Here is a 55,957-nt window from a genome sequence, read left to right on the forward strand (position 1 = left end):
TGCCCTTCGGGCATCCCAGGCCCGGGCCTGCCTCCGGACCAGCCTGCCACAGCCGTTCAAGCGGCTCCCCGCACATCCCGACCGCCCGCGGGCACGCGTAAAGGCCAAGGAGGCGCCGGCCGTGGCCGCGCCCCTCGGCACCCGGCGTCGAACCGGCCATTCCTGGCCGGATCCACGGCCCCGGCCGAGCACGCCCCTGACAACTTCTCACGGCGCGTGGCACGCTGCGCTCCGCACGCCGATCCGCACCGCTCTTCATCCCCCACCCTGCCCCGGCCCGCCGGTCCCCGGCAGCCGGGCACGGACGAAGGAGACATGCGTGAGAAGCCATCGCACCACCGCATCCGTACTGCTCGCCGCCGGCGCCCTGCTCGCCGGCGCGCTGTCCGTCGCCCCGGCCGGCGCCGCGCCCGCCCCCACGTCCTTCAGCCCCCGGCACACCCAGGGGTTCTGGACGGCCGAGCGGATGCGCGGGGCCACCCCGCTCGACCTGCAGCGGTCCCCGGGTACGGCCCTGAAGACCGTCCGGCCCGCGGGCCGGACGACCACCATCGCCCCCACCGCGGCCTCGCCGACGGCCTTCCCGCAGGCGGGCGGTGCCTGGACCGGCAACGGCGCGGTGGTGAAGACCTCGGGCCGGGTCTTCTTCACCTTCCAGGGCCGGACCGCCTCCTGCTCGGGCGACTCGATCACCAGCCGGAACGGCAGCACGGTGATCACCGCCGGGCACTGCGTGAAGTACCAGGGCGCCTGGCACACCGACTGGATCTTCGTGCCCGGCTACGCCAACGGCAATGCGCCCTACGGCCAGTGGTCGGCCACCAAGACCCTCTCCACCGACCAGTGGGTGGCGAGCGAGGACATCAACTACGACGTCGGCCTGGCCGTCGTCGCCCCGCTCGACGGCAGGACCCTGGCCTCCGTGGTCGGCGCCCAGGGCATCCAGTTCAACGGCGGCTACAACAAGCCGATGTACGCCTTCGGCTTCCCGGCCGCGGCCCCGTACGACGGCACCAAGCTGATCTACTGCTCGGGCAACAGCGGGAAGGACTTCCTCCTGTCGAAGGACCACAGCCTGGGCTGCAACATGACCGGCGGCTCCAGCGGCGGCCCCTGGTTCGCCTCCTTCAACGAGGCCACCGGCACCGGACTCCAGGTCTCGGTGAACAGCTTCGGCTACCAGTTCCTGCCCAACCGCATGTTCGGCCCGTACTTCGGCCCTGAGGCCCAGGCCGCCTACGACAAGGCCCAGACCTCCTGACCCCACGGCCGCCCCGGAACCCGTTAGGCTGTAGCCCGCTCCGCCCCGAGGGCGGCGCCTGGTGGGTTGCCCGAGCGGCCTAAGGGAACGGTCTTGAAAACCGTCGTGGCGCGAGTCACCGTGGGTTCAAATCCCACACCCACCGCCACAGGTCGGACATCGTGCCGGCCGGAAGGGGCACTCCGGTTTGCGGGGTGTCCCTTCGTCGTTCCGTGGGTGGTGAAGTGGTGAGGGAAAAGCACTGGTCAGGGCGGGGGTGGGTGTCTAGCATCGGGCCGCGTGCTGACCAATGAAGAGATCATCGAACGGGCCCTGGAACGCATCGGGGCGGGGTACGTGTTTCCGGAGAAGGTGGCCGCCGTCGAGGCGGCGGTGCGGGAGCGGGCGGCCGCGGGGGCGTACCGGGAGCTGGCCGGGCCGGAGCTGTGCGCGGCGGTGACCGCGGACCTCCAGGAGGTGTGTCCGGACAAGCACCTGCGCCTGATGTGGGTGGAGGAGGCGCAGTCGCTGGAGCCGGCCGACGAGGACGGCGGCGAGGCGGCCTTCCGGGCCCTGCTGCGGGCCGAGAACCACGGCGTCCTGCGGGTGGAACAGCTCGAGGGGAACATCGGGCTGATCGAGCTGCGGCTGATAACCACCGCGGTGGACGGCGCGGCCGTGATCGGTGCCGCCATGCAGCTGGTGGCCGGCAGTTCCGCGCTGGTCCTGGACCTGCGCCGGTGCCGGGGCGGATCGCCCGAGGGCGCCGCGATGTGGAACAGCTACTTCTTCCCCGACGACCAGGTGCACCTGAACGACATCTACAGCCGGTCCACCGACTCGACCCGGCAGTACTGGACCGCCGGCCACCTGCCCGCCCCGCGCTACCCGGACCGTCCGGTGTACGTGCTGACCAGCGCGACCACCTTCTCGGGCGGGGAGGACGTGGCGTACACCCTCCAGGCGCACGGCCGCGCGGTGGTGGTCGGCGAGACCACCCGGGGCGGCGCGCACCCGACGGCCCGTCATCCCGTGTCCGAGCACGTCCTGGTGACGGTCCCGACGGCCCGGTCGATCAACACCGTGACCGGCACCAACTGGGAGGGCGTGGGGGTCCGGCCCGATGTGGCGGTGCCCGCGGACGAGGCGCTGGAGGCGGCGCTGAAGGCCGCCCGGGACGCGATCACCTCCTAGGCCCGGCGGGTACGTGGCGGGCGGGCGCACCCCGCCCGCCACGGCCCTGCGGCGGCCCGTGCACCCAACCGAGTGGTGTTTGTCGGAAGATCGGGACGGCGGGGCGGACTCTCCGGGTTGCGGGCACATCATGACGAATGTATGCAGATCCGCCCGTCGGACTTTGGTACCCGAGGAGCCGTCATGACCAGCAGCCGTGTTCTGTCGCCGTTCTGGACCGCCATCGCCGCGGTCCTCGCCGTCCTCACCGGGATCGGCGCCCTCCTCGGACTGCGCCGGGTCCGCCCGGCGGTCGAGCCGGCGGTGCGTACCGCCGCTCCCGCCGCCGCGCTGCCGGTGTTCAGCATCCCGGCGGCCCGGTCGAACCGGGCGCGGCGCCGGCTGCGGATCGGGGCCGGCGCGCTGCCGCCCACCATCAAGCAGCGGATCGGCGCCGAGGCGCACGGCTCCTCGCCGGCCTCCCGGCGCACCGCCTCGGGTGTGTCGCGGCGCGCGGAGGACTTCGAACTGACCGCCTAGCGGTGCGCCGGGGCGCATCGGGGGCGCACGTCGGGGAAGCCCCGGGCGGCGGCGGGAATCCGCACCGCGGGGCGACCGGGACGGCGGTCCGGGCGCGACGGTGACAGGCGGAACGGTTCACCCCTTGGTGGGCCCGGGATCCGCCGGTGCGACGAGGATGACCTGGCGTTTTGGGGGCGTGGCCGGGGTTTATCCGATGTTGCTCATGCTTGAGAGGGAATCGGGGACAAGAGGGTGGTTCGCCGGGGATTCGGTGGGCAACTCTGGTCTCGCGACGTCGTCAGCACGGAACGACAGCAGGGCGGTCGGCCAACTGCCTTGCACCACACCGTACTTACGCTCCCTGGAGGACCAAGAACATGGCAAGCATCCGTACCGCCCGCATCTTCGCCGCCGTTGCCGCACTCCCCCTGGCCGCCGCCCTCTTCACGGGTGTGGCCCAGGCCGACACCGGCGTCGGCTCCTACGCGGACAACGGATCGAACTCAAGCGTCGCCGGCATCATCGGCAGCGGCGTGGGTGGCAGCAACCACGGCAACTCGTCCACCTCGCAGCAGGTCGCGACCGGCTCCGGTGCCTCCAACCAGAACAACACGGCTCAGGTCAACGGCTCCGCGTACACCGCGATCCACCAGTCCAACTCCACCGTGGCGGTGAACTTCTTCCCGTGGTGGTAGGCCTCCTCGCCCTGTGAGCGCCCGCGGGACCGGACTGGCTGGGGTCCGGTCCCGCGGGCGCCGCGGCGTTCCCGGCGGCGGTGCGCGCCCTGCCCCGGGCGCACGGGGAGCCTTGACAGTACGACATCATCTGACGGAGAGTCAGAAACCCTTAGTCGTACGTCCGGGAGGCCGCCCGCCGTGCACCTCGCCCCGACCGAGCAGCAGCTGTCCCTGCGTGCGGAACTGCGCTCGTACTTCCGTGAGTTGATGCCGGACGGGCCACCGCCGTCCGAGGACCGGGAGGGCCAGCGCGCCCTCCTGCGCCGGATCGGCGCCGACGGCCTGCTGGGCCTGGGCTGGCCCGAGGAGTACGGCGGCCGGGGCCGCGGTGCCGACGAGCAGTTCGTCTTCTTCGACGAGGCCTACCGGGCCGGCGCCCCCGTCTCGATGGTCACCCTCAACACCGTCGGCCCGACGCTGATGAAGTACGGCACCGAGGAGCAGAAGGCCTTCTTCCTCCCCCGCATCCTGAGCGGCGAGCTGGTCTTCGCCATCGGCTACAGCGAGCCCGGGTCCGGTACCGACCTGGCCTCGCTGCGCACCCGGGCGGTGCGGGACGGCGACGAGTGGCTGATCGACGGCCAGAAGATCTTCACCTCCAACGCGCAGAACGCCGACTGGATCTGGCTGGCCTGCCGGACCGATCCGGCGGCCCCCAAGCACAAGGGCATCTCGATCATCCTGGTGCCGACCGACCACCCCGGCTTCTCCTGGACCCCCATCGACACGGTCGGCGGGCTGACCACCACCGCCACCTACTACGACGGCATCCGGGTCCCGGCCGGCCGGCTGGTGGGCGAGGAGAACGCGGGCTGGGGCCTGATCACCAACCAGCTCAACCACGAGCGGGTGGCCCTCGCCGCCATCGGCATGCAGGCCGAGGACTTCTACGACGCGGCCCTCGCGCACGCCCGCACCCCCGACCCGGTCACCGGCGAACGCCCGGCCGACCGGCACTGGGTGCAGTCCCGGCTGGCCGAGGCGCACGCCCGGCTGGCCGCGGTACGCCTGCTCAACTGGCGCCTGGTGCAGGACGTCGGCGCGGGCACCCTCGCCCCCGGCGACGCCAGCGGGGTCAAGTTCCTGGGCACCGAGTCCACCGTCGAGGTCTACCGGATGTGCCAGGAGGCCGTCGGGGAGAGCGCGCTGATCCGGGCCGGCTCGCCCGGCGCCCTCGGCGACGGGGAGCTGGAGCGGATGAACCGGGCCGCCCAGATCAACACCTTCGGCGGCGGGGTCAGCGAGGTCCAGCGGGAGATCGTCGCCATGATGCGGCTCGGCATGAAGGGGAGGAAGCGGTGAGCACCCAGGTGCCCCGTACCGGGGAAGCGGCGGACCGGATAGCGGAGCCGCCGGCGGACCGGCGGCCCGCCGCGGCGGACGCGGCGGACGCGGAACCGGACCGGCTGTACGTCCTGCTCAGGGAGTTCGAGGGCCGGCCGGCCGCGACCGCGGGCCGGGGCAAGGACCCCGTCAACGAAGCCATGATCCGGCACTGGTGCGAGGCCATGGGCGACGCCCACCCGGCCTACGCCGGCCCGGACGCCGTCGCCCCGCCGGCCATGCTCCAGGCCTGGACCATGGGCGGGCTCTCCGGGCACGCCGACCGCTCCTCCGCGTACGACGAGCTGCTGGCCCTGCTGGACGGCGCGGGCTACCGCTCGGTGGTGGCCACCGACTGCGAGCAGGAGTACCTGCGCCCGCTGCGCCCGGGCGACCGCATCACCTTCGACGCGGTGATCGAGTCGGTCTCCCCGCGCAAGACCACCAAGCTGGGCACCGGTCACTTCGTCACCACGCGGATGGACGTGCAGGCCGACGGCGAGCCGGCCGGCACCCACCGCTTCCGGATCCTCAAGTACGCCCCGGCCGGCGCCCCGAAGCGCGAGGCGGCCGCCGGGGCCGGTGCCCAGCCCGCCGCCCGGCGCCCGCGCCCGGTGGTCAACCGCGACAACCGGGGCTTCTGGGACGGGGTGGCCGAGCACCGGCTGCTGATCCAGCGCTGCACCGGCTGCGGCACGCTGCGCTTCCCGTGGCTGCCCGGCTGCAACGCCTGCGCGAGCCCCGACTGGGACACCGTCGAGGCCTGCGGCGCCGGCACGGTCTTCTCGTACGTGGTGATGCACCACCCGCCGTTCCCCGCCTTCGACCCCCCCTACGCGGTGGGCCTGGTGGAACTGGCCGAAGGGGTCCGGATGATCACCAACATCACCGGGGTGCCCTACGACAAGGTGCGCATCGGCATGCCGGTCCGGCTGGAGTTCCTGCGCGTGGACGAGGACCTGGAGCTGCCGGTGTTCCGGGGGAGCGAGGGCTGATGGACTTCACCCCGAGCGAGGAGCAGGGCGCCGCCGCCGGACTGGCCGCCCAGATCTTCGGCGACCTCGCCACCCACGAACGGCTGGGCGCCGCCGGCACCGGCAGCGACGCCGAGCTCTGGAAGGCGCTCTGCGCGGCCGGACTGCCCGGGGCCGTCGAGGAGGTCGGCCTGCTGGGCCTGGTCCTGCTGCTCGAGGAGCAGGGCCGGACCACCGCCCAGGTGCCGCTGGCCGCCACCGCCGTCTACGGCATCCTCGCGCTGGCCCGGCACGGCGGCGCGGAGCAGCGCGACCGGTTGCTGCCCGGGCTGCGCGCGGGTACGACGGTGGCCACCGGCGCCTTCCCGGCCCGCGGGAGCGTCCGGTCCCCGGGCGGCCGGCTGACCGGGCTGCTGCCCGCGGTGCCCTGGCTGCGGGACGCCACCCACGTGCTGGTCCCCGACGCCGACCGGACGCTGTGGCTGGTGCGGACCGCCGATGCGGAGACCGCGCCGGTGGAGACCACCGCCCCCTGGGCCGCGGGCCGGCTGCTCCTGGACGACACCCCCGCCGAGCGGATCGGCACCGGCCCGGGGCCGTACGAGGACGTGCTCGCGCTCGCCCGTACCGCCTTCGCCGGGCTCCAGGCCGGGGTCTGCGCCGGCTCGCTGGCCCGGGCCGTCGAGTACACCTGCACCCGCGAGCAGTTCGGCCGACCGCTCTCCACCAACCAGGGCGTCCAGCTGAAGGCCGCCGACGCGTACATGGACACCGAGGCGATCCGGGTCACCGCGTACGAGGCGGCCTGGCGGACCGACGCGGGGCTGCCCGCACGCGAGCACGCCCTGACCGCCGCCTGGTGGGCCGCCGAGGGTGGCAAGCGGGTGGTGCACACCGGCCAGCACCTGCACGGGGGCATGGGCGCCGACCTCGACCACCCGGTGCACCGGCACTTCCTGTGGGGCCGCCAGCTCGACGCCTACCTGGGCTGCGGTGCCGAACTGCTCGCGGAGCTGGGCGCCGTGCTCGCCGCCGGGCCGGACCCGCAGGCGCCGCCCGCCCCCGCCTCCCCCGCGACCGCCAAGGAGCCCGCATGAAGACCGGCGACGTCCTGCCGCCCCTGGAGATACCGGTGACCCGCACGCTGATCGTGGCCGGGGCGATCGCCTCCCGCGACTACCAGGACGTGCACCACGACGCCGAGCTGGCGCGGGAGAAGGGCTCCCCCGACATCTTCATGAACATCCTGACCACCAACGGCCTGGTCGGCCGGTACGTCACCGACCGGCTCGGTCCGCGCGCCGTGCTGCGCAGGATGGCCATCCGGCTGGGCGCCCCGAACTACCCGGGCGACACGATGACCCTGACCGGGACGGTCGTGGCCGTCCGGGACACCACCGTCGAGATCCGGGTGGTCGGGGCCAACCGGCTGGGCCACCACGTCACCGGTACCGTCACCGCCGACCTCGGGGAGGCGGCGGCATGAGCGTCCGGCACCGGGACTCGCTCGGCGGCCGGGCCGCCATCGCCGGCATCGGCGCCACGGAGTTCTCCAAGGACTCGGGGCGTTCGGAGCTGAAGCTCGCCGTGGAGGCCGTCCAGGCGGCCCTCGACGACGCCGGTCTGACCCCCGCCGACGTCGACGGCCTGGTCACCTTCACCATGGACAGCAGCCCGGAGATCACGGTCGCGCAGGCGGCCGGCATCGGGGAGCTGTCCTTCTTCTCCCGGATCCACTACGGCGGCGGCGCCGCCTGCGCCACGGTCCAGCAGGCCGCGCTGGCGGTCGCGACCGGGGTCGCCGAGGTGGTGGTCTGCTACCGGGCCTTCAACGAACGCTCCGGACGCCGCTTCGGCTCGGGCGTCCAGCACCGCGAACCCTCCGCGGAGGGCGCGGCGCTGGGCTGGTCCCTGCCCTGGGGACTGCTCACCCCGGCCTCCTGGGTGGCGATGACCGCCCAGCGCTACCTGCACGCCTACGGGCTGACCCCCGAGGCCTTCGGCCACGTCGCGGTGACCGACCGCCGGCACGCCGCCACCAACCCGGCGGCCTACTTCTACGGCAAGCCCATCACCCTGGCCGACCACGCCGCCTCGCGCTGGATCGTCGAGCCGCTGCGGCTGCTGGACTGCTGCCAGGAGACCGACGGCGGCCAGGCGATCGTGGTCACCTCGGCCGAGCGGGCCCGGGACCTGCGCCACAAGCCCGCGGTGATCACCGCCGCCGCGCAGGGCGCCGGGCGCAACCAGGAGGGCATGACCAGCTTCTACCGCGACGGCCTGACCGGGCTCCCGGAGATGGACGTGGTCGCGCGGCAGCTGTGGCGGACCAGCGGACTGCGGCCCTCGGACATCGACGTGGGCATCCTCTACGACCACTTCACGCCGTTCGTGCTGATGCAGTTGGAGGAGTTCGGCTTCTGCGGCCGGGGCGAGGCGGCCGAGTTCGTCGCCGCGGACGCACTGCCCCTCAACACCCACGGCGGCCAGCTCGGCGAGGCCTACCTGCACGGGATGAACGGGATCGCCGAGGCCGTCCGACAGGTGCGCGGCACGGCGGTGAACCAGGTCGAGGGCGCGGCGCACGCCCTGGTGACCGCGGGCACCGGGGTGCCCACCTCCGGGCTGATCCTGGGCGCGGACGGCGGCTGACCGGCGGCCGGGCCCCCCGATCGGCGGGGCCCGGTCACCGAGGGTGTGAGGGTCCCCTCCACCTTCAGGAGGTGGGGACAGCCCCCCTTCTACAACCTGAGACGGACACCGCTTCGGCACTTCGGGGCGATCCCCCGAGGTGGTGCCCGCTCCTAGCGTGTAGCCATGACCACGCCTGTCTGCCCGACCGCCTCGTACCCGTCGTTCTCGTCGTACGTACGGACCCGGGGCACGGTGCTGATGCGGACCGCGCGCTCGCTCACCGCGAACCCCTGCGACGCCGAGGATCTGCTGCAGACCGCGCTCGCCAAGACGTACGTCGCCTGGGACCGCATCGAGGACCACCGCGCCCTCGACGGCTATGTCCGCCGGGCCCTGATGAACACCCGCACGTCCCAGTGGCGCAAGCGCAAGGTGGACGAGTTCGCCTGCGACGAGCTGCCCGAGCCCGAGACCTTCCCCGCCGCCGACCCCGCCGAGGCACAGGCCCTGCGCGACGCCATGTGGCGCGCGGTGACCCGGCTGCCGGACCGGCAGCGGGCGATGGTGGTGCTGCGCTACTACGAGGACCTGAGCGAGGCCCAGACGGCCGAACTGCTCGGAGTCTCCGTCGGCACGGTCAAGAGCGCGGTCTCCCGGGCCCTGGGCAAGCTCCGCGAGGACCCGGAACTCCGCCCGGCCTGCTGAGTGGCCAGGCGGTCGTGTTTCACGTGAAACATCGGGGCCCGGCTTGTGCGCCGCGCACCGCCTCGGCCGACCGGTCCTGTGCACGTGACCACACATCGTTTCCCGACGCGCTTTGTACTCCCGGGTAGTGACAGGCCCCGCCCCGCGTGCGCAGAATCGGCAGCATCCACACTGCCGCGCAGCGCCCATCGGGAGGACGCTTTGCTGAGCACCATGCAGGACGTACCACTGACCGTGACCCGCATCCTCCGCCACGGGATGACGATCCACGGGGGCTCCCAGGTCACCACCTGGACCGGCGAGGCGGAGCCGCACCGCCGGAGCTTCGCCGAGGTCGGAGCCCGGGCCGGGCAGCTGGCCCACGCCCTGCGCGACGAACTCGGCGTCCGGCCCGACGACCGCGTCGCCACGCTGATGTGGAACAACGCCGAGCACGTCGAGGCCTACTTCGCGATCCCCTCCATGGGCGCGATCCTGCACACGCTCAACCTCCGGCTCCCGGTCGAGCAGCTGGTCTTCATCGTGAACCACGCGGCCGACCGGGTGGTCATCGCCAACGGCACCCTGCTGCCGCTGCTCGTCCCGCTGCTGCCGCACCTGCCGACCGTCGAGCACGTGGTCGTCGCCGGACCCGGGGACCGCTCCGGCCTCGCCGCCCTGGACGTGCAGGTGCACGACTACGAGGAGCTGCTGGCCGGCCGCTCCCCCGAGTACGCCTGGCCCGAGCTGGACGAACGCCAGGCCGCGGCCATGTGCTACACCTCCGGGACCACCGGCGACCCCAAGGGCGTGGTGTACTCCCACCGTTCGATCTACCTGCACTCGATGCAGGTCAACATGACCGAGTCGATGGGCCTGACCGCCGCGGACACCTCGCTGGTGGTCGTGCCGCAGTTCCACGTCAACGCCTGGGGCCTGCCGCACGCGACCTTCATGACCGGCATCAACATGCTGATGCCCGACCGCTTCCTGCAGCCGGGCCCGCTCGCCGAGATGATCGTCGCCGAGCGCCCGACCCACGCCGCGGCCGTCCCGACCATCTGGCAGGGCCTGCTCGCCGAGGTCACGGCCAACCCCCGCGACATCTCCTGCATGAAGCAGGTCACCATCGGCGGCTCGGCCTGCCCGCCCTCGCTCATGGAGGCGTACGACAAGCTCGGCGTCCGCCTGTGCCACGCCTGGGGCATGACCGAGACCTCCCCGCTCGGCACCATGGCCCACCCCCCGGCCGGACTCGGCGCCGAGGAGGAGTGGCCGTACCGGATCACCCAGGGCCGCTTCCCCGCCGGGGTCGAGGCACGGCTGATCGGTCCCGGCGGCGACGTACTGCCCTGGGACGGCGAGTCGGCGGGCGAGCTGGAGGTACGCGGCAACTGGATCGCGGCGGCCTACTACGGCGGCGCCGCGGGCGAGCCGCTGCGCCCCGAGGACAAGTTCAGTGCGGACGGCTGGCTCAAGACCGGTGACGTGGGAGTCATCAGCACCGACGGCTACCTGACCCTGACCGACCGGGCCAAGGACGTGATCAAGTCCGGCGGGGAGTGGATCTCCAGCGTGGAGCTGGAGAACGCCCTGATGGCCCACCCCGAGGTCGCCGAGGCGGCCGTGGTCGCCGTCCCCGACGACAAATGGGGCGAGCGCCCGCTGGCCACCGTCGTCCTCAAGGAGGGCTCGACCGCCGACTACGCCGCCCTGCGGGCCTTCCTCGGCGAGTCCGTCGCCAAGTGGCAGCTCCCGGAGCGCTGGGCGATCATCGCCGCGGTCCCGAAGACCAGCGTGGGCAAGTTCGACAAGAAGGTGCTCCGCAGGCAGTACGCCGACGGCGAGCTGGACGTCACGACGCTGACGTGAGCCAGTTCCGCAGCAGCCGGCTGACCGCGGGCATCGCCACGTAGGTCATCAGGGTGCTGAAGACCACGGCGAAGGCCGCGGTCCGCAGGACGAAGTTGACGTCGACCAGGTACGGCCCGAGCAGCGCGTTGCCCGCCAGCGAGATCGGGAAGATGGCCAGCCCCGAGCTGATCGCCATCTTCCAGCGGGGCGGCGCGGGCCGGGTCGTACCGGGCTTGGCGAACCAGGTCTCCATGCCGGTCAGTTCCCGCCGGGCTATCTCGGTGTGGTGGTGGCCCGTGCAGTTCGCGAACCAGGCCGCCCGCTCCGGCGACGCCTGCCACCGCTCGAAGGCGCGGTGGTCCGCGAACCGGTGCACCAGGAACCAGGGCCCGCTCTCGGTCGCGGGCCGGAACAGCCCGTACCCCAGGTGCCCGTCGAAGCGCGTGGCGGTCTCCAGGATCCCGCGCGCCCACTCCTCGAAGGCCGCCTCGTGGCCGGCTTCCACCTGGCGGGCGATCAGCAGGGTGACCTCGCCGTTGTCGGCGGGCACCGTGGTGGGCTTCTCCAGCTCCTCAGTTCTGCGCATGGCAGTCAGAGTGGCTAATTGGTGCCGATCTTGGCCAGCAGGTCCACGATGCGGCCCTGCACCTCGGCCGTGGTCGAGCGTTCCGCGAGGAAGAGCACGGTCTCGCCGGAGCCGAGCCGGTGCAGCTCGTCCTTGTCGATGCCGGCGGAGGTGTAGACGACCAGCGGGGTGCGGTTCAGCTGCCCGTTGGCGCGCAGCCAGTCCACGATCCCGGCCCGGCGGCGGCGCACCTGCATCAGGTCCATCACCACCAGGTTGGGCCGCATCTGCGTGGCCAACTGCACGGCGTCCGTGTCCGCGCCGGCCCGGCCCACCTGCATGCCGCGCCGCTCGAGGGCGGCCGCGAGCGCACCCGCGATCTCCTCGTGCTCCTCGATCAGCATCACCCGGGGCGGGTGCTGGTCGCTGTCCCGGGGCGCCAGGGCCTTCAGGAGTACGGCGGGATCCGCGCCGTACGCCGCTTCCCGGGTCGCCTGGCCCAGTCCGGCCGTCACCAGCACGGGCACCTCGGCCGCCACGGCGGCCTGGCGCAGCGACTGGAGGGCGGTACGGGTGATCGGCCCGGTCAGCGGGTCGACGAAGAGGGCCGCCGGGAAGGCCGCGATCTGCGCGTCGACCTCCTCGCGGGAGTGCACGATCACGGGCCGGTAGCCGCGCTCGCTGAGCGCCTGCTGGGTCTGCCCGTCGGGCGCCGGCCACACCAGCAGCCGCCGGGGGTTGTCCAGCGGCTCCGGGGGCAGTTCGTCGTCCACCGGCTGCGGCACGGGCCGGTTGACCACCTCGACCGCGCCACCGGGGCCGTCCAGCGGCTCGGGGCCCTCGGCGGCGCCCTCCTCCGGGGCTCCTATGGCGAAGGCCCGGCCCGGCTCGGACTGTTCGGCCAGCCGGCGCCGCCGGCCGGGGCCGCCGTCCTGCGCGGGCGCCGCGGCGGGCCCGCCCTGCTGGGCCGGTACGGGCGGCTGGGCCAGCGCCACGCCCTGGCCGAGGGTCCGTACGCTGATCGGCCCCGCGGGGGTGTCCTGCGGCTGGCGGGCGGCGGGCAGCGGCACGGGACCGCCGGCCTGCTCGCCGTCCTCGGGCGCGGTCCGGGCGGCGGGCACCGGCCAGGCGGGGGTGGCCGGCAGCGCCCGGCGGCGGCCGCTGGGGGCCGGCAGCGGGTGGGCCTGCGGGGGCGTGTGGTCGTCCTCGGCGAGGGCGGTGCCGTGCGTCTCCTGGTCCGGGCTGCCCAGGGCACGGCGGCCGCGCCGGCCGGCCGGGGTGTTCCCGGCGGCCTGTGCGGGCAGGGCGGTGAGCCCGCCGGGAGCCGGCTGCGCGGGGCTCAGCCCCTGGGGGGTGTCCCCTTTGGCGGCCTCGGACCCGCTGCCGGGGGCGTTGTGGTGGGGCGGGACCCGGCTCGGGCCGCCGTGCCCGGGCGCGGCTCCCGCGTCCGGGGTCCGGGCGGCGGGAGCGCCCGGGAGGGCGAAGGGCGCACCGGCCCCGTCGGAGTCGTCGGGGGTCCCCGGCGGGCGGCCCGGCAGGGCGAAGGCCGGCGCGGCGGGCTCCGGTGCGGCCGGGGCCGCCGGCATGGCGAAGCCGCCGGGCGGGGCGATGGGGGACGGGGCGTCAGCCGGGGCCTCGGGCCGGGCGTTCGGCCCGGCCTGCACGGCCGGAGCGAGCCCCTGGGGGCCGCTCGGGACCGGCCCGTCGGGGGCGCCGGGCAGCGCGAGCCCGGTACCGGGCTCGGCACCGGGGGCGGGCAGGGCGCGGCGGCGGCCCCGCGGGGCGTCCGCGGCCTGCTCCGGCGCGTCCTCGGCGGCGGAGAGGGCCAGTGCCCGGCGGCGGCCGCCGCCCGGGGCGTCGTCCTGGCCGGCGGCCGGCAGGGCCGGCAGCGGGGCCGCGCCGGGTTCGTCCCCGGCCCGCCCGCGACGTCGGCCGGTCGCCAGTCCGGCCGGATCCACGGGTGACTGGGCCAGCTCGGCGGGACCAGCCGGGGCCTGGGGCGCGGCGGGTGCCCGGCGCCGGCCGGACGGCAGCGCCAGCGCGCCGCCCTCCTCGCCGGCCGGAGGCTCCTCGTCCAGGAAGGCGTCCACCCCGCGGCGGGCCCGCCGTCCGGTGGGACCCTCGGCGGCCGGTCCGGCGGCCGGGGGACCGGCCTGGGCGGCGGCCTCGGGGGCCGGCTCCGGCTCGGGCTCGGGGTCGGGCAGCGTCACCGTGCCGGCGCCGGCGCCGAGCGGCACCTCGAGGACGTACGCGCCGCCCGGGGCGCCCGGAACCTCCACGGTCTGCAGGACGCCCGCGTGCGCGCTCACGATGCCCCGGACGATCGGCTCGTGGACCGGGTTGCCGCCGGGGTAGGGCCCGCGGACCTCGATCCGTACGACGTCCCCGCGCTGGGCCGCGGCCACGACCACGGTGGAGTCCAGGTAGCCGCCGGCCGTCACCGGCGCCTTGCCGGTGGAGTCCACCCCGGCGACGTCGGCGATCAGGTGGGCCAGTGCGACCGCGAGCCGGTCCGGGTCGACCTCGGCCTCGATGGTGGGCGCGTGCACCGCGAACTGTGCGCGGCCGGGCCCGATGAGCTCGATCGCGCCCTCGACGCCGGCCGAGACGACCCCGTCGAGCAGCACCTTCTCCTTGGCGAGCTTCGCGCCGCCGGCGTCGAGCCGCTGGAAGCCGAGGACGTTGTCGACCAGCTTGGTCATCCGCGAGTAGCCGGCCGCCAGGTGGTGCAGCAGCTGGTTGGCCTCCGGCCACAGCTGGCCGGCGTCGTCCGCGGCGAGGGTGGCCAGTTCGCCGCGCAGCTCCTCCAGCGGGCCGCGCAGCGAGTCCCCGAGCACCGCGAGCAACTGCGCGTGGCGCGCCGCCAGGGCGTCGTAGGGGCGCCGGTCGGTGAAGGTCATCACGGCGCCGACGAGCTGTTCGCCGTCGCGCACCGGGGAGGTGGTCAGGTCGACCGGGACGGGCTGGCCGGCCTTGTTCCAGAGGACCTGGCCGCGCACCCGGTGCTTGCGCCCGGAGCGCAGGGTGTCGGCGAGCGGGGACTCCTCGTAGGGGAAGGGCGAGCCGTCCGCCCGCGAGTGGACGGCCAGGGAGTGCAGTTCGCGGTTGCCGAGCTCGGTGGCCCGGTAGCCGAGGATCTGGGCGGCGGCCGGGTTGACCAGGACCACGCGGCCGTCGGTGTCGGTGCCGACCACGCCCTCGGCGGCGGCGCGCAGGATCATCTCGGTCTGCCGCTGCGAGCGGGCCAGTTCGGCCTCGGTGTCCACGGTGCCCGAAAGGTCCCGTACGACCAGCATGAGCAATTCGTCGCCGGTGTACCGGTGCTGGTCGGCGTAGGCGTCCCGGCCGTCCTCCAGCGAGGCGCTGGTGACCTCGACCGGGAACTCCGTGCCGTCGGTGCGCCGGGCCGTCATGCGGGTGGGCTTGGTGCGGCCGGGCTCCACCTCGCCGGGCCGGCGCATGGAGCCGGGGATCAGCTTGGAGTCGAACTCGGGCAGCAGCGAGAGCAGACCGCGGCCGACCAGGCCGGTGCCGGGGGACTCGAAGACCTCGAGGGCGATGGAGTTGGCGTTGACGACGGTGCCGTTGGCGTTGACGAGCAACAGCGCGTCCGGCAGTGCGTCGAGTATGGCTGCGAGGCGAGCAGCGCCTCGGGATGGCCTGCTGCTCACGTGGATCGCTTCCTCCCTGACTACCGGCATGTCACGGGGGGAGTCTAAGGGCTCCGATCCGCCGGGCGGCGGCGGATGAGGGGGAGCTCTCATCGGATCGGGCCTTCCCGGGGACGCCGTGCCTGGTCAGGAGCGCGGAGTCGGAAGGAGAGGTTCCAACTCGTGCCACCTGCTGATCTCGCAGCCGTCGGTCCTTTTGAAGGTGGTGTCCACCCGGTGGCCGTGCCACGTTCCGGTGACCCGGGCGGTGGCCGGGCCGCCGTAGAGCGTGCTGCACAGCTGGCGGGTGCCGACCGGGGCGAAGGGGTCCTGGCCCTCCCGGCCGAGCTGGTCGAGCCGGTCGCACGCCCGCTTCGCCTGCGGGTGGTTGCCGCCGGGCGGGTCGCACTCCAGCTTGTACGTGCCGTCGTACGCGCTGCCGCTCTCGGACACGGTCACGGTGAGCCGGTCCGGCGGCGGGGCCGGCGGGTCCAGCAGCCCGAGCGAGGGCAGCGGGGGCAGCGGCCCGGCCGCGACGGCGGAGGCGACGGCGGCGAGGGCGAGATGGCGCAGCATGACGGCTCCCGGGGGCGGTGGGTCGTACCCGTGACCAACGAGCCGGGGCGGTCGATGTTGCGCGGGTAAGGCTTTGCCCTGCCCGGCCGACGCCTAGTACCGTGGGGGTGGATTGGTGACCGGGCAGTGACCTGTGTCATCATCTGCACGCACCCCCGTACGGGAGTGAGCTGGAGGCGTCGCCTAGTCCGGTCTATGGCGCCGCACTGCTAATGCGGTTTGGGTCTTAAAGCCCATCGAGGGTTCAAATCCCTCCGCCTCCGCGCTGTGAACACCGAAGCCCCGGTCCCCTGGACCGGGGCTTCGGTCGTTTCCGGGACGCTCGGGCGGGTGAACGGACGAACGGACGGCCCGATCGGGCGCGGGCGCGCCGGGGGCGTACCGGGGCGTACCGGGAGGGCGCCCCTGGCGGGTTTCCCGCCCCCGGCCTTCAGTCCCTGAACCCACCGGATCCCACCCTTCCGGGGTGTTTTCCCAGGTCAGAGGCGGTTTGGCTAATGGATTTCGCGTCCCGGCGAGGTCCATGTATTGTTGTTCTCGCAAGGCCAACGGGGCGAAAAACCCCGGGAAGCACAAGCACTCGTAGCTTAACGGATAGAGCATCTGACTACGGATCAGAAGGTTGCAGGTTCGAATCCTGCCGAGTGCACCAGCGAGAAGGACCCGGACGTAAGTCCGGGTCCTTCTGCGTTTGGTCAGGGGTGGACGCGGGGGAGGCCGGTGACCGAGAGGGTCAGGGCGTAGAGGCTCGTGGTCGCCGTGATGAAGAGGCGGTTGAGCTTGGGGCCGCCGAAGGCGATGTTCGAGACGGGCTCGGGGACGCGGATGCGGCCGATCAGGGTGCCGTCCGGGGCGTAGCAGTGGACGCCGTCCGCCATGGCGGCGGCCCACAGGCGGCCCTCGTCGTCGAAGCGGATGTTGTCGAAGCGGGCCGGGCCGCCGGGCCGGGCGGCGGTGAAGACCTCGCCGTCGGAGAGGGTGCCGTCCTCGCGGACGTCGAAGACGCGGATGTGGCCCTCGCGGGTGTCCGAGACGTACAGGCGGGACTCGTCGGGGGAGAAGACCAGGCCGTTCGGGCCCCCGAAGCCGTCGGCCACCAGGCGGACCTCGCCGGTGGCCGGGTCCGCGCGGTAGACGTGGCAGCCGCCGATCTCGGCGGGCGCGCGGTGTCCCTCGTAGTCACTGGTGATGCCGAAGTCGGGGTCGGAGAACCAGACCGAGCCGTCGGAGCGGACCACGGCGTCGTTCGGGCTGTTCAGCCGCTTGCCCTCGAAGCGGTCGGCGATGACGGTCAGGGAGCCGTCGGGCTCGGTGCGGGTGACCCGCCGGTTGCCCTGTTCGCAGGTGATCAGGCGGCCCTCGCGGTCCAGGGTGTTGCCGTTGCTGTGGCCGGCCGGGGAGCGGAAGAGGCCGGTGGTGCCGGTGGCCTCGTCCCAGCGCAGGATCCGGTCGTTGGGGATGTCGCTCCAGATCAGCTGGCGCCAGGCGGGCAGGTAGAGCGGCCCCTCGGCCCAGCGGTTGTCGTCGTGCAGCCGCTCCAGACGCATGTCCCCGTTGGCGCAGCGTCCGGTACGGAAGCGCTCGTCCAGGATCTCGTACAGCGAAGCGTCGGCTATGGAAGACATGCGGCTGCCCCTTGGGTGAAAGTGCCGAATTGTGTTCGGCTTCGATCAGAGATTGCAGGATGAGGTACGGTCCTCGCAAGGGTTTTCCGGACGGGAGGGCGGGGCGCGGTGGACGAGATCGACCGGCGGCTGCTGGCGCTGCTGCAGGAGGACGCCACCCAGGCCTACGCGGCGCTGGGCAAGGCGGTCGGGCTGTCGGCGGGCGCGGCGCACGAGCGGGTGCGCAAGCTCCGCGAGCGGGGGGTGATCCGCCGGACCACCGTCGAGGTCGACCCGGCGGCCCTGGGCCAGGGGGTGCTGGCCTTCGTGATGGTGGACTCCTCGGCCTGGATGGGCGATTCGGCGGCGGCCTTCGCGGCGATCCCCGAGATCCAGGAGGCGCACGTGATCGCGGGCGCCGCGTCCATGCTGGTCAAGGTCCGCACCGCGACCACCGAACAGCTCCAGGACGTGTTGCGGCGGCTGTTCGCCATCGACGGGGTGAGCGGCACACAGGCCACCGTGGCGCTGGAGACCTTCTTCGAACGGCCGGTCTCCCCGGGGGCCCCGCAGCAGAAGCCGCAGTGACGTGTGGAGCTGCACCGGGGTCCGCTGGAGCCCCGACGGGCCCGCGCTGACCTGGTACGGACCGGGCCGCGGCAGCCGTAGCAGCCCGCTGCGGTACGGGCGGGCGCTGGCCTTCCGGGCCGAGGGCGTGCGGCGGTGCACGGGGGTGCGGCGGGCCGGCCGGCTGACCCCCTGTCCGGGCGGCCGGGAGATCCCGGCGGGGGCCGGCCGGGACCAGTGCGCCGAGTGCGCCCGGCTGGACCGGTCCTTCTCGGTGGCCGCCGACACCAACGCGGCCGACCCGCGCACCTACCGGGTCTACCTGGCGTGGTTCGGGCCGGGCCTGACGAAGGCCGGCATCACCGCGGAGGAGCGCGGCCCGGTGCGGCTGCTGGAGCAGGGCGCCGTCGCGTACTGCTGGCTGGGCCGGGGGCCGCTGATGGCGGCCCGTCGCACCGAGGAGGTGCTGCGGGCCGGGCTGGGGGTGCCCGACCGGATCCCGTACGCGCGCAAGCGGGCGGTGCGCGACCGGCTGCCGCCGTTCGCCGAGCGGCGGGCGGAGCTGGCGGCCCTGCACGCGCGGGCCGCCGCGCTGCCCGGCCGGGCCGAGACCCTGGAGACGCTGCCCTGCGAGGTCGCGGACCACACGGAGGCCTTCGGACTGGCCGGGCTGCCCCGGCCCGCCGGGGTGGTGGCCGGGCTGACCGCGGGCGGGACGGTGGCCGGGGTGCTGGCCGGGGCCGCCGGTCCCGATCTGCACTTCGCGGACGGGCTGGTGGTGGACACCCGGCTGCTGTCCGGCTGGGTGCTGGCGGCGGCGGACCCGGCCGCGCGCACCTCCGTGCCGGTGGTGCCGGTCGCGGAGCCGCCCGCGGAACCCGACGGGTTGTTCTGAGGGAGCCCCGGCCCGGGCGCGGGCCGGGGTCGCCGGACCGGTCCGCGGCCCGACGGCGGACCAAGGTCAAATCTTGGATCCCTTCGCGCCGGGCGGTGGACAGCCGGCGGGGCCGCCGCAGAAGGTGAGGGTCATGAGCATCCAGCCACTTCCCGCATTCGAACCGCCTTACCTGATGACGGTGTTCACCTCCGTTCGCACCGGCGAGGCGCCCGGTTACGCGGAGACCGCCGTCCGGATGGCCGAGCTGGTCAAGGAGATACCGGGGTACCTCGGCCACGAGAACGCGCACACGCCCGGCGGCCTGAGCATCACCGTCGCGTACTTCCGCGACGAGGCCGCGCTCACCGAGTGGCGTACCCAGCAGGAGCACCAGCGGGCCCAGAAGCAGGGCCGCGACGAGTGGTACGACAGCTACACCGTGCACGTCGCCACGGTCGAGCGGAGCCACGGCTTTGTGCGCAAGCACTGACTCCTGCGCGGACCCGGCGGCCGGACCGGCCGCCGGGTCCGCCGGCTTCCCGGGGGCCGCCGCGGGCACCGCCCGGACCGAGGCGGCCGTGCGCGGCTTCGCCGCCCGGCTGGGGCTGCCGGGGCTGGTGGACGTCCACACCCACTTCATGCCGGAGCGGGTGCTCGCCAAGGTCTGGGACTACTTCGACGCGGCGGGCCCGCTGACCGGGGTCCCCTGGCCGATCACCTACCGGCGCGCGGAGGACGAACGGGTGGCGCTGCTGAGCCGCTTCGGGGTCCGGGCCTTCACCGCGATGCTGTACCCGCACAAGCCAGCCATGGCGGCCTGGCTCAACGCCTGGGCCGCCGAGTTCGCCGCCCGCACGTCGGACTGCCTGCACACGGCCACCTTCTTCCCGGAGCCCGGGGCCGAGGGGTACGTCCGCACGGCGCTGGAGCAGGGCGCCCGGGTCTTCAAGGCGCACGTCCAGGTGGGCGGCTACGACCCGAACGACGTCCTGCTGGACCCGGTGTGGGGGCTGCTCGCGGAGGCCGGCACACCGATCGTGATCCACTGCGGCTCGGGGCCCGCCCCCGGCAAGCACACCGGCCCGGAGCCGGTCTCGCGGCTGCTGGCCCGGCACCCCCGGCTGCCGCTGGTGATCGCCCACATGGGGATGCCGGAGTACGCCGACTTCCTCGGGCTGGCCGAGGCCCACCCGTCGGTCCGGCTGGACACGACCATGGCCTTCACGGACTTCGCCGAGCGGCTGCGGGGCTTCCCGGTGGCCGAGCGGGGGCGGCTGGCCGCGCTCGGGGACCGGATCCTGCTCGGGACCGACTTCCCGAACATCCCCTACCCGTACGAGCACCAGCTCACGGCCCTCGAACGGCTCGGGCTGGGTGACGACTGGTTGCGCGCGGTGTGCCACGACAACGCGGCGGACCTCTTCGGACTGGGGTGAGGGTTTTCTCAGGAGATTCACAGACGGGCGCAAGAGGGCTCTCAGCGGCCGGGGCAAGCCTGTCGGTATGACCGCGACGACTCACTCCACGCACGCGACCCGCGACTCCCGGCTGGTGCGGCCCGACGGCGGACCCTGCCGGGTGCTCGTCGTCGACGACGAGGCCGCGCTCTCCGAGCTGCTGTCCATGGCCCTGCGCTACGAGGGCTGCGAGGTGCGCACCGCCGGGGACGGCGCGGGGGCGGTGCGGGCGGGCCGGGAGTTCCGGCCGGACGTGGTGGTGCTCGACATCATGCTGCCGGACATGGACGGGCTCACCGTGCTGGGCCGGCTGCGCCGGGACCTGCCGTACGTGCCGGTGCTCTTCCTGACCGCGAAGGACGCGGTCGAGGACCGCATCGCGGGCCTGACGGCCGGCGGGGACGACTACGTCACCAAGCCCTTCAGCCTGGAGGAGGTCGTCGCCCGGCTGCGCGGGCTGGTCCGGCGCTCGGGCGCGGCGGCCGCGGCCCGTTCCGACTCGGTGCTGGTGGTCGGGGACCTCACGCTCGACGAGGACAGCCACGAGGTGACCCGGGGCGGGGACGAGATCCATCTGACCGCGACCGAGTTCGAACTGCTCCGCTACCTCATGCGCAACCCGCGCCGGGTGCTCAGCAAGGCGCAGATCCTGGACCGGGTGTGGTCCTACGACTTCGGCGGCCAGGCCAACGTGGTCGAGCTGTACATCTCCTACCTGCGGCGCAAGCTGGAGTCCGGCCGCACCCCGATGATCCACACCCGGCGCGGGGCCGGTTACCTGATCAAGCCGGCGGAGTAGTGCGTCCCGGTCGGCCCCGGCTGCGGCGGCCCTGGTCGCTGCGCACCCGGCTGGTGTTCTCGGCCGTGACGCTGATCGCGGTGGTCGGGGCGGCCATCGGTACGGTCACCACGCTGGTGCTGCGCTCCTACCTCGGCGGCCAGCTCGACACCCAACTGACCAACGCCGTGGACATGTCCCAGCGGGCCCGCGGTGACCTCCGCGTGCCGCTGCACTTCGTCTCGGCCCCGGGCAGCCCCCTGAACACCGTCGGCATCCGGCTCGACGCGAGCGGGAACGTCACCGACGGCGGGCGGAGCGTGGCCCGGGGGACCTACCCCGGGGACCACACCGCGCTCAGCAAGGCCCAGACCGAGGCCCTGCGCCGGGCCGTGGACCCGGGCTCACCCGGGCCGGCCACCACCAGCCTGCCGGGGCTCGGGGACTACCGCGTGCTGACCGCCACCGACGGCAGTTTCGTACTCGGCTTCCCGCTCACCGGAGTCCAGTCCACCGTCAACACGCTGATCCTGGTGGAGGTCTGCGTGACCGCGGCCGGACTGGTGGCCGCCGGGCTGGCGGGCCAGGCGCTGGTCGGGGTCTCGCTGCGGCCGCTGCGCCGGGTCGCGGCCACCGCCACGCGCGTCTCCGAACTGCCGCTGCACAGCGGCGAGGTGGCGCTGCACGAGCGGGTGCCGGAGGCCGAGGCGGATCCGCGCACCGAGGTCGGGCAGGTGGGCGCGGCCCTCAACCGGATGCTGGGGCACGTCGGTTCGGCGCTGACCGCCCGGCAGGAGAGCGAGATGCGGGTGCGGCAGTTCGTCGCCGACGCCTCGCACGAGCTGCGCACCCCGCTGGCCTCCATCCGCGGGTACGCCGAGCTGACCCGCCGGGGCCGCGAGGAGCAGGGCCCCGACACCCGTCATGCGCTGGGGCGGATCGAGTCCGAGGCGGCCCGGATGACCGGCCTGGTCGAGGACCTGCTGCTGCTCGCCCGGCTGGACGCGGGCCGGCCCCTCCAGCAGGAGGAGACCGATCTCGTGCCGCTCACGGTCGACGCCCTCAGCGACGCCCGGGCGGCCGGCCCCGAACACCACTGGCGACTCGAGCTGCCCGACGAGCCGGCGCTGGTCCATGCCGACGCGGCCCGGATCCAGCAGGTGCTCGTGAACCTGCTGGCCAATGCGCGCACGCACACACCGCCCAACACCACGGTCACCGCGCATGTTTCACGTGAAACATGCGCGCGAGGCGACCGTCTCCTCCTTCGCGTCGAGGACAACGGGCCCGGTATCCCGCCCGCGTTGCTGCCGCACGTCTTCGAGCGCTTCGCCCGCGGTGACGCCTCCCGGTCCCGGCAGGCCGGGTCCACCGGGCTCGGACTCGCCATCGTGCAGGCCGTGGTGACCGCCCACGGCGGCACGGTCGAGGTGGCCAGCGCGCCGGGCCGGACCCGTTTCACCGTCCGGCTGCCGGCCCTGCGGAGCCCCGACCGGGCCGCCGCCGCGCACTCATAGCCGGATCACAGGCCCACCACACAGCCGTGACAGCCCGCCCCGCGAGCGTCGGGGCATGCGAACCGAACCGGCCGCCACGACCGGCCGCCCCTCCTCCGGCACCCTCCCGGCCCGCCGGCACCTGCCGGCCCACGTGCCGGGCGCGCCCGTCCTGGACGTGGTGATCCCGGTCTACAACGAGGAACGCGACCTGGAGCCCTGCGTCCGGCGCCTCCACGAGCACCTGCGCACCACCTTCCCGTACGCCTTCCGGATCACCATCGCGGACAACGCGAGCACCGACCGGACCCCCGAGGTGGCCGCGGCGCTGGCCGCGAGCGTCCCGGGCGTCCGCTCCCACCGGCTGGACGAGAAGGGCCGCGGCCGGGCCCTGCGGACCGTGTGGTCCGCGTCCGAGGCGCCGGTCCTCGCGTACATGGACGTGGACCTGTCCACCGACCTCAACGCGCTGCTGCCGCTGGTCGCCCCGCTGATCTCCGGCCATTCGGACCTGGCCATCGGCACCCGGCTGGCCCGCGCCTCGCGGGTGGTGCGGGGCCCGAAGCGGGAGTTCATCTCCCGCGCCTACAACTTCATCCTGCGGTCCTCGCTGGCCGCCCGGTTCAGCGACGCCCAGTGCGGCTTCAAGGCCATCCGGCGCGAGGTGGCCGAGCGACTGCTGCCGCTGGTGGAGGACACCGGCTGGTTCTTCGACACCGAGCTCCTGGTGCTGGCCGAGCGGGCCGGGCTGCGCATCCACGAGGTGCCGGTGGACTGGGTGGACGACCCCGACTCGACCGTGCACCTGGTCAGGACCGCCACCGACGACCTGAAGGGGGTCTGGCGGGTGGGCCGGGCGCTGGCCGTCGGCGCGCTGCCGCTGGACCGGCTGGCCCGCCCCTTCGGCGACGACCCGCGGGACCGGGCCCTGCCCGGGGTCCCCCGGGGCCTGGCCCGCCAGCTCGTCGGCTTCTGCGCGGTCGGCGCCCTCAGCACCCTGCTGTACCTGCTGCTGTACTCCGCCCTGCGGACCGGCACCGGGCCCCAGAGCGCCAACGCCGGAGCCCTGCTGCTCTCCGCCGTCGCCAACACCGCGGCCAACCGCCGGCTCACCTTCGGGGTGCGCGGCCGGGAGCGGGCCGTGCGCCACCAGGCGCAGGGGCTCGTGGTCTTCGCCATCGGCCTCGCCCTGACCAGCGGTTCGCTGGCCGCCCTGGGCGCGGCCACCCCCGACCCCGCGCACAGCACCGAACTGGCCGTGCTGATCACCGCGAACCTCGCCGCCACCGTGCTGCGCTTCCTGCTCTTCCGGGCCTGGGTCTTCCCCGAGCGCCCCGCCACCGATCCGAAGGAGGCCTTGCGATGACCATCGCAGCCCCGCCGTACGCCGTACCCCTGCGGGCCCGGGCCCATCCGGCCCGGGCGGGCTGGGAGCGGCCCGCGCTGGCCGCCCTGCTGCTCGCCACCGCGGTCCTCTACCTCTGGAACCTCGGCTCCTCCGGCTACGCCAACTCCTTCTACTCGGCGGCGGTCCAGGCCGGCAGCGAGAGCTGGAAGGCCTTCTTCTTCGGCTCCTCCGACGCCGCGAACTCCATCACCGTCGACAAGCCGCCGGCCGCGCTCTGGCCGATGGCCCTGTCCGTCCGGCTCTTCGGGCTGGGATCCTGGCAGATCCTGGTCCCGCAGGCGCTGATGGGCGTGGGCACCGCGGGCGTCCTGTACGCCTCGGTGAAGCGGCAGTTCGGGGCGGCGGCCGGGCTGCTGGCGGGGGCGGCCTTCGCCCTGACCCCGGTGGCCGCGCTGATGTTCCGCTTCAACAACCCCGACGCGCTGCTGACCCTCCTGATGGCGGTCACGGTGTACTGCCTGCTCCGGGCGCTGGAGGGGGCGCACACGACCTGGCTGGCGGCAGCCGGGGCCGTGGTCGGGCTGGCCTTCCTGACCAAGACGCTCCAGGCCCTGGTCGTACTGCCGCCGCTGGCGGTGCTGTACGCGGTCTGCGCCCCGACGCGGCTGCGCCGCCGGCTGGGGCAACTGGCCCTGGCGGGCGCGGCGATGGTGGTGGCCGGCGGCTGGTGGGTGGCGGTCGTGGAGCTGTGGCCCGCGTCCTCCCGGCCGTACATCGGCGGCTCCCAGCACAACTCCTTCCTCGAGCTCACCTTCGGCTACAACGGCCTGGGCCGGATCAACGGCGACGAGACCGGCAGCGTCGGCGGCGGGGGCCGGGGCGGCGGCGGTGGCGGCGGTTGGGGCGAGACCGGCCTCGACCGGCTCTTCTCCTCGAACATCGGCGGCCAGATCTCCTGGCTGCTGCCGGCGGCGCTGGTGCTGCTGGTGGCCGGGCTGGTGGTGACCTGGCGGGCCCGGCGGGCCACCGACCAACTGGACTCCATGGCCCGGGCGGCCTTCCTCGCCTGGGGCGGGGCGCTGCTGATCACCGCCGGGGTGTTCAGCTTCATGCAGGGCATCTTCCACGAGTACTACACGGTGGCGCTGGCGCCCTACGTGGCGGCGCTGGTGGGCATGGGCGTGAGCGTGCTGTGGGAGGAGCGGGGGGCGCTGCCGGCCCGGCTCACCCTGGCCGGCACGCTGCTGCTGACGGCCGGCTGGTCGTACGTCCTGCTCGGCCGGTCCGCGGACTACCTGCCGTGGCTGCGCTGGGCGGTCCTGGCGGGCGGCGTACTGGCCGCGGCGGGGCTGCTGGTACGCCGGGCCGGGCGGGCGGCGGCCGCACTGGGCCTGGCGGTGGCGCTGGCCGGACCGCTGGCGTACTGCCTGACCACGGTGGACAGCGGCCACACCGGATCGATCGTCACGGCCGGTCCGGCGGTGGCGGGCGGCCGGGGCTTCCCGGGCGGCGGTTTCCCGGGCGGCGGCGAGCGCGGGCGCACCGGCTTCCCGCCGGGCCCCGGCGGGCAGAACCAGGGCCAGAACGGCGGCCAGTTCCCGGGCGGCATGCCCGGTGGCGCCCAGGGCGGAATGCCGGGCGGGATGCCCGGCGGCAACCAGGGCTCGGGTCAGGGCTCCGGGCAGGGTTCGAACCAGGGCGGGATGCCCGGCGGGACCGGCGGTCGGTCCCCCGGCACCGGGGCCCCCAACGGCCAGGGCGCGCGCGGCGGCGGGGGCATGGGCGGTCTGCTGGGCGGTACCCGGGTGGACGCGAAGGCCGAGGCGGCGCTGACCGCGGACGCGGACCGCTACACCTGGGCCGCGGCGGCCATCGGCTCGCAGAACGCCGCGAGCTACCAGCTGGCCACCGGCCGGCCGGTGATGGCGATCGGCGGGTTCAACGGCAGCGACCCCTCGCCGACCCTCGCGCAGTTCAAGCAGTACGTGGCCGCCGGGAAGATCCACTACTTCATCGCGGGCGGCGGCATGGGCGGCGGCATGGGCGGGCCGGGCGGCAACAGCGGCAGCTCCGCCGCCATCAGCACCTGGGTGACGGAGACCTTCACGAAGGTGACCGTCGGCAGCGCCACGTTCTACGACCTGACGGCGCCCGGGGCCTGACGCGAAAGGCGCCCCTACCAGGGAGGCACCCTCTAGCATCAAGACGGGCGGACCGGGCATTCCGGGCCTCCCCGCCGGACGACGGAGGGTGCCTCATGGTGACCGCGGCCGACCGCACCAGCGTGTGGCTGGCGTCCAAGCCAGTCACCCCGACCAGACGCCGCAGCGAACAGCCCGCCGGGCTGGACCGGGAACGCATCACCGCCGCCGCCGTCCGGCTGCTCGACGCGGAGGGCCTGTCCGGCTTCTCGATGCGCCGGCTGGCCGCCGAGCTGGGGGTCACCGCGATGTCCCTCTACTGGTACGTGGACACCAAGGACGACCTGCTGGAACTGGCGCTGGACGCGGCGCTGGGCGAGCTGCCGCTGCCGGCCGGGGCGGGCACCCGCTGGCCGGACCGGCTGCGGGCGCTGGCCTGCGGCCACCGGCGGCTGCAGGGGGCGCACCCCTGGCTGGCCGCGCTGGCCGCCGAGTACCCGAACATCGGGCCGCACGCCCGGGCCTTCGACACGGCGCTGATGCGGCTGCTGGCCGCCACGGGCCTGGCCGCCGCCGCGCGGACCGGGGCGCACCTGGCGGTCTCCCGCTTCCTGCACGGCTGCGGGACGGTCCGTCAGGCCCCCGAGGGCGACTTCCACTTCGCCCTCGACGTGCTGGTCGCGGGCATCGAGGCGCACGCCACCGCGCACGCCTGAGGGGGCCGGTCCGGGTGGACCGGCCCCCTCAGGGCCGTGTGGTGCAGTGCCGCTACCGGGTGGCGGGCTCCTCGGCGGGGACGGTGGCGGTCCCCGTGACGGCCTCGGCCGAGACGGCGGCCGGCGCCTGGCCCATCGGGCGGGACTGCAGCGCGACCTCCTTGATCAGCAGGACGAGCAGCAGGGCGGCGAGCGCGGTGGGCGCCGCGAAGCGGAACACGTCCGCGACCCCGTGGCCGTACGCGCCCTCGATGACGGCCCGGAACGGCGCGGGCAGCTTGTCGAGGTCGGGGATGCCGCCGCCGGAGGTGCCGCCGTGGCCCAGGGCCGCGGCCTTCGGGCCGAGGTCGGCCAGGCCGTCCTTGACGTAGTGGGTGACGCGGTTGGCCATCAGGGCGCCCAGCGCGGAGACGCCCATGGCGCCGCCGAGCGAGCGGAAGAAGGTGACCACGGAGCTGGCCGCGCCCAGGTCCTCGGGGGCCACCTGGTTCTGGGTGGCGAGGACGAGGTTCTGCATCATCATGCCGAGGCCGAGGCCGGTCAGCGCCATGAAGACGGCGATGTGCCAGTAGGCCGTGTCGTAGCGGATGGTGCTCAGCAGGGCCATGCCCGAGGTCAGCAGCACACCGCCGGCCACCAGCCAGATCTTCCACCGGCCGGTCTTGGTGATGAAGCGCCCGGCGACGGTGGAGGAGACGAACAGGCCGCCGATCATCGGGATGGTCAGGACGCCGGACATGGTCGGCGACTCGTTCCGGGCCAGCTGGAAGTACTGGCTGAAGAACACCGTGCCGGAGAACATCGCGACGCCGACGAAGAGCGAGGCCAGCGAGGCCAGGGTGATCGTCTTGTTGCGGAACAGCCGCAGCGGGATGATCGGGTCGCTCGCCCGGGACTCGACGAACACGAAGACCGCGCCGAGCAGCAGCGCGCCGCCGACCATCGCGTAGGTCTGCCAGGAGATCCAGTCGTACGAGTCACCGGCCTGGGTCACCCAGATCAGCAGCAGGGAGACGGCGGCCGAGATGAAGAAGGCGCCCGCCCAGTCGACCTTGACCTCGCGCCGGACCACCGGGAGCTTCAGGGTCTTCTGGAGCACGACCAGGGCGATGACGGCGAAGGGCACGCCCACGTAGAAGCACCAGCGCCAGCCGAGCCATTCGGTGTCGGTGATGACCCCGCCGAGCAGCGGGCCGCCGACGGTGGCCACGGCGAACACCGCACCGAGGTAGCCGCTGTAGCGGCCGCGCTCGCGCGGGGAGATCATCGCGGCCATCACGATCTGGGCGAGGGCGGACAGGCCGCCGACGCCGATGCCCTGGACCACGCGGCAGGCGATCAGCATGCCGGTGTTCTGCGAGAGGCCGGCCACCACCGAGCCCAGCACGTAGATCACCAGGGATATCTGGACCAGCAGCTTCTTGCTGAAGAGGTCGGAGAGCTTGCCCCAGAGCGGGGTGGCGGCGGTCATCGACAGCAGGGCGGCGGTGACCACCCAGGTGTAGGAGGACTGGGTGCCGCCCAGGTCGCTGATGATCTGCGGCAGGGCGTTGGAGACGATCGTGGACGACAGGATCGCCACGAACATGCCGAGCATCAGCCCGGACAGTGCCTTCATGATCTGGGGGTGGGTCATCCCCGTCGCGGGGGCGTCCGGACCGTCGGGCTGGCCGCCTCCCCGCACGCCGGTGGGCGTGGTCGTCGCCATGTTCTTCCTTCTTCTCTGTCGCTTCTCGGAGTACGGGTCTGGAAACGCGGCCGGATACGCCGGTACGCGGATCCAGCGGGTCTAGTGGGTGGTCGCGCAGAAGCTCGACCGCAGCCGGGCCAGCAGGGTGTTCAGCTCGGCGAGGTCCTCGTCCGTCCAGTCGGACAGGGCCCGCTCGAGCGTCGCCGAGGCGCGGGCCGCGAGCTGGGTCAGGAGCAGGCGGCCGGCCGGGGTCAGCCGCAGGATGCGGGAGCGGCCGTCGCAGGGGTCGGGCAGCCGTTCCAGCCAGCCGTGGGCGGCCGTGTGGGCCACATGGCGGCTGGTGACCGACATGTCGACATCCAGCAGTTCGGAGAGCCGGCCGAGGCGCATCTCACCGTGCCGGTCGAGCAGGGTCAGGACGGCGAACGCGCCGGGCGGGCAGTCCTGGGGGAGGGTCCTGGCGAGGCCGCGCTTGACGGCGCCGATCGCCGAGAGCTGCCGGGTCAGTTCCTCGTAATGGGGCCGGGCGGCCATGGCGAAACACCTCCCTCATCTTGTTGCTTAGAGCAACCATATAAGCGGATGGTTGCTACAGGCAAACGAATCCGCCCGGAGGACGGTAAAGGGATGGGAAAGGTTGACCGGGCACAGGCTTGGGCGGGGGCGCACCCGTTCGCTAGGGTCCTTGCCCATGTCACACAACGCTCAGGGCCCCGACAACAACTACGACCCCGCGGGCAGCACGCAGATGTTCCGTGCGTTCGTCGACGAGGGCGACGCGCACCGCCCCGCGGCCCCCGCCGCGCCCGGCAGCCGCCGCGCCGCCGCGTCCGCCTCCTCGGGCCCCCGCATCGGCCTGATCCTCGGCGTGGTCGCGGTCATCGCCGTGATCGCCGGGGTGGCTTGGCTGGCGCTGGCCTGACGGGCCGGTCGGCGGGCGGTCGTCCGCGGCGCGCGTACGGGCTCCGGGGGTTACTGCCAGGTGGCGGTGACGTCCTGGGTTTCTATGTGCATGCCCAGGGGGACCCGCCAGGCGTCCACGCACACCAGGTAGGTGTGCTTCTTCGTCGCGCCCGCGGCGATCGGGGCGGGTAGCGGCTGGCTGCTGGTGATGGTCGCCCAGTCCACGCCGAGCGCGCCGATGATGTGGGTGGCGAAGCCGGTCGTGCCCGAACGGGCGGGCCGGCCACCGGTGTTGTGGAAGGTCACGGTGACGTTCTCGCACCAGCGGTCGGCGGCCGCCGTGCGGACGGGGGTGCCGAGGGTGAGTTTCGCCGGGCGGGCGGGCTTGGGGTCGCCCCCGCCGGTCGAACCGCCGGTGGATCCGCCTGTCGATCCGCCCGTGGAGCCGCCGCTGGACCCGCCGGACGAGCCGCCCGTCGAGCCGCCGGTGGAACTGCCGCCGGAGCCTCCGCTGGACCCGCCGGTCGAGCCCCCGGTGGATCCGCCCGTGGAGCCGCCGTCGGAGCCGCCCGTCGCGCCGCCCGAGGTGTCCGAGCCGCCGGTGCCGCCGGTCCCGCCCGTGCTGCCCGTGCCGCCGGAGGCGCCGGTCCCGCCCGTGGTGGACGTACCGCCGGAGCCCGATGTACCGCCGGAGCCCGAGCCGGAGCCCGAGGCGGCGCCCGAGGTGCCGCCGGAGGTGCCCGGGCCGCCGGTGGTGGCGTTCTGCGGGGCCGTGGTGGCGGTGGCGGAGGTCGTGGCGCCCGGGGGCGGTAGGGGCTGGTACTCGACCTTGCCCTTCGGGGCGGCGGGCGTGACCTTCTCGGCCGCGCCGGCGACCGCGACGTAGCCCGGGCGCCCCTGGGCACCGCAGCCGGCGAGTACCGCGCACAGCACGGCCGTCGAGGCGGTCAGAACGCCCCGGCGGCCGCGCAACCCAAGCTTCGACATTGCGGCAGTCTTACTGACGCATCGTCAAATGTGAACCCCGCGTGGGGACTCCGGGCGATCAGTCGCCGATCAGGCCCTGCCGCAGCTGCGCCAGGGTGCGGGTCAGCAGCCGGGAGACGTGCATCTGCGAGATGCCGACCTCCTCGCCGATCTGCGACTGGGTCATGTTCGCGAAGAACCGCAGCATGATGATCTGCCGCTCCCGGGGCGGGAGTTTGGCCAGCAGCGGCTTCAGGGACTCGCGGTACTCGACGCCCTCGAGCGCCGTGTCCTCGTACCCCAGCCGGTCGGCCAGGGAGCCCTCGCCGCCGTCGTCCTCCGGGGACGGGGAGTCGAGCGAGGAGGCGGTGTAGGCGTTGCCCACCGCGAGGCCGTCGACGACCTCCTCCTCCGACACCCCGAGCACCGCGGCCAGTTCGGGCACGGTGGGCGAGCGGTCCAGCTTCTGGGCCAGCTCGTCGCTCGCCTTGGTGAGGGCGAGCCGGAGCTCCTGGAGGCGCCGGGGGACCCGGACGGACCAGGAGGTGTCCCGGAAGAAGCGCTTGATCTCGCCCACGACCGTCGGCATCGCGAAGGTCGGGAACTCCACGCCGCGCTCGCAGTCGAACCGGTCGATCGCCTTGATCAGGCCGATGGTGCCGACCTGGACGATGTCCTCCATCGGTTCGTTGCGGCTGCGGAAGCGCGCCGCGGCGTACCGGACCAGCGGGAGGTTCAGCTCGATCAGGGTGTCGCGTACGTAGGCCCTTTCGGGACTGTCCGCTTCGAGGCCGGCGAGCCTCAGGAACAGGGAGCGGGAGAGGGTGCGGGTGTCGATGGCTTCCGAGCGGTCGAGCACGGCGGGCGTCTCGCTCTTGACGAGCGTGAGCACCTCGGAGCTGCCCTGTTCTGCGGACATGCCACCCCCTTGTGGTCGCGGACGGTCGCGGTCGGTGCGCCCGTCGGAGGAACGCAGCCTCCACCTGAATACCGGAGGCGGGGCCCCGGCAAACGCAGTTCACGCAGAATGTCACATGTCGGCAACGCGCTGTAGCGCCAAGTCGACATATCTGCGCAGCAACGCGGGGGTATGGCCCGGTTCTGTCGGGAAAGCGCCCGGGTGATCTCCACCCGATTCAGCTACGCCTCGATACGGTTTGCGGATCGCAGTCGAGCGAAGCTGCGGGCGAGCAGCCGGGAGACGTGCATCTGCGAGACCCCCAGCTCGGCGCTGATCTGGGACTGCGTCAGGTTGTTGTAGTAGCGCAGCAGCAGGATCCGCTGCTCGCGCTCGGGCAGCTGCACGAGCAGGTGCCGCACCAGGTCCCGGTGTTCGACCCCGACCAGCTCCGGGTCCTCGTAGCCGAGCCGGTCCAGCAGTCCGGGCAGCCCGTCGCCCTCCTGGGCGGCCTCCAGCGAGGTCGCGTGGTACGAGCGGCCGGCCTCGATGCAGGACAGCACCTCGTCCTCGGAGATCCGCAGCCGCTCGGCGATCTCCGGGGTCGTGGGGGTGCGTCCGTGGGCCGTGGTGAGGTCCTCGGTGGCCGCGTTGACCTGTACCCACAGCTCGTGGAGCCGGCGCGGGACGTGGACGGTGCGGACGTTGTCGCGGAAGTACCGCTTGATCTCGCCCACCACGGTCGGCATCGCGAAGGTCGGGAACTGCACCCCGCGCTCCGGGTCGAACCGGTCGATGGCGTTGATCAGGCCGATGGTGCCGACCTGGACCACGTCCTCCATCGGCTCGTTGCGGCTGCGGAAGCGGGCCGCCGCGTACCGCACCAGCGGCAGGTTGGCCTCGATCAGGGCGCCGCGCACCCGGCTGTGCTCGGCGCTGCCGGGCTGGAGGTCCTTGAGCTCGCCGAAGAGCACCTGGGTGAGCGCCCGGGTGTCCGCGCCCCTCTGGGTGCGTTCGCGCACCTGGGGCTCGTCCTGCTGGGGCGGCACCTGAGGCGCTGTACTGGCCGACACGGTCACGCCACCCCTTCGAGAGTCCACTTGTACGGTCATTGAACGATCAAAAGCGGTCATAGCATCACAAGAGATGTGCACTGTGTGCAAGCACCGTATATCGCCGTGTTGAGGGCAAGTTGGACATTCGACGCGGAGGGCGGGTGATACCGGGGAAGGGCCGGGAACGCGCACGGCCCCCCATCCGTCGGACGGGGGGCCGGAAGCCCGGAAACCGCTTCGGCGTACGGGGTCAGCGCACCAGTTCGGTCATGAACTCGCCGATCCCGCGCGCCGCGTCCGAGATGCCCTGGAACCCGATCTGCACCATGTCGGCCGCTTTCGTCGGCTGGGTGATGATCGTGTAGAGCACGAAGATGACGAGGGCCCCCGAGACGATCTTCTTGGTGTCCATGATCGGTCCGGCCTCCCCTGCCGCGCCCTGCGAAGTCGGGTGAGTCTATCGGGTCGGGTCACGACCCTCACCAGACCTTTAAGGACCAATGACCCGGCTCTCCGGGCCCTTTGCCGCTGCTCTCGAGGGCGCGGCGGGCGCAGGATTGTTCATGAGCCCACCGGTTCTGGCAGGAAACCGGAGGGCTGAGGGACAGGACCTCACTGCGGGGTCCGAGCCGCAAGCTTCCCCCCTGACTGCGGCTCGGGCTGGCAGGTCCGTCCTCATCGGGGGAAGCGGCTTGTCCCCCCGATGCCGCTTCCCCCGTCCCATCGTGTGAAGGCCCCGACCTCGGTCGGGGCCTTTCGCGCGTCCGGGGGCGGTCGGGGCTATCCGAAGGCGCCGAGGACGCCCAGGACGGGCTCCGCGGGCGCGAGGACCTGCTGGGCGCCGTCCATGACCTGCATCGCCTGGTTGAGCTGGTTGAGCTGGTTCAGCTTGCCGCCGATCTCCTGGACCGAGGGCTGCGCGGCGGCGGGCATGTCCGGCGCGGCCTTCGGCAGCTCGGGCACGGGCAGGGGGGCGGCCGAGGCGGCCGGGGCGGCGAGGCCCGCGGCCGCGCCCGCGAGGGCGACGGCGGCGAGGATGCGCTGGGTCTTGTTCATGACGTGTCAACGCGGCCGGGGCCGGAACGGAAACGGAAGAGAGCCCCGATTCGTCCGAATCGGGGCTCTCGTTCACAGAGCGGTGGTGGAGGGATTTGAACCCCCGATGGGTTGCCCCATACTCGCTTTCGAGGCGAGCTCCTTCGGCCACTCGGACACACCACCGAGAGAGATCCTAGCCCACCAGGGGCGGTGCTTTGCAAATCCGCCCGCCGGCAGCCGCCCGGCGGGCCCCGCGGAGCCCCGCGGGAGGCCCCTCAGAGGGCCCGGAAGAAGGCCGTGAGCTGGGCGGAGCACTCCTCCTCGAGGACCCCCCGGATCACTTCGGGCCGGTGGTTGAGCCGCCGGTCCCGGACCAGGTCCCAGAGGGAGCCGGCCGCCCCGGCCTTCTCGTCCGCGGCCCCGAAGACCACCCGGGCCACCCGGGCCTGGACGAGCGCGCCCGCGCACATCACGCAGGGCTCCAGGGTGACCACGAGCGTGCAGCCGGGCAGCCGCCACTCGCCGAGCTCCGCCGCCGCCCGCCGCAGCGCCAGCACCTCGGCGTGCGCGGTCGGGTCGGCGGTGGCCTCGCGTTCGTTGTGCCCCGTCGCGAGGACGGAGCCGTCGGGCGCCAGGAGGACGGCGCCGACCGGCACGTCGCCGGCCGCCGCCGCCCGCGCGGCCTCGTCCATGGCCCGGCGCATCGGCCCGAGCCAGGGGTCCCGTACCGGGTCCGGGGGCCCGGGCCGCTCCTGAACCGTCACTAGCGCACGGTCTCCAGCACCTCGGAGGCCCCCAGCGCGTCGGCGATCTCGGAGAGCGCGTCCGACTCGAAGGCGAGCAGGGTCCGCCGGGAGACGCCCAGGTCGGCGAGGATGTCGAGGTCCCCGAGCGGCCCGGCGGGGACCGCGTCGGCGGCCTCCTCGGAGCCGTCGTCGTAGTCGTCGGAGCCGTCCTCCGCGGTGACGGCGGGCGGTTCCGGTTCGCCGTCCTCCGTGCCGTCGAGGTCGACCAGCTCCTCCAGGTCGTCGTCGGTTCCCGGATCCCGGCCGAGCAGTTCGTCGGTCAGCAGGATCTCCCCGTACGAGCTGCGGTTCGCGGCGGCCGCGTCCGACAGGAAGATGCGGGGGTCGTCCTCACCGTCGAGGCGGACGATGCCGAACCAGGCGTCCTCCTGCTCGATGAAGACCAGGACCGTGTCCTCGTCGGCCGAGGCTTCACGGGCCAGTTCCGTCAGATCGGACAGCGTCTCGACGTCGTCGAGATCCGTGTCGCTCGCTTCCCACCCGTCTTCGGTGCGCGCGAGCAGTGCGGCGAAGTACACCGTGACTCTCCCACTGGTCATAGGCGTGCCGGTTGGGGGTCCCCCCGGCCGGAGGTGGGAGAGGTGGAACGGCCTTTTCGCCGCTCCGTGCCCCGCCCAATCGGCATCGTGGCAGAAACAGCGGCTTTGCGAGAGGTCTTCCGCGCTTGCGTCGTGCCGCGCCTTGTCGCACAGCGGCGGACTTCGGCCAGGTGGGGCGTGGTCCGGGCGCCCCCGGGAGGGTCCGAACAGCGTGCGAAAAGGTCTTCGCGCGCCGCCCCGTCACCAGCGGAACGTACGCATCCTCATCTGCTGGCGCATCCGGGCGGCCCGGGCCCGGCGGGGTTGCACGCGGTCGCGCAGCTCGCGGGCCTCGTGCAGTTCGCGCAGGAACTGGGCACGCCGGGCCCGTCTCTGTGCCGCGGACTCCGGCGCCTCGCCGCCGGCCGTCACGGTCTCGGTGTCGCGTTGTTGCTGGTCGGGCATCGGCACCACCCCGGGTTGGTTCCGTCGTCCTCCACCGCGTCGCGAGGGAGACCCCCCGCACCCACCTTCCCCCGGACGGGCCTCCTGATGCCAGTGCCGGAACGTACTGGGCACCACTTCGCCCGGTTACTGTTGAGTCCATGCGGATCCATGTCGTCGACCACCCGCTGGTGGCGCACAAACTCACCACCCTGCGCGACAAGCGCACCGATTCCCCGACCTTCCGGCGGCTCGCCGACGAGCTGGTCACCCTGCTCGCGTACGAGGCCACCCGGGACGTGCGCACCGAGCAGGCCGACATCGAGACCCCGGTCGCGCCGACCACGGGCGTGAAGCTCTCCACCCCGCGCCCGCTGATCGTCCCGATCCTGCGGGCCGGCCTGGGCATGCTCGACGGCATGGTCCGGCTGCTGCCGACCGCCGAGGTGGGCTTCATGGGCATGGTGCGCAACGAGGAGACCCTCGAGGCCTCCACGTACGCCACCCGGATGCCCGAGGACCTCTCCGGCCGCCAGGTGTACGTCGTCGACCCGATGCTGGCCACCGGCGGCACGCTGGTCGCGGCCATCCAGGAGCTGATCAAGCGCGGCGCCGACGACGTCACGGCCGTGGTGCTGCTGGCGGCGCCGGAGGGCATCGAGGTCATGGAGCGCGACCTGGCCGGCCAGCCGGTCACGGTCGTGACGGCGTCGGTGGACGAGCGCCTGAACGAGCACGGCTACATCGTGCCGGGCCTGGGCGACGCGGGCGACCGGATGTACGGCGCGGCCGAGTAGGGACCGTGCGCGGGCCCTCAGCGGGCCCGCGGCAGTCCTTCGGCCGGATCCGCCGCCGGCGGGTCCGGTACGCGGCTCAGCACTTCGGGGAGGGCGCGGGAGCGGGTCCGGCCAGGGCGGCCAGGGCCTTGTCCGCGTCCTCCTTCTTGCTGAGCTCCTTGAAGGCGGTGCCGAGGATCAGGTCGACGTCGGTGCCCTCGCGGGTGTCGGTCTGCTGGACGGCGCCGCTGAGCTGGGTGCCGAGCACGGCGTAGGCGGCCTTGCCGGTCCTGGGCGAGCCGAGCAGTATCCCGGCGCCGGGCACCTTCTTGTCGAAGGTGGCGGGGGCGTTGCCGACCTGGCCGAGCTTGAAGCCGCGTTTCTTGAGTTCGTCGCCGACCGCCTTGGCCAGGCCGCTGCGCGGGGTGGCGTTGTAGACGTTGACGGTGATCTGGCCCGGCTTCGGGAACGCGGCGGCGGCCGGGGCGGCGGAGGCCGCGGGCTTGCCCGGCTTCCCCTTGACGCAGTCCCCGGCGCGGGCGGCGGACTTCTTCTCGTCGCCCTTGAAGACGTGGATGAGCTGCAGCGTGCCGTAGCCGAGCAGCCCGAGGGCCAGTATCGAACCGAGGAGTGCGAGCACGATCCGGCGGCGGCGCCGGGGGCGTCGCATACGGGGGTAAGCGGCTCCCGTTACGCGGTACTTTCCGCCCATGCCTGGGGGAGTGAGCATGCTCATGGGCGCAGCGTAGTGCGACCCGGTGACGATGCCTACTAAATGATCTATGAATAGCCCCGGGGCGACCCGAAAGGCGCAATCAGCCCAGTTCGAGGACGCGCGCGTGCAGGACCTGGCGCTGCTGGAGCGCGGCCCGGACGGCGCGGTGCAGGCCGTCTTCGAGGTACAGGTCGCCCTGCCACTTGACGACGTGCGCGAAGAGGTCGCCGTAGAACGTCGAGTCCTCCGCGAGCAGGGTCTCGAGGTCCAGCTGTCCCTTGGTCGTCACGAGCTGGTCGAGCCGGACCGGGCGCGGCGCGACGTCCGCCCACTGCCGGGTGCTTTCCCGTCCGTGGTCGGGGTACGGCCGCCCGTTTCCGATGCGCTTGAAGATCACACGGAAAGCCTACCGGGCCGGTGCCTGCGGGCGCAGCCTCGGAGCGTCGGTGCAAAGGTGGTAAACAGCGCCAATCCGGGAGTGACAGATGACGGGAAGCCCTCCGCCAGCCGAACAGTCCGCCACTTCGGAGCCGCCGGAGCCGGTCCCGCCGGACTCCGGGACTCCGTCCGCCCCGGCTTCTTCGGGACCGGCGGAGGAGATCGCGGCCGGATATGCCTTCACCGGGCCCGCACTCGATCTGGGGGCCCTTCTGTGGGACGGGGTCTGCCTGCCGGAGAAGCAGATCCGCATTCCGCTGCCGATGCTGAACCGGCACGGTCTGGTGGCGGGGGCCACCGGCACCGGAAAGACCAAGACGCTCCAGCTGATCGCCGAACAGCTGTCGGCCAACGGCGTGCCGGTCTTCCTCGCCGACATCAAAGGCGACGTCTCCGGGATTTCCGCGCCCGGGACACCGAACGACAAGGTCGCGCAGCGGTCCCGGGAAGTCGGACAGGAGTGGCTGGCGACCGGATGTCCGAGCGAGTTCTATTCGCTCGGCGGGATCGGCCCGGGCATTCCGGTGCGGGCCACCGTCACCAGCTTCGGCCCGGTCCTGCTGTCCAAGGTGCTCCAGCTGAACCAGACGCAGGAGCAGTCGCTCGGCCTGATCTTCCACTACGCCGATTCCAAGGGCCTGGAACTGTACGACCTGAAGGACCTGCGGGCGGTGGTCGCCTTTCTCGTCTCGGACCGCGGAAAGGCGGAGCTGAAGGGGATCGGCGGGCTTTCCACGGTGACCGCCGGGGTGATCCTGCGGGCGCTGACCGCATTCGAGCAGCAGGGCGCCACGGAGTTCTTCGGCGAGCCGGAGTTCGACACCAGTGAATTCCTGCGGACCGGGCCCGACGGGCGGGGTCTGGTGTCGGTCCTGGAACTGCCCGCGGTGCAGGACAAGCCGCAGCTCTTCTCCACCTTCCTGATGTGGCTGCTGGCGGACCTCTACAACGACCTGCCGGAGGTCGGGGACGTCGAGAAGCCGAAACTCGTCTTCTTCTTCGACGAGGCCCATCTGCTCTTCAACGGGGCCTCCAAGGCCTTCCTGGAGTCGATCACCCAGACGGTCCGGCTGATCCGCTCCAAAGGAGTCGGTGTCTTCTTCGTCACGCAGACCCCGAAGGACGTACCGGCGGACGTGCTCGGGCAGCTCGGCAACCGGGTGCAGCACGCGCTGCGGGCCTTCACGCCGGACGACGCGAAGGCGCTCAAGGCGACCGTGAAGACCTTCCCGACCTCGGAGTACGACCTCGAGGAACTGCTCACCGGGCTGGGCACCGGCGAGGCGGTGATCACCGTGCTGAGCGAGAAGGGCGCCCCGACGCCGGTGGCCGCCACCCGGCTGCGGGCCCCGCAGTCGCTGATGGGCCCCATCGAGGCGGCGGCGCTGGACCAGGCGGTCAAGGGCTCGCTGCTGTACTCGCGCTATGCGGAGGCGGTGGACCGGGAGTCGGCCTACGAGAAGATCACCGCGGAGCAGGCGGCGGCGGAGGCGGCGGCCGAGGCGGCGGTTGCGGAGGCCGAGGCGGCGAAGCAGGCCAAGGCCGCGGCGCGGGCTGCGCCGGCGCGGGACCAGTCGCTGGCCGAGCAGGTGGTGGGGAGCGGGATCTTCAAGTCGCTGGCGCGGTCGATCGGGACGCAGCTGGGGCGGGAGATCTCCCGGTCGATCTTCGGCACGGCGCGCCGCAAGCGGTGACCTCGGCGGGGGCGGGGTGGTGTGCGGGTCCCCGGCGCTTGACGGGTCGTGGCCTGCGGGCCCTGCGGCAGGCCCACCTCGGGGACGAGCGGCTTCGCCGTGGCCTTCGGCCATCCCCGGCCCGGGCCCGCCTCCGGACCAGCCTGCCACGACCCGTCAAGCGCCTCCCCGCACACCACCGGCGGGTCAAGCCCCAGCCGGTTCCGGCAGGGAGGTCTGCAAGGCGGAGGCGTACGTTTCGTCCGCGTCCAGGCGGCGGAGTTCTTCGGCGATGAGTTCGGCGGTGGAGCGGATCTTGAGGGCTACCCGGCGGTCGGGCTGGCCGGGGACTCCCAGGGTGGCCAGGGCGCCCGAGGGGCGGTCCACGGAGATCTCGCCGGCGGGGGTGACCAGCCGGACCCGGGTGATCACCGGGCCGCCCGTCACCACCCGCTCGACCGGCACCTTCAGCCGGTCCGCCAGCCAGCGGGCCAGCAGCTCGGCGCTCGGGTTCTCGGCCTCGCTCTCCACGGCCGCGCCGGTCACCGGCTGCCGCTGCTGGTCCAGGGCCGCGGCCAGCAGGGAGCGCCAGGGCGTGAGCCGGGTCCAGGTCAGGTCGGTGTCGCCGGGCGCGTAGTACGAGGCCCGGTCGGCCAGGAAGGCCAGCGGGTCCAGGTCGGCGTAGGCGTCGGTGATCCGGCGCTGGGCGAGCGCGCCCAGCTCGTCGCGGGCCACGTCGGCCGGCGCCCCGGCCGGCCACCAGGCCACCACCGGGGCGTCCGGCAGCAGCAGGGGCAGCACCACGGAGCCGGTGTGCCGGGCCAGGTCGCCGTGCAGCCGCAGGTAGACGATCTCGCCGCTGCCGGCGTCGGTGCCGACCCGCAGCTCGGCGTCGAGCCGGGACTCGCGCTGCTTGTGGTGGGAGCGGTGGTGCCGCTTGATCACGGCGATGATCCGGCAGGGGTGCTCGCGGGATGCCTCCGAGGCCGCCTTGACCGCGTCGTACGCGTTCTCCTCGTCCGTCACGACGAGGAGGGTGAGGACCATGCCCAGGGTGGGGCTGCCGATGGTGCGGCGGGCTTCGAGCAGGGCGGCGTTGACCTTGCTGGACGTCGTATCGGTGAGTTCGGTCTTCATGGTGAGCGAGTCTCGCAGTCCCGTGCGGGCTAGGAGGCGGCCTTCGTCCGCTTCGGCGGCTTACCGGCCTTCGCGGCGGCCCCGGTGGCCGGTTTCGCCGCCGCCTTCGACTCGGCCTTGAGTGCTTGCTTATGGGCCCGGACCCTGGCGAGTGATTCGGGGCCGGTGATGTCGGCGGCCGAGCGGTAGGAGTTCTTCTCGCCGTAGTCGCCGGCCGCGGTCCGCCAGCCGCGCGGGGCCACGCCGTACTGCTTGCCGAGCAGGGCGAGGAAGATCTTGGCCTTCTGCTCGCCGAAGCCGGGCAGCTCCTTGAGCCGGGCCAGCAGCTCGCTGCCGCTGCCGACGCCCTCCCAGACGGCCGCCGCGTCCCCGTCGTAGTGCTCGACGAGGAACTGGCACAGCTGCTGGATCCGCTTGGCCATGGAGCCCGGGTAGCGGTGCACCGCCGGTTTCTCCGAGAGGAGCGCGGCGAAGGCCTCGGGGTCGTGGGCGGCGATCGCGTGGGCGTCGAGGTCGTCGGCGCCCATCCGCCGGGCGATCGTGTAGGGCCCCGAGAACGCCCACTCCATGGGCACCTGCTGGTCCAGCAGCATGCCGGTGAGCGCGGCCAGCGGACTGCGCCCGAGCAGGGCGTCGGCCTCGGGCTGCTGGGCGAGGTGGATCTGCACGTCCATGCCTCCATGGTCGGCGCTCCGGCCGCTCCCCGCGCGGGCGGCGCGCCTGGTGGCTAGCGTGAGAAACCGGACGTTTGCGCACGGAGTGACCGACGAGACGGAGTCATGACCATGACGGCTTACCCGGAAGGCGCGCCCTGCTGGGTGGACGCGATGTTCACCGACCTGGAGGGGGCGAAGACCTTCTACGGCGAGGTCCTGGGCTGGACCTTCGGCGAGAGCGAGAGCGAGTACGGCAACTACACGCAGGCGTACTCGGACGGAAAGGCCGTCGCGGCGGTGGTGCCGCCGATGCCGGGAGCCGACGCGCACTCGGCCTGGTGCCTGTACTTCGCCTCCCCGGACGCGGCGGCGACCGCGGAGAAGATCAGGTCGGCCGGCGGCGAACTGGAGATGGAGCCGATGAAGGTCGGCGAGTTCGGCACGATGGCGCTGGCCAAGGAGCCGGCCGGGGCGCTCTTCGGCGTCTGGCAGGGCGGGCAGCACGCCGGCTTCGAGAAGGTGGGCGAGCCGGGTGCGTACGCCTGGGCGGAGGTCTTCGGCCGGGACCCCGGCGCGACGGACGCGTTCTTGCGGACGGTCTTCCCGTACACGGTCCAGAAGATCGACGCCCCGGGCATGGACTACACGGTCTTCAACCTGGGCGGGCAGCCGGCGCTGGGCCGGATGACGATGGGCGAGGACTTCCCGCCGCAGGTGCCGGCGTACGTCAGCGTCTACTTCGCCGTGGCCGACTGCGACGCGGCGGTCAAGCGGGCCGTGGAGCTCGGCGGCACGCTCCAGTTCGGCCCGATGGGCAGCCCCTTCGGCCGCTTCGCGGCGATCACGGACCCGCAGGGGGCCAACTTCTCGGTCATCGACGTGTCGACGACCGAGGGGGAGATGCCGCCGATGGTGGACGCGTAGCCGGTCGGATGTGAGGGGCCGGGTCGCGGCCCCCTCAGCCGGACTCGACCTGTCCGGTGCGGACCACTCCGGGCCGGAAGGCGGCCCGGCCGGTGACGGTGCCGAAGCCGCGCAGGGTCAGCGACTCCAGGCGGGGCAGGTCGGCGAGCGGGGCGAGGTCGGCGGTGAGGCCCGCCCGGACGGTACTCACCGAGATCGCGCGGGCCCGCGGGAAGAGCGCGCCCAGCGGGGCGAGTTCGCCGGTCTTGACCGTCAGTGACACCTCGGAGACCTGCGGCAGCACCGCGGCCCGGCGGACGGAGAGGGAGGCCAGGTCCGCGTCCCACAGCTCCAGCCGCCGCAGGTGGGCCAGGGCGACGTCGCCCGTGCGGTGCAGGAAGGCGGTCCCGGGCGCCGAGAGGGCGGACAGCCGCGGCCAGCGGTCGAGCAGATCGAGGAACCTCGGATGGTCCACGTCCAGCTCGGCCAGCCAAGGGAGTTCGGGTACCCGGTCGGGGACGAGCCGGTCGAGCCGGCGCAGGTGCAGGGCGCGCAGGCCGGGCATCGCGGCCAGCGCGCCGAGGCCGCGCAGCGGCAGGTCGTCGAGGCGGAGCCGGCTGACCGTCGACCCGGTCAGCGAGTCCAGGCTGCTGACCAGGGGGCAGCCGGACAGGGCCAGGGTGGCCAGTGCGGGGAAGGCCCCGGCCAGCCAGCCGAGGTCGTGGACGGCCGCGTTGCCGCCGATGCGCAGGGAGACGATGCGCTCGCGGCCGGGCAGGGCGGTGACCTCCTCGGGGGAGCGGTTGCCGCGGAGGGCCGCCCGGGAGAACCGCAGGGGCCGGAGCGCCGGGATCTGGCGGGCCTCGGCGACCTCGACCTCCGGGAGTTCCCCGGGTACGCGGGACAGCACCTGCGCGACGTACTCCTGCGGGTCGAAGTACTCCCAGTCGGTGCACAGCATCCGGCGGGTGCGGTCGTCGGCCACGGTGCTGAAGGGCTTGAGGTAGGCCAGGGCGCCGTCTCCGCCGACCAGTTTGGCCGTGTGCACCGAGGCCCAGGCGAGCGCCGGGGTCAGCTTGCCCGGGCCGGGCAGCAGGTCCAGGACGAGCGGTCCGACCCGGCCCAGCTCCTCCGCCTCCTCCCGGGTCGTCGGCGGCAGCAGCAGGGCGGCGCGCGACTGGACCTTCTCGCGGGTGCCGGCGGGGAGTTCGGTGGCGTGCCGCAGGCAGGCCAGCGCCAGCAGGGTGAGCCGCTTGCGGTGGTCGGGTTCGCGGTCGGCGCGGGAGACCAGCGACTCCAGCAGCACGGCCCGCTCGTCCGGCCGGGCGTGCGCCACCGCCATCCGTACGACGTCCTCCCACTGGGCGTCGTGGGAGTGCCGGGCGATCAGTGGCAGGTCGAGGGCTTCCACGGCGGCCTTGGCGCCCAGGAAGTCCTGGAAGGTGCGGTGGACGAAGTCGATGGTGTCGGTGCTGGGCCGGCGCAGCAGGCCGCTGCGGGCCAGGAGGTGGGTCAGCACCTGGTCCGCGTCGCCCTGCTGGGCGACCGCGTGCATCGACTCCAGGGCGTCGGCCAGCACGGTGACGGCGGTGGCGCGGTTCAGCTCGGTGCGGCCGTTGCGGATCAGCCAGTACGCGAGCTTCTGGAGCAGCTGCACGCTCTCCTTCTCGTTGAGGCTGATGCCCTCGGGGGCGATCACCTCGCGCTCGTGGTCCCGGCGGTACAGGAACATCGACAGCGCGGCCTGGTACAACTCCACCCGGTCATGGGGGAGTTGGCCGCGCCGGTCGCGATGCAGGGCGCAGACCAGGGCGCACAGCAGCGGCGTGGTGGTGAGCAGGGCGAGGTCGCGCTCGGCGCGCACCTGCACGGTGAGGTCGCGCTCCAGGTCCGCGAGGTGGTTGCGCACCTCGGGATCGGCGACCCCGGCCCGGGCCGCCGTGTGCCAGCGGGTCACGAAGACGGCCACGTCGGCGCGGCTCATCGGGCGGACGGCCAGCTCCCGGAAGCCCGCGTCGGCCAGCCAGCCGTCCGCCACCGCGGTCGGCCGGGTGGTGACCACGAAGCGTGCCGCGCCGTACGCCGCGACCAGCTCGCGCAGCCACTCCCGGGCCCGGTCCCGCATCAGCTCGGGCACCTCGTCCAGCCCGTCGACCAGGACGATCCCGCGCCCCGAGGCCAGTACCCGGTCCGCCCAGCCGTCCGGCTGGGCGCCGGCCAGCGGTGATCCGACGGCGGCCAGGAAGTCCTCGGGGGAGGGCAGCGAAGCGCGCCGGGCCAGGGTGCGCAGCGGGAGCACGAAGGCGAGCGGGGACCGGGTGGCCCCGTCGGCCCCGGGCAGCAACCCGTCGGCCGCCGCGCAGGCGATCCACTGGATCAGGGTGGTCTTGCCGCTGCCGGCCAGCCCTTTGACCAGCATCGGGCCGCCGCGCTGCAGGGCCCGCTCGGCCCGCTCCACCCGCTGTCCCAGGCCGTCCGGCTCGGTCAGCTCCAGGCTCAGGTACGCCGCGTCGAGGGGCCAGTTGGCGGCGGCGGGGCCGCGCAGGTCCAGGCCGACGACGGTGAGCCGGCCGTGCCGGTTCTTGAGGTACTGGCGGTAGCGGTCCTCGAAGCGGGCGTCCTCGTCCGGGACGGGCCGGGGCCGGGTCCGGAACCGCCGGCGGCGGGGGACCAGGCAGTCCTGGCGCATCCGCAGCAGTGCCGTGGGGTCCAGCCCCAGCACGGGGGCGAGGGCGACCAGCGTGCCCTCGCTGGGCACGGTGTCGGCGTTGAAGGCCTGGCTGACGGTGGTGCGGCTGAGTCCGGAGCGGGAGGCCACCCGGGTCATGCTCGACTGCTTGCGCAGCCGGGCCGCGTGTAAGACCGCGTGCAGCTTCGCCAGCGGGCTCTCTTCGTCCATGGGCCCCTCGACGTCCAGGTGTTCAGGACTGTTCATTCTCGACCAGCCGCACGGCACCGGTCAGCGGAACCCGCAAGGTCGTGGTCATCGGTGGTCCGGAGGGGCCGGAACCGCCGTCCGCAGGAGGGGAGTTCCGTGATGACGATGACCTTGGGGGCCCGGGACGCGCTGACCGCCATGGCCGTGCTCGTCACCGTGCTGGTGGCGCTGCTCGCGGCCGTGGTGGCCGGGGTGCTGGCGCGGTCGGACGGGGCCACGGCGGCGGCCGCGGTGTCCCGGGCCGGGGTGGCCTTCGCCGCGGCCATGGGCGTGGGGACGGGGCTGCTGGCCCTGTTCCTGCGGTGACCGGCCGTACCGCCCGGATCAGCCGGACGGCCCGTACGTACGGCGCCCGCGGGGGCTCAGCCGTTCGCCGGCGCCAGCAGGGCGTCCGCCACCGCCGTGCGGGCGTACAGCACCCAGCGGCCGCTGCGGTGGGCGGTGACCAGGCCCGCGTCGCGCAGGGCGGTGAGGTGCTGGGAGACCCCGGCCGCCGACAGGCCCGAGGCCTGGGCGAGGTGGGTGGTGGAGGCGGGGGTGTCGAGTTCGCTGAGGAGCAGGGTGCGGGAGCGGCCGAGCACGGCCGCCACCGCGTCGACCGCGGTGGTGCCGCGCGGCTCCCACAGGTTCCCCACGCCCCGTGCCGGATAGGCCAGTTGGGGCGGCTCGCCGGGGGCGGAGCGGGTCAGGACCTTCGGCCAGGCGAAGGCCGAGGGCACCAGCAGCAGCCCCGAGCCGGCCTCGGTGCGGGTCAGCCCGCAGGCCCGCTGGACCAGGCTGAGCGTGCCGTCGTCCCAGCTCACGGTCTCGTGCAGCTCGCCCAGGACCCGCGCGGAGCCGTGCTCGGCGACCTGGCGGGCGCGGTGGAAGACGTCCGCCTCGAGCAGCTGCCGGATGCGGGCCCAGTAGGGTGCCAGGGCCAGCTCCCAGTACTCCTCGATCTCGGCGGCCACCTTCTCCAGGGCGGCCTCCGGGTCGTCGTACAGCGGCCGCAGGGCGGGCACGTCCCGGCCACCGAGCTTGTCGCAGTCGAAGCGGACGTGCTCCGGGGCGCTGCGGCGCACCACGGCCAGCTCGGCCTCGAGGGTGGGGAAGGGCGTGGCCGGCGGCGGGTTGAGGAAGTCGGCGAGGTAGCGGCCGGGCGGGCACAGGGCCGCCAGCACGCCCCGGTCCAGGCCGGCGCGCAGCAGCCGGGGCCTGACCTGGGCGGTCCAGCGGCGGTGCAGCGGTGATTCGGCCCGGGCGGTCAACAGCCGGTAGCTGGTGACCACCTCCCACATCGGGGAGACCGCGAACCGGGTCTGGGCCAGGTCGGCGGCGGAGAAACTGAGTGCGGCGTCCATCGGAGAGCCCCCTGCTCCGTCAGTGGATTCAGTCTGAGCTTAATCAATTCAGCCCGTGGGGGTCCGGAGCGCACTCTCGTCGCATGTTCTCCACCTTCCGCGGCCTGCCGCCCACCGTCTGGACCCTCTTCGCCGGGACGATCGTCAACCGGTTCGGTCACCTGGTCACTCCCTTCCTGGTGTTCTTCCTCGCCGCCCGGGGGGTGACCGGCACCGAGACCTCGTACGTGCTCGGCGCCCTGGGCGCGGGCAACCTGCTCGGCCCGGCCCTCGGCGGGCTGTTCGCCGACCGCTTCGGCCGCCGGCCCACGATGCTGGCCGGGCTGATCGGCGCCGCCGCGGCCCAGGGCGCGCTCTTCCTGGCGCCGGGGGTGGCCACCATGGCCGCCGCGGCGCTGCTGATCAGCGCGGCCGGCTCGCTGGTCCCGCCGGCCGCCTTCGCGCTGATGGCGGACGCGGTGGACGCCGAGCGCCGGCAGCGGGCGTACGCCCTCTTCGGCTGGGGCGTGAACATCGGCACGGCCGCCGCGGGCGTGCTCGGCGGCTTCCTCGCCGCCCAGGGGTACTGGCTGCTCTTCGCGGTCGACGCGGGGACGATGCTGGTCTACGCGGTGGTGGTGGCCACCCGGCTGAAGGAGCCGGCCCGGCCGGCGGCCGGTGCGGCGGGGGCCCCGGCGGACGGCATCGGCTACGGCGTGGTGCTGCGGGACAAGCTGGTGCTGGTCCTGCTGCCGGTCTTCGGCATCCAGCTCTTCGTCTACTCGCTGACCGAGGTCACGCTGCCGATGGCGATCCACGACAGCGGCCTGTCCCCGGCGGTGTACGGCGCGATGGCCGCGGTCAACGCGGTGCTGGTGGTGGCCCTCCAGCCGGTGGCCACCGCGCGGCTCGCCGGGCTGCCGCAGCTCCCGGTGCAGGCCGCGGGCGCGGTGCTGATCGCCACCGGCGTGGCGCTGACCGGAGTGGCCGACGGGATCGCGATGTACGCGCTGTCGGTGGTGGTGTGGTCGGTGGGCGAGCTGGCGGTGGCCGGCATCGCGGCTTCGGTGATCGCCAACCTGGCCCCGGCGCACGCCCGCGGCCGCTACCAGGGCGCCTACAGCTGGACCTGGGGCGTGGCCCGGTTCGGCGCGCTGACCCTGGGCGTCACGGTGTACGGCGGGCTGGGCCCGGCCGTCCTGTGGTGGGCGGCACTGGCCGCGGGGGTCGTCGGGGCCGCGGTGACGCTGGCGCTGGCACCGCGGGTGAACCGCCGGCTGGCGCACGTCCTGGCCGCCTGAGGAGGCGGTGCGGGAGCCCGGCCGGAGTGGAGACCGGCCGGGCACACGGACGGGGGCGGGCGGAACCGACGGGGGTGCGCCCGCCCCTTCTTTTTGTCTTTCTGTCTTCGTACGCGTCAGCCGCGGGAGCGGCGGCGGCCGAAGCCGTAGTACAGGCCGAGCGCCATGCCGCCGAGGACGGCGACCGCGCTGACGGCCCTGCCGTTCCCGAGGGTGCCGGCCAGCACGATGGCCATGGCGTAGAGGACCGGGAGCAGGACGTTGAGGTTGCTGAGGGCCGACTTCGGCTGCTGTGACACGGGGTCCCCCTGAGAGGCGGCGATGGTGCCGCTCGTGCGGAGCGGCGGTGGAGAAGTCGTCTGGTCGTACGGGTTGTATCAGCCGATCTGCGGGCCCGCCAGCCGGGCGAAGAGCCCGTCGGAGTCCGCGATCAGCTCGTCGTACCGGCCCTGTTGGACGATCCGGCCGCGGTCCATGACCACGATCCGGTCCGCGTCCACCACGGTGGAGAGCCGGTGCGCGATCACCACCCGGGTGGCGTTCAGCCGCCGGGTGGCCTCCGCCACCAGGGCCTGGGTCGGGTTGTCCAGGGCGCTGGTGGCCTCGTCGAAGAAGACCAGCCGGGGCCGGGCGACCAGCGCGCGGGCGATCATCAGCCGCTGGCGCTGCCCGCCGGAGAGGGTGTTGGTGCCCTCCGAGAGCACGGTGTTCATGCCCATGGGCATGGCCCGGACGTCCTCGGCCAGGCCGCTCATCTCGGCCGCGGCCCAGGCGTCGTCGAGGGTGAGCCCGCTGGTGCCGACGATGTTGGCGAGGACGTCCCCGGCCTGGAGGGCGCCGTTCTGGAGCACCACCCCGCACTGTCTGCGCACCGCCGAGACGTCCAGCTCGGCCAGGTCCTGGCCGTCGTACAGGACGCTGCCGGACAGCGGGGTCTCGAAGCCCAGCAGGAGGCGCAGCAGGCTGGACTTGCCGCTGCCGGAGGCGCCCACCACGGCGACGAACTCGCCCGGCTGGACGGTCAGGGTGACGTCGTCCAGGACCAGCGGGCCGTCCTGGCCGTAGCGGAAGGACAGGTGGGAGACGGTGACCCGGCCGGACAGGTCGCCGGGGTCGACCCGGGTCCCGTCGTTCTCCGGGGCCGCCGCCAGCAGCGGCGCCAGCCGTTCCAGCATGGGTACGGTGCCGACCGCCGTCACCGCGGCGGCGGTGAACTGCAGGCCCGCGGCGAGCAGCAGGTTGAAGGCGGCGAAGAACGGCAGGAAGGTGGCCAGCGGGACCCGGCCGTGCAGCGGCCCCGCGGCCACCGCGAAGACCACCGCCGAACACACCAGCGGGAAGCCCGCGTTGAAGGTGGTGACGGCGTTCTGCGCGCGCCGCACCCGGGCGGACAGTGCATGCCCCTTGGCGGCCAGCCGGGTCCACTCGGCGAAGGCCCGCTCCTCGGCCGCCGCCACCCGGAGCTTGGGCATGGCCGTGAGCATCTGGAAGACCATCGAGCTCATCGCCTGTTCGTGGACGTACTCCCGGCGCGCCCAGCGGAGTTGGAGCCGGCCGGCGACCGCGGCGAAGCCGGTGCCGAGCAGGGTCAGGGCGGTGGCCAGCAGGGCCAGGCCCAGGTCGTAGCAGAAGACCAGGCCCAAATTGGCCAGCCCGGTCAGCAGCGCGATGACGGCGGTGGCGAGCATCCCGGAGAGCAGTTCCTGCGCGGCGGTGACGCCCAGCACGGTGGTGCCCAGTTCGCCGGTGGAGTAGCGGGTGAAGAAGGCGGCGGGCAGCGCGAGCAGCCGGCTCCACAGCCCGGCCTGCATGGCGGCCCCGGACCGGCTCTCCAGCCGGAGCACGGCGAGGTTCTGCACGACCGACAGCGCCGCGGTCACCAGCCCGGAGGCGATCACCACCAGGGCGCCCTGGACGATCAGGTCCCGGTCCGCGGCCTGCACGAACCGGCCCAGGACCTTGCCGGTCATCACCGGGATGATCAGCCCGAGCAGGGCCACCAGGATGCCGGTGACGGCCAGCCGGAGCAGGTCCCGGCCGTGTCCCAGGGACGGGGAGAAGCCGAACCGGAGCAGCCCCCGCACGTCCCGGACGTGGTCGGGCAGCGGCCGGTAGAGCACCACGGCGGTGTTGCGCAGCCGGGCCGCCCCCTCCCGGGTCAGCTCGGTCACCTCGCCGTTGTCGACCACCATGTAGCCCCGGCCCAGCGGCAGCAGCGCCACCGGCCGGCCCATCGGCCGGAAGCCGACCAGCGGGCCCAGGTCGCGCTGCCACCAGGGCCCGTCCAGCCGGATCGCGCGGGTCCGGAAGCCGGAGGCGGCGGCGATGGCCCGCAGCTCCGCCTGCGTCCCGCCGCGGCCGGCGCCGCGGGCCGCCGGGCGGACCCGGAAGCCCTGCCGGGAAGCGACCAGCCGGACCGCGGCCAGCAGCGGCGGGTCGGCCGCCACGTCCGCCAGCCGCACCCGGGTGGCGGTGTCGTGCAGCACGGCGTCGAAGGCCCGCACCGCACCGGCCAGCACCTTGCCGTCCTGGGCGCGCCGGTCGGCCAGTTCGCCGCGCTCGTGGGCGCGCAGCACGGCCACCCGGTGGTCGACGGTGGCCCGCAGCCGGGCGGCGTGCTCGGTGAGCAGCCCGGTCAGCCGGCCCTCGCGGTAGACCGCGAGCAGGGAGGTGCCGGTCAGCCGGGCCGGTTCCCGGGCCCGCAGCCAGTCCTGCTCGGTGAGGACCAGGTCGGCGCCGGGGCCGGCCGGCCGCAGCGCGGCGAGGTCCGGGTCGGTGCCGGGGCCCGCGGGGTCGGCGCCGGCCGCCGCCTCGCCCTCGGTGGCCGGGTCGCCCAGGTCCACCAGGCCGGACTCGACCCGCACGATCCGGACGCCGTCCACGGAGCGGGCCGCCTCCCGGGCGGCCAGTTCGGTGGCGCCGGTGGAGCTGAGGGAGGTGAACTGGCGGGGCGGCAGGGTGCCCGGCAGGATCCGGGCGAGCGCGGTCAGCCCGGCGGTGAGGCCGCCGAGCAGCCGGGCGTGGTCGACCTCGCAGGGCTCGTCGGGGAAGCAGCCGCGCAGGGTGGCGCGGCCCCGCCGGATCTCGTCGAGCCGGGACATCGGCAGCAGGACCAGCCGGGCGTCGAGCACCGGCCGGGCGACGACGGTGTGCCGGCCGGCCCGGGCGGTCCCGCAGGCCAGCACCATCCCGGCCTCGGCCCGGCAGAGGAAGTAGCGGCGGCCGTGCTCCCCGGCGGACCGGTCGACGGCGAACAGGTCGGCCGCCCCGGACTCCACGAACAGCACGCTGCCCGGGTCGTCGAGGCAGACCGTGCGCGCCGCGGCGGCGGCACCGGAGACGGCGGTGCTCACAGGGTGTCCCCCTCCTCGGAGCGGCTGGATTCGAAGAGGGCGGCGTAGCGGCCGCGGCGGGCGTGGAGTTCGTCGTGGGTGCCGCGCTCGGCGATGGCGCCCCGGTCCAGCACGATGATCTCGTCGGCGTCCCGGACGGTGGAGAGCCGGTGGGCGATGATCAGGCAGGCGCAGCCGCGGCGGCGGAGGTTGTCCATGACGGTGCGCTCGGTGGCCGGGTCGAGGGCGCTGGTGGCCTCGTCGAGGACGAGCAGGGTGGGGCGGGCGGCGAGCGCCCGGGCCAGCTCCAGGCGTTGGCGCTGGCCGCCGCTGAAGTTCCCGCCCGCCTCCCAGACCCGGGCGTTGAGGCCGCCGGGGCGGGACATGACCTCGTCGAAGACGGCCGCGTCCTGGAGGGCGGCGAGGACCACCTCGTCGGGCACGGTCTCGTCCCACAGCGTGAGGTTGTCCCGGACGGTGCCGGCGAAGAGGGCGATGTCCTGGTCGACGTAGGCCATCGAGGCGGCGAGCACGGTGCGCGGGACCTCCTCGCGGGGCCGGCCGCTGACCAGGACCCGGCCCGAGCGCGGCTCGTAGAGGCCGGTGACCAGCCGGCCGACGGTGGACTTGCCGCTGCCGGAGCCGCCGACCAGGGCGATCCGGGTGCCGGGGGCGACGGTGAGGGAGAGGCCGGTGACCACCGGCTCGGTCAGCGGGCCGTAGCCGAAGGTGACGTCCTCCAGGGCCAGTTCGCCGTCCAGCCGGTTGCCGGGGGCGTCCTCGCCGGCCGGCCGGCCGGGGTCGAAGCAGCCGGCCTGGGGGTACTGCTCGACGTCGTGGATGCGCTTGAGGTCGGCGTTCATGTCCTGGAGCCGGGTGCCCAGGTTGGTGAGCTGGGTGACCGGCCGGCTGAGCGCGGCGAGCAGGGTCTGGAAGGTGATCAGGATGCCGACGCTGAGCGTCCCGTCGGCCACCCGCAGGCCGCCGACCAGCAGCAGCACGCCGATGTTGACCACGGCCAGCAGCGGTGGCAGCACGGTCAGCACGGCGGTGGCCTGGCCCAGCCGCTGCTGGGCGGTGGTGACCTTGGCGAGGAAGCCGGCCCAGCGGGTGAAGGCGTCCGGCTCGGCGCCGCTGGCCTTGACCGACTCGATGGTGGACAGGGTCGCGAAGGTGGTGCCGACCAGGTTGCCGCGGTCGGCGCGCAGCGCGGCCACGGCGTCCTTGCGGGAGCGGGCGACGAGCTGGAGGACGAGGACGTTGAGCGCGGCGGTGGCCAGGCCCAGGACGCCGAGCAGCACGTCGTAGCGGACCATCAGGGCGCCGTAGAAGACGACCAGGACGAGGTTGATGAGGGTGGCCGCGACGTCCCGGGACAGGATCATGGCGACGGTGTCGTTGCTCGCCACCCGCTTGGCGACCTCGGCGGGGCGGCGTTGCAGGAAGAAGTCGACCGGCAGCCGCAGCAGATGGCGGAAGAAGCGGGCCGAGGCGACCAGTCCGGTGCGGATCTCGATGCGCAGCAGGTAGTGCTGCTGTACGGAGGTCAGGACGAAGACCATCAGTGCGGTCACGGCCATCGCCACCACCAGCGGCAGCACCGCGGTGGTGGAGTCCGCGCCGAGCACCCGGTCCACGAACACCCGGGAGTACGCGGCCCCGACGATGCCGGGCACCACCAGCAGCAGGCTCGCCAGCAGGACCAGCGGCAGCGCCCGCCCGGAGGGCAGCCGGCGGTCGAGCAGGGCGGCGGCGGTGCTGCTGCGGCGGCCGCCGGGGGTGAAGTCCGGGCCGGGTTCGAAGGTGACGAAGACGCCGGTGAAGCCGGAGTCGAATTCGGACCACTCCATCAGCCGGGGCCCGCCGGCCGGGTCGTTGACGGCGACCAGGGTGCGGCCGAAGCGGGTGCTGACCCCCTCGACGACCAGGAAGTGCTGGAAGGCCCAGAAGACCATGACGGGGCCGGCGGCCAGCTTCTCCAGCAGGACGTCCGCCTCGGCCTGGAAGCCGCGGGCGACCAGGCCGAAGGTGCGCGCGGCGGCCATCACGGAGCTGGCCTTGGCGCCGTCCCGGGAGACCCCGCACAGGGTGCGCAGCTCTTCGAGCGGGACGTGCCGGCCGTAGTGGGCGAGGACCATCGACAGGCTGGCGGCGCCGCACTCGACGGCCTCCATCTGGAGGACGGTCGGTACCCGGTGGGCGCGGCGGCGGGCCCAGCGGCGGGTGCGGGCGGCGGTGCGCCGCCGGCGGCGGTCCGCGCGGCTCACCGGCCGAGCACCAGCTCGAACGGCGACTGGGTGCGCAGCTCGATGGAGGCCGAGACGGAGGTCTGCGAACCGAGCCGGACCGGCGGGGTCTTCGCCGTGGACCACTCGTATCCGGAGGACGAGCCCGGGTCGGGGATCAGGTCGACGGTCACCAGCCGGGGCGCCTGGCCGCCCTGCTTGAAGCCCTCCGCGGCCAGCTCGCCGCCGGCCACCGCGGCCAGCCCCTCCCGGGTCAGCGGGTACGGGTCGATGCTGGTCACCCGGCCGCGCAGCAGGCCGAAGACGGCGGGCGGGGCGGTGGAGACGGAGAGCCGGACCGGGCGGCCGGGGACCAGCCGGGCGGCCCGGTCGGCCGGCACGAAGACCAGCGCGACCAGCCGGTCGCCGGGCAGGTCGGTGCGCTCCACGGTGGCGGCCGTGGCCCCGGTGCGGACGTACTGGCCGGGGCTGAGCGCGGCGCTGATGACCTTGCCGGCGAACGGGCTGGTGACGGTGCGGACCGTGCCGCCCGGGTCGGTGACCTCGGCCACCGGCTGGCCGGCCCGGACCTGTTCGGCGGGGTGCACCAGGACCCGGCCGACCATCCCGGTGTACGGGCTCTGCACCTGGCTGGTGCCGCCGGGGTGGGTCAGCACCCCCGGGGCGTCGACGGTGACGTGCAGCCGGGCCAGCAGCGCCCAGCCGCAGGCGCCCGCCATGACGATGAGGACGACGAAGACGGCGATCCAGCCGCGGGGGGCCGCCAGCATGACGGCGGCGTCGAGCTCGTCGGGCTCGCGCTTGCGTTGGAGCGCCTGGTAGCGGAACTGCACGGTCTCGGTCCCCCTCGGTGGGTCAGTCGGCCGGGCCGGCGGGTCTGCCGGGCGGCGCGGGGTCCGGGGCGGCCGGCCGGCTGCCCAGGACGAGTTCGCCGACCGTCCCCTCCAGTAACGGGTCCCGGCCGGTCGCGGCCGCGAAGGCGCCGGTGTCGCCGCCGCCGAGCCCGCAGACGGCCAGGCCCATGGCGGCGGCGACCAGGTAGACGGTCTGGTAGAGCACCCCGACGTGCTTGAGGACCAGCGGGTAGGCGACCGTCTCGTACTTCCACATGACCCGGCCGAAGCGGGCCGCGACCAGCAGCACCACCTGCGGGTCGCCGGGCATCATCGAGGCCTCGCGGGCCTCCTTGACCAGGGCGGCGGTGGCCGGCCCGGGAGCGGCGACGAGCTCCAGCTCGTGCCGGTCGGGCGCGTAGCGGTACAGCCCCGGCTCGACCCCCGCGCAGTGGCTGACCAGGGGGTAGACCTCCAGCTCGTGCACCGCGCCGCCGCTGGGCAGCGGGCGGTCGGCCAGCTCCTGGCCGTCGCCGCCGGTGAAGGTCCGGCGGATCCGGACGGTGCGGAAGAGCAGTTCGGCGAGCTGGTCCAGGGTGAGCGGGGCGGTGTCGTCGTGGGCGCGGGTGGAGCTGCGGCCCTCGATCGCCTCGCTGAGGGACGGGTCCCGGGCGGCGACCGCGGCCGGGTCGGGCACCGGGAGCTTGGTGCAGGCGCCGCCGCCGGCCGGCAGGGCCACCGGTTCGGGCCCGAAGCGGTCCGCGTGCCGGTACGTGCCGCCGTAGCCCGGGGCGGCGCCGGGGGTGCGGGTGCGCAGGTGGAAGGCGAGGTCGATGGGGTCCCACTGGAGGTGGCCGGGCTCCTCGGCCTCCGGGTCGGCGCCGGGCCCGCCGGGGGCCAGTGCGCCTGCGGTGGCCAGCAGGCGCAGCAGGGGGCCGGGGACGTCCTCGGTCCAGGCGGTGAGCCGCGGCAGCAGGGCGGCGGCCCCGGCGGCCAGTTCCACCGCGAGCGGGCTGCCGGGGGCCCGCAGCGCGAGGGCGCCCTCGGCGGGCAGCAGCAGGGCGTGCCGGCTCAGCCGGACCGGTCCCCGCGGGGCGGGCCGCAGCGCGGTGCTGCCGCGTCCGACCGCCACCAGCCGGGCGAAGGGCGCCCCGTCGGGGGCGGTCACGGCGTGCTCCAGCAGCCCGGCGCCCTCCAGCCGGCTGCGCAGCAGCTGCCAGCGCAGCAGCCCGCTCTCGCCGTCCCCGGCGACCACCAGCGGGGCCAGTTCGGCCTCGGTGCGGTCGCCGGTGGCGAGTGCGGTGAGGGCGGCGGCCGCACCCGGGGTCAGGCCGGTCAGGGCGGTGCCGCCGGTACGGGTGGTGAGCCGGCCGTCCTCGAAGGAGGCGCCCCGGGCCAGCCGGGTGGCCAGGCCGTGGCCGTCGGCCGGGTGGGTGCTCGTGGGGGTCATCGGCGCCAGCCCTGTCATCAGAAGAAGACGTTCCAGGAGTTGAGTCCGGCCTCCGGGGTCGGCGCGGGCAGCAGGCCCAGCCGGACCGGGGCGTCGTAGAGCCGGCCGGGTCCGACCCGGCGCCAGAAGTGCCGCAGGCCCGGGGCGATCACCTTGACCACGCTCAGGTCGAGGTCGGGGCGGGTCTGGTCGATCACGATCACCTCGGAGCCGGCCGCCCGGATCCGGGCCACCTGCTCCTTCACCCGGGCGCCGAGGTCGGCGCCGGCCGGCGGGCCGACGCGGGTGGCGGGGAGGTCCGGGTCGGGCAGCAGCCAGGGCTCCCGCCCGACCGTGGCCTCCTTCAGCCAGGTCAGGGTCTCCAGGTCGTCGACGAGGTAGGCGGTGTGCCCCGCCTCGTCGCGCCGCTCGATCATCGGGAGGAACTGGTTGAGCTCGGTCAGGGCGCGGAAGGCCGCCACCCGCGGGTCGGGGTGCGCGCCGAAGCCGACCAGCACGTCCTCGACGCCGTGCCGGCGCCGGGAGGCCGCCGCGTACACCGGCATCCCGAGGTCGAAGGTGAGGTCCAGCATCCACAGGTCGCGGTCCATGGCCTCGTAGTACGACCGGAGGTGACCGACGTAGGGGTCGTCGAGGGAGTCCATGTCGAAGGCCGGGCGGCGCAGCCGGTTGTACCACCACAGGGCGACCGCGTCCCGCTCGGTCAGCTCGCACAGGCCTTGGAGGACGGCCTCTTCGAGGGTGTTGCCGGCCGCGTTGCCGTTGGAGTCGGCGATGCAGAAGAAGTGCTCGTCCAGGTCGGGGTGGCCGTACCAGGCGTAGGCGGCGGGGACCAGCCGCTCCTCGTCGTGGGTGAGCGACCAGCCCCGGCTCCAGTCGACCGGCAGGTCGTCGGGGAAGGGGTCGGGGACCTTGTGCAGCCGGTTGGCCGGGTCCTTGTTCCACTCGGCGCGGCCGGCGGTCTGCCGCTCGGAGAAGTGCAGCAGGTCCCGGGGGTGCACGG

51 protein-coding genes, 4 tRNA genes and 1 pseudogene (1 of these 56 cut by a window edge) are annotated in these 55,957 nt (G+C 73.9%); 29 read left to right on the forward strand and 27 right to left on the reverse strand.

Features of this window, described 5'->3' with window-relative positions:
* Window positions 1-319 precede the first annotated feature (319 nt).
* The 12 genes from AB0O40_RS19530 (at window position 320) to AB0O40_RS19585 (ending at window position 11,159) form a co-directional block, all read left to right on the forward strand.
* A complete protein-coding gene (locus AB0O40_RS19530; protein ID WP_365042822.1) occupies window positions 320-1,261 on the forward strand; it encodes a peptidase in 942 nt (313 codons plus the stop codon).
* A gap of 60 nt (window positions 1,262-1,321) precedes the next feature.
* Window positions 1,322-1,409, forward strand: a tRNA-Ser gene (locus AB0O40_RS19535).
* 131 nt (window positions 1,410-1,540) lie between these two features.
* Window positions 1,541-2,434, forward strand: a complete 894-nt coding sequence (locus AB0O40_RS19540; RefSeq protein ID WP_365042825.1) for a S41 family peptidase — start codon at window positions 1,541-1,543, stop codon at window positions 2,432-2,434.
* Window positions 2,435-2,617: 183 nt separating this feature from the next.
* Window positions 2,618-2,953, forward strand: coding sequence for a DUF6344 domain-containing protein (locus AB0O40_RS19545; RefSeq protein ID WP_365042828.1), 336 nt, complete (start codon window positions 2,618-2,620; stop codon window positions 2,951-2,953).
* A gap of 359 nt (window positions 2,954-3,312) precedes the next feature.
* On the forward strand, window positions 3,313-3,630 hold the full coding sequence (locus tag AB0O40_RS19550; RefSeq protein ID WP_365042831.1) for a hypothetical protein: 318 nt from the start codon (window positions 3,313-3,315) through the stop codon (window positions 3,628-3,630).
* Between the two features lie 180 nt (window positions 3,631-3,810).
* On the forward strand, window positions 3,811-4,974 hold the full coding sequence (locus AB0O40_RS19555; RefSeq protein WP_365042834.1) for an acyl-CoA dehydrogenase family protein: 1,164 nt from the start codon (window positions 3,811-3,813) through the stop codon (window positions 4,972-4,974).
* A gap of 104 nt (window positions 4,975-5,078) precedes the next feature.
* Window positions 5,079-5,990 (forward strand): OB-fold domain-containing protein, encoded by a 912-nt coding sequence (locus tag AB0O40_RS19560; protein ID WP_365042947.1) that lies wholly within the window; start codon window positions 5,079-5,081, stop codon window positions 5,988-5,990.
* The gene (locus AB0O40_RS19565; protein ID WP_365042837.1) at window positions 5,990-7,066 is read left to right on the forward strand and encodes an acyl-CoA dehydrogenase family protein; all 1,077 of its coding nucleotides are present in this window, start codon (window positions 5,990-5,992) and stop codon (window positions 7,064-7,066) included. Before AB0O40_RS19560 ends, AB0O40_RS19565 begins: the two co-directional genes overlap by 1 nt.
* Window positions 7,063-7,455 carry a MaoC family dehydratase gene (locus AB0O40_RS19570; protein ID WP_365042840.1) on the forward strand — a complete coding sequence of 131 codons (393 nt, stop codon included), beginning with the start codon at window positions 7,063-7,065 and terminating at the stop codon, window positions 7,453-7,455. Before AB0O40_RS19565 ends, AB0O40_RS19570 begins: the two co-directional genes overlap by 4 nt.
* Window positions 7,452-8,621 (forward strand): lipid-transfer protein, encoded by a 1,170-nt coding sequence (locus AB0O40_RS19575; RefSeq protein WP_365042843.1) that lies wholly within the window; start codon window positions 7,452-7,454, stop codon window positions 8,619-8,621. Before AB0O40_RS19570 ends, AB0O40_RS19575 begins: the two co-directional genes overlap by 4 nt.
* 165 nt (window positions 8,622-8,786) lie before the next feature.
* On the forward strand, window positions 8,787-9,308 hold the full coding sequence (locus AB0O40_RS19580; protein ID WP_365042846.1) for a SigE family RNA polymerase sigma factor: 522 nt from the start codon (window positions 8,787-8,789) through the stop codon (window positions 9,306-9,308).
* Between the two features lie 201 nt (window positions 9,309-9,509).
* On the forward strand, window positions 9,510-11,159 hold the full coding sequence (locus AB0O40_RS19585; RefSeq protein WP_365042849.1) for a long-chain fatty acid--CoA ligase: 1,650 nt from the start codon (window positions 9,510-9,512) through the stop codon (window positions 11,157-11,159).
* Here the strand turns inward: AB0O40_RS19585 and AB0O40_RS19590 are convergent.
* The 3 genes from AB0O40_RS19590 to AB0O40_RS19600 form a co-directional block, all read right to left on the reverse strand.
* Window positions 11,143-11,727, reverse strand: a complete 585-nt coding sequence (locus AB0O40_RS19590; protein WP_365042852.1) for an antibiotic biosynthesis monooxygenase — start codon at window positions 11,725-11,727, stop codon at window positions 11,143-11,145. The two genes, AB0O40_RS19585 and AB0O40_RS19590, sit on opposite strands and share 17 nt — an antisense overlap.
* A gap of 14 nt (window positions 11,728-11,741) precedes the next feature.
* Window positions 11,742-15,377, reverse strand: coding sequence for a PAS domain-containing protein (locus AB0O40_RS19595; protein ID WP_365042855.1), 3,636 nt, complete (start codon window positions 15,375-15,377; stop codon window positions 11,742-11,744).
* A gap of 126 nt (window positions 15,378-15,503) precedes the next feature.
* Window positions 15,504-15,932: an SSI family serine proteinase inhibitor gene (locus AB0O40_RS19600; RefSeq protein ID WP_365042858.1), complete on the reverse strand. Its 429-nt coding sequence runs from the start codon at window positions 15,930-15,932 to the stop codon at window positions 15,504-15,506.
* Window positions 15,933-16,104: 172 nt separating this feature from the next.
* On the opposite strand from AB0O40_RS19600, the gene AB0O40_RS19605 reads away from it, so the two are divergent.
* A tRNA-Ser gene (locus AB0O40_RS19605) sits at window positions 16,105-16,195 on the forward strand.
* A gap of 313 nt (window positions 16,196-16,508) precedes the next feature.
* A tRNA-Arg gene (locus AB0O40_RS19610) sits at window positions 16,509-16,584 on the forward strand.
* Window positions 16,585-16,627: 43 nt separating this feature from the next.
* Here AB0O40_RS19610 and AB0O40_RS19615 read toward each other — a convergent pair.
* Complete coding sequence (locus AB0O40_RS19615; protein ID WP_365042861.1) at window positions 16,628-17,557, reverse strand: SMP-30/gluconolactonase/LRE family protein; 930 nt, start codon at window positions 17,555-17,557, stop codon at window positions 16,628-16,630.
* Between the two features lie 108 nt (window positions 17,558-17,665).
* Here AB0O40_RS19615 and AB0O40_RS19620 point away from each other — a divergent pair, with 108 nt between their 5' ends.
* The 9 genes from AB0O40_RS19620 (at window position 17,666) to AB0O40_RS19660 (ending at window position 26,916) form a co-directional block, all read left to right on the forward strand.
* On the forward strand, window positions 17,666-18,124 hold the full coding sequence (locus tag AB0O40_RS19620) for an Lrp/AsnC family transcriptional regulator (RefSeq protein ID WP_365042864.1): 459 nt from the start codon (window positions 17,666-17,668) through the stop codon (window positions 18,122-18,124).
* A gap of 1 nt (window position 18,125) precedes the next feature.
* A complete protein-coding gene (locus AB0O40_RS19625) occupies window positions 18,126-18,998 on the forward strand; it encodes a DUF2797 domain-containing protein (RefSeq protein ID WP_365042866.1) in 873 nt (290 codons plus the stop codon).
* 133 nt (window positions 18,999-19,131) lie between these two features.
* The gene (locus AB0O40_RS19630; RefSeq protein WP_365042869.1) at window positions 19,132-19,470 is read left to right on the forward strand and encodes an antibiotic biosynthesis monooxygenase; all 339 of its coding nucleotides are present in this window, start codon (window positions 19,132-19,134) and stop codon (window positions 19,468-19,470) included.
* A gap of 88 nt (window positions 19,471-19,558) precedes the next feature.
* Complete coding sequence (locus AB0O40_RS19635) at window positions 19,559-20,416, forward strand: amidohydrolase family protein (protein ID WP_365042950.1); 858 nt, start codon at window positions 19,559-19,561, stop codon at window positions 20,414-20,416.
* 67 nt (window positions 20,417-20,483) lie between these two features.
* Window positions 20,484-21,236, forward strand: coding sequence for a response regulator transcription factor (locus tag AB0O40_RS19640; protein ID WP_365042872.1), 753 nt, complete (start codon window positions 20,484-20,486; stop codon window positions 21,234-21,236).
* A gap of 20 nt (window positions 21,237-21,256) precedes the next feature.
* Entirely contained in the window at window positions 21,257-22,732 is a 1,476-nt protein-coding gene (locus AB0O40_RS19645; protein ID WP_365042953.1) for a HAMP domain-containing sensor histidine kinase, read from the forward strand.
* A 55-nt stretch (window positions 22,733-22,787) separates the two neighbouring features.
* On the forward strand, window positions 22,788-24,077 hold the full coding sequence (locus AB0O40_RS19650; protein WP_365042874.1) for a bifunctional glycosyltransferase family 2/GtrA family protein: 1,290 nt from the start codon (window positions 22,788-22,790) through the stop codon (window positions 24,075-24,077).
* Window positions 24,074-26,221 carry a glycosyltransferase family 39 protein gene (locus AB0O40_RS19655; protein ID WP_365042877.1) on the forward strand — a complete coding sequence of 716 codons (2,148 nt, stop codon included), beginning with the start codon at window positions 24,074-24,076 and terminating at the stop codon, window positions 26,219-26,221. The genes AB0O40_RS19650 and AB0O40_RS19655 overlap by 4 nt, the downstream gene beginning before the upstream one ends.
* A gap of 95 nt (window positions 26,222-26,316) precedes the next feature.
* Window positions 26,317-26,916: a TetR family transcriptional regulator gene (locus AB0O40_RS19660; RefSeq protein ID WP_365042880.1), complete on the forward strand. Its 600-nt coding sequence runs from the start codon at window positions 26,317-26,319 to the stop codon at window positions 26,914-26,916.
* Window positions 26,917-27,058: 142 nt separating this feature from the next.
* Here AB0O40_RS19660 and AB0O40_RS19665 read toward each other — a convergent pair.
* Window positions 27,059-28,624, reverse strand: a pseudogene (locus AB0O40_RS19665) (MDR family MFS transporter); the annotation flags it as partial.
* An 81-nt stretch (window positions 28,625-28,705) separates the two neighbouring features.
* Complete coding sequence (locus AB0O40_RS19670; RefSeq protein ID WP_365042883.1) at window positions 28,706-29,140, reverse strand: MarR family transcriptional regulator; 435 nt, start codon at window positions 29,138-29,140, stop codon at window positions 28,706-28,708.
* A 157-nt stretch (window positions 29,141-29,297) separates the two neighbouring features.
* Here AB0O40_RS19670 and AB0O40_RS19675 point away from each other — a divergent pair, with 157 nt between their 5' ends.
* Window positions 29,298-29,528 carry a hypothetical protein gene (locus AB0O40_RS19675; RefSeq protein WP_365042885.1) on the forward strand — a complete coding sequence of 77 codons (231 nt, stop codon included), beginning with the start codon at window positions 29,298-29,300 and terminating at the stop codon, window positions 29,526-29,528.
* A gap of 50 nt (window positions 29,529-29,578) precedes the next feature.
* Here AB0O40_RS19675 and AB0O40_RS19680 read toward each other — a convergent pair whose 3' ends face one another.
* From AB0O40_RS19680 to AB0O40_RS19720, 9 genes are all read right to left on the reverse strand, one after another.
* Window positions 29,579-30,496, reverse strand: a complete 918-nt coding sequence (locus AB0O40_RS19680; RefSeq protein WP_365042888.1) for a hypothetical protein — start codon at window positions 30,494-30,496, stop codon at window positions 29,579-29,581.
* Window positions 30,497-30,554: 58 nt separating this feature from the next.
* On the reverse strand, window positions 30,555-31,394 hold the full coding sequence (locus AB0O40_RS19685) for an RNA polymerase sigma factor SigF (protein ID WP_365042891.1): 840 nt from the start codon (window positions 31,392-31,394) through the stop codon (window positions 30,555-30,557).
* A 221-nt stretch (window positions 31,395-31,615) separates the two neighbouring features.
* Window positions 31,616-32,485: an RNA polymerase sigma factor SigF gene (locus AB0O40_RS19690; protein ID WP_365042894.1), complete on the reverse strand. Its 870-nt coding sequence runs from the start codon at window positions 32,483-32,485 to the stop codon at window positions 31,616-31,618.
* Between the two features lie 193 nt (window positions 32,486-32,678).
* Window positions 32,679-32,840, reverse strand: a complete 162-nt coding sequence (locus AB0O40_RS19695) for a hypothetical protein (RefSeq protein ID WP_365042897.1) — start codon at window positions 32,838-32,840, stop codon at window positions 32,679-32,681.
* 368 nt (window positions 32,841-33,208) lie between these two features.
* Entirely contained in the window at window positions 33,209-33,484 is a 276-nt protein-coding gene (locus AB0O40_RS19700) for a hypothetical protein (RefSeq protein WP_365042900.1), read from the reverse strand.
* An 80-nt stretch (window positions 33,485-33,564) separates the two neighbouring features.
* Window positions 33,565-33,649: transfer RNA gene (locus AB0O40_RS19705), tRNA-Ser, on the reverse strand.
* A 92-nt stretch (window positions 33,650-33,741) separates the two neighbouring features.
* On the reverse strand, window positions 33,742-34,170 hold the full coding sequence (tadA, locus tag AB0O40_RS19710; RefSeq protein WP_365042955.1) for a tRNA adenosine(34) deaminase TadA: 429 nt from the start codon (window positions 34,168-34,170) through the stop codon (window positions 33,742-33,744).
* 59 nt (window positions 34,171-34,229) lie between these two features.
* Window positions 34,230-34,790: a hypothetical protein gene (locus AB0O40_RS19715; RefSeq protein WP_365042958.1), complete on the reverse strand. Its 561-nt coding sequence runs from the start codon at window positions 34,788-34,790 to the stop codon at window positions 34,230-34,232.
* A gap of 261 nt (window positions 34,791-35,051) precedes the next feature.
* The gene (locus AB0O40_RS19720; RefSeq protein ID WP_365042902.1) at window positions 35,052-35,255 is read right to left on the reverse strand and encodes a hypothetical protein; all 204 of its coding nucleotides are present in this window, start codon (window positions 35,253-35,255) and stop codon (window positions 35,052-35,054) included.
* Between the two features lie 140 nt (window positions 35,256-35,395).
* Here AB0O40_RS19720 and upp point away from each other — a divergent pair, with 140 nt between their 5' ends.
* Window positions 35,396-36,031, forward strand: coding sequence for a uracil phosphoribosyltransferase (upp, locus tag AB0O40_RS19725; RefSeq protein ID WP_365042905.1), 636 nt, complete (start codon window positions 35,396-35,398; stop codon window positions 36,029-36,031).
* Between the two features lie 76 nt (window positions 36,032-36,107).
* Here upp and AB0O40_RS19730 read toward each other — a convergent pair whose 3' ends face one another.
* On the reverse strand, window positions 36,108-36,722 hold the full coding sequence (locus AB0O40_RS19730; RefSeq protein ID WP_365042961.1) for a LytR C-terminal domain-containing protein: 615 nt from the start codon (window positions 36,720-36,722) through the stop codon (window positions 36,108-36,110).
* Between the two features lie 103 nt (window positions 36,723-36,825).
* On the reverse strand, window positions 36,826-37,122 hold the full coding sequence (locus AB0O40_RS19735) for a type II toxin-antitoxin system VapB family antitoxin (RefSeq protein ID WP_003955420.1): 297 nt from the start codon (window positions 37,120-37,122) through the stop codon (window positions 36,826-36,828).
* An 88-nt stretch (window positions 37,123-37,210) separates the two neighbouring features.
* Here AB0O40_RS19735 and AB0O40_RS19740 point away from each other — a divergent pair, with 88 nt between their 5' ends.
* On the forward strand, window positions 37,211-38,857 hold the full coding sequence (locus AB0O40_RS19740) for a helicase HerA-like domain-containing protein (RefSeq protein ID WP_365042907.1): 1,647 nt from the start codon (window positions 37,211-37,213) through the stop codon (window positions 38,855-38,857).
* A gap of 186 nt (window positions 38,858-39,043) precedes the next feature.
* Here the strand turns inward: AB0O40_RS19740 and opcA are convergent, their stop codons facing one another.
* Together opcA and AB0O40_RS19750 are read right to left on the reverse strand one after the other, a co-directional pair.
* Complete coding sequence (gene opcA / locus AB0O40_RS19745; RefSeq protein WP_365042910.1) at window positions 39,044-39,973, reverse strand: glucose-6-phosphate dehydrogenase assembly protein OpcA; 930 nt, start codon at window positions 39,971-39,973, stop codon at window positions 39,044-39,046.
* Between the two features lie 29 nt (window positions 39,974-40,002).
* Window positions 40,003-40,647: an HhH-GPD-type base excision DNA repair protein gene (locus tag AB0O40_RS19750; RefSeq protein ID WP_365042911.1), complete on the reverse strand. Its 645-nt coding sequence runs from the start codon at window positions 40,645-40,647 to the stop codon at window positions 40,003-40,005.
* A gap of 111 nt (window positions 40,648-40,758) precedes the next feature.
* On the opposite strand from AB0O40_RS19750, the gene AB0O40_RS19755 reads away from it, so the two are divergent.
* Window positions 40,759-41,553 carry a VOC family protein gene (locus tag AB0O40_RS19755; RefSeq protein WP_365042914.1) on the forward strand — a complete coding sequence of 265 codons (795 nt, stop codon included), beginning with the start codon at window positions 40,759-40,761 and terminating at the stop codon, window positions 41,551-41,553.
* Between the two features lie 34 nt (window positions 41,554-41,587).
* Here the strand turns inward: AB0O40_RS19755 and AB0O40_RS19760 are convergent, their stop codons facing one another.
* The gene (locus tag AB0O40_RS19760; protein ID WP_365042917.1) at window positions 41,588-44,467 is read right to left on the reverse strand and encodes an NACHT domain-containing protein; all 2,880 of its coding nucleotides are present in this window, start codon (window positions 44,465-44,467) and stop codon (window positions 41,588-41,590) included.
* A gap of 102 nt (window positions 44,468-44,569) precedes the next feature.
* On the opposite strand from AB0O40_RS19760, the gene AB0O40_RS19765 reads away from it, so the two are divergent.
* Window positions 44,570-44,776 carry a hypothetical protein gene (locus AB0O40_RS19765; RefSeq protein WP_365042919.1) on the forward strand — a complete coding sequence of 69 codons (207 nt, stop codon included), beginning with the start codon at window positions 44,570-44,572 and terminating at the stop codon, window positions 44,774-44,776.
* A gap of 56 nt (window positions 44,777-44,832) precedes the next feature.
* On the opposite strand, the gene AB0O40_RS19770 is transcribed toward AB0O40_RS19765, so the two are convergent.
* The gene (locus tag AB0O40_RS19770) at window positions 44,833-45,813 is read right to left on the reverse strand and encodes a DUF5937 family protein (protein WP_365042921.1); all 981 of its coding nucleotides are present in this window, start codon (window positions 45,811-45,813) and stop codon (window positions 44,833-44,835) included.
* Between the two features lie 83 nt (window positions 45,814-45,896).
* Here AB0O40_RS19770 and AB0O40_RS19775 point away from each other — a divergent pair, with 83 nt between their 5' ends.
* Window positions 45,897-47,093, forward strand: a complete 1,197-nt coding sequence (locus AB0O40_RS19775) for an MFS transporter (protein ID WP_365042924.1) — start codon at window positions 45,897-45,899, stop codon at window positions 47,091-47,093.
* 116 nt (window positions 47,094-47,209) lie between these two features.
* On the opposite strand, the gene AB0O40_RS19780 is transcribed toward AB0O40_RS19775, so the two are convergent.
* From AB0O40_RS19780 to AB0O40_RS19805, 6 genes are all read right to left on the reverse strand, one after another.
* A complete protein-coding gene (locus AB0O40_RS19780) occupies window positions 47,210-47,392 on the reverse strand; it encodes a hypothetical protein (RefSeq protein ID WP_365042927.1) in 183 nt (60 codons plus the stop codon).
* Window positions 47,393-47,470: 78 nt separating this feature from the next.
* Window positions 47,471-50,446 (reverse strand): NHLP bacteriocin export ABC transporter permease/ATPase subunit, encoded by a 2,976-nt coding sequence (locus tag AB0O40_RS19785; protein WP_365042930.1) that lies wholly within the window; start codon window positions 50,444-50,446, stop codon window positions 47,471-47,473.
* Complete coding sequence (locus AB0O40_RS19790) at window positions 50,443-52,692, reverse strand: NHLP family bacteriocin export ABC transporter peptidase/permease/ATPase subunit (RefSeq protein WP_365042933.1); 2,250 nt, start codon at window positions 52,690-52,692, stop codon at window positions 50,443-50,445. Before AB0O40_RS19790 ends, AB0O40_RS19785 begins: the two co-directional genes overlap by 4 nt.
* Window positions 52,689-53,504: an HlyD family efflux transporter periplasmic adaptor subunit gene (locus AB0O40_RS19795; protein WP_365042936.1), complete on the reverse strand. Its 816-nt coding sequence runs from the start codon at window positions 53,502-53,504 to the stop codon at window positions 52,689-52,691. The genes AB0O40_RS19790 and AB0O40_RS19795 overlap by 4 nt, the downstream gene beginning before the upstream one ends.
* 22 nt (window positions 53,505-53,526) lie before the next feature.
* On the reverse strand, window positions 53,527-54,954 hold the full coding sequence (locus AB0O40_RS19800) for a SagB family peptide dehydrogenase (protein ID WP_365042939.1): 1,428 nt from the start codon (window positions 54,952-54,954) through the stop codon (window positions 53,527-53,529).
* A 17-nt stretch (window positions 54,955-54,971) separates the two neighbouring features.
* Window positions 54,972-55,957, reverse strand: the final stretch of a protein-coding gene (locus tag AB0O40_RS19805) for a TOMM precursor leader peptide-binding protein (RefSeq protein WP_365042942.1). Its footprint extends 1,267 nt past the window's final position; the window shows 986 of its 2,253 coding nt (coding positions 1,268-2,253); its start codon lies off the right edge, out of view; it ends in the stop codon at window positions 54,972-54,974.

The sequence above is a fragment of the Streptomyces sp. NPDC089919 genome (assembly GCF_040684615.1).
Taxonomy (GTDB): domain Bacteria; phylum Actinomycetota; class Actinomycetes; order Streptomycetales; family Streptomycetaceae; genus Streptomyces.

Coding starts and splice junctions, on each gene's coding strand:
- AB0O40_RS19545 (WP_365042828.1), top strand. CDS start 2,618: ATGACCAGCAGCCGTGTTCTGTCGCCGTTCTGGACCGCCATCGCCGCG.
- AB0O40_RS19750 (WP_365042911.1), bottom strand. CDS start 40,647: ATGGACGTGCAGATCCACCTCGCCCAGCAGCCCGAGGCCGACGCCCTG.
- opcA (WP_365042910.1), bottom strand. CDS start 39,973: ATGAAGACCGAACTCACCGATACGACGTCCAGCAAGGTCAACGCCGCC.
- AB0O40_RS19680 (WP_365042888.1), bottom strand. CDS start 30,496: ATGTCGAAGCTTGGGTTGCGCGGCCGCCGGGGCGTTCTGACCGCCTCG.
- AB0O40_RS19655 (WP_365042877.1), top strand. CDS start 24,074: ATGACCATCGCAGCCCCGCCGTACGCCGTACCCCTGCGGGCCCGGGCC.
- AB0O40_RS19700 (WP_365042900.1), bottom strand. CDS start 33,484: ATGAACAAGACCCAGCGCATCCTCGCCGCCGTCGCCCTCGCGGGCGCG.
- AB0O40_RS19755 (WP_365042914.1), top strand. CDS start 40,759: ATGACGGCTTACCCGGAAGGCGCGCCCTGCTGGGTGGACGCGATGTTC.
- AB0O40_RS19690 (WP_365042894.1), bottom strand. CDS start 32,485: ATGACCGTACAAGTGGACTCTCGAAGGGGTGGCGTGACCGTGTCGGCC.
- AB0O40_RS19615 (WP_365042861.1), bottom strand. CDS start 17,557: ATGTCTTCCATAGCCGACGCTTCGCTGTACGAGATCCTGGACGAGCGC.
- AB0O40_RS19695 (WP_365042897.1), bottom strand. CDS start 32,840: ATGGACACCAAGAAGATCGTCTCGGGGGCCCTCGTCATCTTCGTGCTC.
- AB0O40_RS19640 (WP_365042872.1), top strand. CDS start 20,484: ATGACCGCGACGACTCACTCCACGCACGCGACCCGCGACTCCCGGCTG.
- AB0O40_RS19720 (WP_365042902.1), bottom strand. CDS start 35,255: ATGCCCGACCAGCAACAACGCGACACCGAGACCGTGACGGCCGGCGGC.
- AB0O40_RS19600 (WP_365042858.1), bottom strand. CDS start 15,932: ATGCTGCGCCATCTCGCCCTCGCCGCCGTCGCCTCCGCCGTCGCGGCC.
- AB0O40_RS19800 (WP_365042939.1), bottom strand. CDS start 54,954: ATGACCCCCACGAGCACCCACCCGGCCGACGGCCACGGCCTGGCCACC.
- AB0O40_RS19685 (WP_365042891.1), bottom strand. CDS start 31,394: ATGTCCGCAGAACAGGGCAGCTCCGAGGTGCTCACGCTCGTCAAGAGC.
- AB0O40_RS19740 (WP_365042907.1), top strand. CDS start 37,211: ATGACGGGAAGCCCTCCGCCAGCCGAACAGTCCGCCACTTCGGAGCCG.
- AB0O40_RS19765 (WP_365042919.1), top strand. CDS start 44,570: ATGACGATGACCTTGGGGGCCCGGGACGCGCTGACCGCCATGGCCGTG.
- AB0O40_RS19570 (WP_365042840.1), top strand. CDS start 7,063: ATGAAGACCGGCGACGTCCTGCCGCCCCTGGAGATACCGGTGACCCGC.
- upp (WP_365042905.1), top strand. CDS start 35,396: ATGCGGATCCATGTCGTCGACCACCCGCTGGTGGCGCACAAACTCACC.
- AB0O40_RS19580 (WP_365042846.1), top strand. CDS start 8,787: ATGACCACGCCTGTCTGCCCGACCGCCTCGTACCCGTCGTTCTCGTCG.
- AB0O40_RS19670 (WP_365042883.1), bottom strand. CDS start 29,140: ATGGCCGCCCGGCCCCATTACGAGGAACTGACCCGGCAGCTCTCGGCG.
- AB0O40_RS19650 (WP_365042874.1), top strand. CDS start 22,788: ATGCGAACCGAACCGGCCGCCACGACCGGCCGCCCCTCCTCCGGCACC.
- AB0O40_RS19630 (WP_365042869.1), top strand. CDS start 19,132: ATGAGCATCCAGCCACTTCCCGCATTCGAACCGCCTTACCTGATGACG.
- AB0O40_RS19675 (WP_365042885.1), top strand. CDS start 29,298: ATGTCACACAACGCTCAGGGCCCCGACAACAACTACGACCCCGCGGGC.
- AB0O40_RS19565 (WP_365042837.1), top strand. CDS start 5,990: ATGGACTTCACCCCGAGCGAGGAGCAGGGCGCCGCCGCCGGACTGGCC.
- AB0O40_RS19550 (WP_365042831.1), top strand. CDS start 3,313: ATGGCAAGCATCCGTACCGCCCGCATCTTCGCCGCCGTTGCCGCACTC.
- AB0O40_RS19730 (WP_365042961.1), bottom strand. CDS start 36,722: ATGGGCGGAAAGTACCGCGTAACGGGAGCCGCTTACCCCCGTATGCGA.
- AB0O40_RS19590 (WP_365042852.1), bottom strand. CDS start 11,727: ATGCGCAGAACTGAGGAGCTGGAGAAGCCCACCACGGTGCCCGCCGAC.
- AB0O40_RS19760 (WP_365042917.1), bottom strand. CDS start 44,467: ATGAACAGTCCTGAACACCTGGACGTCGAGGGGCCCATGGACGAAGAG.
- AB0O40_RS19775 (WP_365042924.1), top strand. CDS start 45,897: ATGTTCTCCACCTTCCGCGGCCTGCCGCCCACCGTCTGGACCCTCTTC.
- AB0O40_RS19770 (WP_365042921.1), bottom strand. CDS start 45,813: ATGGACGCCGCACTCAGTTTCTCCGCCGCCGACCTGGCCCAGACCCGG.
- AB0O40_RS19660 (WP_365042880.1), top strand. CDS start 26,317: ATGGTGACCGCGGCCGACCGCACCAGCGTGTGGCTGGCGTCCAAGCCA.
- AB0O40_RS19575 (WP_365042843.1), top strand. CDS start 7,452: ATGAGCGTCCGGCACCGGGACTCGCTCGGCGGCCGGGCCGCCATCGCC.
- tadA (WP_365042955.1), bottom strand. CDS start 34,170: ATGCGCCGGGCCATGGACGAGGCCGCGCGGGCGGCGGCGGCCGGCGAC.